Source organism: Thalassotalea sp. 1_MG-2023, from assembly GCF_030546745.1.
Taxonomy (GTDB): Bacteria; Pseudomonadota; Gammaproteobacteria; order Enterobacterales; family Alteromonadaceae; genus Thalassotalea_C.
Map to the genome: position 1 here is coordinate 1 of NZ_JAUOPD010000010.1, position 57,671 is coordinate 57,671.

The 57,671-nt window shown below is 38.7% G+C and carries 47 protein-coding genes and 1 riboswitch (1 of these 48 running past the window's edge); of the genes, 19 read left to right on the forward strand and 28 right to left on the reverse strand.

All coding sequences use genetic code 11. From position 1 onward, the window contains the following. Positions 1–434: 434 nt before the first annotated feature. From gmhB to Q4489_RS09575, 4 genes are all read right to left on the reverse strand, one after another. On the reverse strand, positions 435–971 hold the full coding sequence (gene gmhB / locus Q4489_RS09560) for a D-glycero-beta-D-manno-heptose 1,7-bisphosphate 7-phosphatase (RefSeq protein ID WP_303479543.1): 537 nt from the start codon (positions 969–971) through the stop codon (positions 435–437). Between the two features lie 81 nt (positions 972–1,052). Further along, positions 1,053–1,814, reverse strand: a complete 762-nt coding sequence (locus Q4489_RS09565) for an SDR family oxidoreductase (RefSeq protein WP_303479544.1) — start codon at positions 1,812–1,814, stop codon at positions 1,053–1,055. A gap of 8 nt (positions 1,815–1,822) precedes the next feature. Then, entirely contained in the window at positions 1,823–2,839 is a 1,017-nt protein-coding gene (locus tag Q4489_RS09570; RefSeq protein ID WP_303479546.1) for an oxidoreductase, read from the reverse strand. 117 nt (positions 2,840–2,956) lie between these two features. Further along, positions 2,957–6,337, reverse strand: a complete 3,381-nt coding sequence (locus tag Q4489_RS09575) for a methylmalonyl-CoA mutase family protein (RefSeq protein ID WP_303479548.1) — start codon at positions 6,335–6,337, stop codon at positions 2,957–2,959. Between the two features lie 37 nt (positions 6,338–6,374). Between Q4489_RS09575 and Q4489_RS09580 the strand changes: the two genes are divergently transcribed. Both Q4489_RS09580 and Q4489_RS09585 read left to right on the forward strand, forming a co-directional pair. Beyond that, the gene (locus tag Q4489_RS09580) at positions 6,375–6,515 is read left to right on the forward strand and encodes a hypothetical protein (protein ID WP_303479549.1); all 141 of its coding nucleotides are present in this window, start codon (positions 6,375–6,377) and stop codon (positions 6,513–6,515) included. A gap of 81 nt (positions 6,516–6,596) precedes the next feature. Next, positions 6,597–7,466, forward strand: coding sequence for an AraC family transcriptional regulator (locus tag Q4489_RS09585; RefSeq protein ID WP_303479551.1), 870 nt, complete (start codon positions 6,597–6,599; stop codon positions 7,464–7,466). Positions 7,467–7,482: 16 nt separating this feature from the next. Here Q4489_RS09585 and Q4489_RS09590 read toward each other — a convergent pair whose 3' ends face one another. The 7 genes from Q4489_RS09590 to Q4489_RS09620 all read right to left on the reverse strand — a co-directional run bounded on the left by Q4489_RS09590 (position 7,483) and on the right by Q4489_RS09620 (position 20,737). Further along, positions 7,483–9,402 (reverse strand): S9 family peptidase, encoded by a 1,920-nt coding sequence (locus Q4489_RS09590; RefSeq protein WP_303479555.1) that lies wholly within the window; start codon positions 9,400–9,402, stop codon positions 7,483–7,485. Positions 9,403–9,592: 190 nt separating this feature from the next. Further along, a complete protein-coding gene (locus tag Q4489_RS09595) occupies positions 9,593–10,636 on the reverse strand; it encodes a glycosyl hydrolase family 18 protein (RefSeq protein ID WP_303479558.1) in 1,044 nt (347 codons plus the stop codon). Between the two features lie 199 nt (positions 10,637–10,835). Beyond that, a complete protein-coding gene (locus tag Q4489_RS09600; RefSeq protein WP_303479560.1) occupies positions 10,836–12,341 on the reverse strand; it encodes a tryptophan halogenase family protein in 1,506 nt (501 codons plus the stop codon). A 126-nt stretch (positions 12,342–12,467) separates the two neighbouring features. Continuing rightward, positions 12,468–15,755: a TonB-dependent receptor gene (locus Q4489_RS09605; protein ID WP_303479563.1), complete on the reverse strand. Its 3,288-nt coding sequence runs from the start codon at positions 15,753–15,755 to the stop codon at positions 12,468–12,470. 324 nt (positions 15,756–16,079) lie between these two features. Beyond that, positions 16,080–18,767, reverse strand: coding sequence for a glycosyl hydrolase family 18 protein (locus Q4489_RS09610; RefSeq protein WP_303479566.1), 2,688 nt, complete (start codon positions 18,765–18,767; stop codon positions 16,080–16,082). A gap of 230 nt (positions 18,768–18,997) precedes the next feature. Next, positions 18,998–19,408 carry a hypothetical protein gene (locus tag Q4489_RS09615; protein ID WP_303479569.1) on the reverse strand — a complete coding sequence of 137 codons (411 nt, stop codon included), beginning with the start codon at positions 19,406–19,408 and terminating at the stop codon, positions 18,998–19,000. 144 nt (positions 19,409–19,552) lie between these two features. Further along, the gene (locus Q4489_RS09620; protein WP_303479571.1) at positions 19,553–20,737 is read right to left on the reverse strand and encodes an acetyl-CoA C-acyltransferase; all 1,185 of its coding nucleotides are present in this window, start codon (positions 20,735–20,737) and stop codon (positions 19,553–19,555) included. A 251-nt stretch (positions 20,738–20,988) separates the two neighbouring features. Between Q4489_RS09620 and Q4489_RS09625 the strand changes: the two genes are divergently transcribed. From Q4489_RS09625 to Q4489_RS09670, 10 genes are all read left to right on the forward strand, one after another. Beyond that, positions 20,989–21,387 (forward strand): MerR family DNA-binding transcriptional regulator, encoded by a 399-nt coding sequence (locus tag Q4489_RS09625; protein ID WP_303479574.1) that lies wholly within the window; start codon positions 20,989–20,991, stop codon positions 21,385–21,387. 54 nt (positions 21,388–21,441) lie between these two features. Next, complete coding sequence (locus tag Q4489_RS09630; protein WP_303479576.1) at positions 21,442–22,611, forward strand: isovaleryl-CoA dehydrogenase; 1,170 nt, start codon at positions 21,442–21,444, stop codon at positions 22,609–22,611. Between the two features lie 84 nt (positions 22,612–22,695). Beyond that, the gene (locus Q4489_RS09635; protein ID WP_303479578.1) at positions 22,696–24,303 is read left to right on the forward strand and encodes a carboxyl transferase domain-containing protein; all 1,608 of its coding nucleotides are present in this window, start codon (positions 22,696–22,698) and stop codon (positions 24,301–24,303) included. 8 nt (positions 24,304–24,311) lie between these two features. Beyond that, the gene (locus tag Q4489_RS09640; protein ID WP_303479580.1) at positions 24,312–25,127 is read left to right on the forward strand and encodes an enoyl-CoA hydratase/isomerase family protein; all 816 of its coding nucleotides are present in this window, start codon (positions 24,312–24,314) and stop codon (positions 25,125–25,127) included. 19 nt (positions 25,128–25,146) lie between these two features. After that, on the forward strand, positions 25,147–27,177 hold the full coding sequence (locus tag Q4489_RS09645; RefSeq protein ID WP_303479802.1) for an acetyl/propionyl/methylcrotonyl-CoA carboxylase subunit alpha: 2,031 nt from the start codon (positions 25,147–25,149) through the stop codon (positions 27,175–27,177). Continuing rightward, on the forward strand, positions 27,177–28,082 hold the full coding sequence (locus tag Q4489_RS09650) for a hydroxymethylglutaryl-CoA lyase (protein ID WP_303479581.1): 906 nt from the start codon (positions 27,177–27,179) through the stop codon (positions 28,080–28,082). The genes Q4489_RS09645 and Q4489_RS09650 overlap by 1 nt, the downstream gene beginning before the upstream one ends. A 77-nt stretch (positions 28,083–28,159) precedes the next feature. Further along, positions 28,160–28,861: a CoA transferase subunit A gene (locus Q4489_RS09655; RefSeq protein ID WP_303479582.1), complete on the forward strand. Its 702-nt coding sequence runs from the start codon at positions 28,160–28,162 to the stop codon at positions 28,859–28,861. 9 nt (positions 28,862–28,870) lie between these two features. Further along, entirely contained in the window at positions 28,871–29,530 is a 660-nt protein-coding gene (locus Q4489_RS09660; protein ID WP_303479583.1) for a CoA transferase subunit B, read from the forward strand. A 225-nt stretch (positions 29,531–29,755) separates the two neighbouring features. Next, a riboswitch (cyclic di-GMP riboswitch) is annotated at positions 29,756–29,846 on the forward strand. 65 nt (positions 29,847–29,911) lie between these two features. Then, a complete protein-coding gene (locus Q4489_RS09665) occupies positions 29,912–30,271 on the forward strand; it encodes a DUF3718 domain-containing protein (protein ID WP_303479585.1) in 360 nt (119 codons plus the stop codon). A gap of 277 nt (positions 30,272–30,548) precedes the next feature. Continuing rightward, the gene (locus Q4489_RS09670; protein WP_303479586.1) at positions 30,549–31,700 is read left to right on the forward strand and encodes a patatin-like phospholipase family protein; all 1,152 of its coding nucleotides are present in this window, start codon (positions 30,549–30,551) and stop codon (positions 31,698–31,700) included. Between the two features lie 79 nt (positions 31,701–31,779). Here the strand turns inward: Q4489_RS09670 and Q4489_RS09675 are convergent, their stop codons facing one another. Beyond that, positions 31,780–33,756 (reverse strand): monovalent cation:proton antiporter family protein, encoded by a 1,977-nt coding sequence (locus tag Q4489_RS09675; protein ID WP_303479587.1) that lies wholly within the window; start codon positions 33,754–33,756, stop codon positions 31,780–31,782. Positions 33,757–34,052: 296 nt separating this feature from the next. Here Q4489_RS09675 and Q4489_RS09680 point away from each other — a divergent pair, with 296 nt between their 5' ends. Beyond that, positions 34,053–34,943, forward strand: a complete 891-nt coding sequence (locus Q4489_RS09680; protein WP_303479588.1) for a GGDEF domain-containing protein — start codon at positions 34,053–34,055, stop codon at positions 34,941–34,943. Positions 34,944–34,967: 24 nt separating this feature from the next. Here the strand turns inward: Q4489_RS09680 and Q4489_RS09685 are convergent, their stop codons facing one another. The 16 genes from Q4489_RS09685 to Q4489_RS09760 form a co-directional block, all read right to left on the reverse strand. Further along, complete coding sequence (locus tag Q4489_RS09685; RefSeq protein ID WP_303479589.1) at positions 34,968–35,627, reverse strand: hypothetical protein; 660 nt, start codon at positions 35,625–35,627, stop codon at positions 34,968–34,970. Between the two features lie 5 nt (positions 35,628–35,632). Further along, positions 35,633–36,916, reverse strand: coding sequence for a DEAD/DEAH box helicase (locus Q4489_RS09690; RefSeq protein WP_303479590.1), 1,284 nt, complete (start codon positions 36,914–36,916; stop codon positions 35,633–35,635). A gap of 97 nt (positions 36,917–37,013) precedes the next feature. Beyond that, positions 37,014–38,411, reverse strand: coding sequence for a sodium:alanine symporter family protein (locus Q4489_RS09695; RefSeq protein WP_303479592.1), 1,398 nt, complete (start codon positions 38,409–38,411; stop codon positions 37,014–37,016). A gap of 78 nt (positions 38,412–38,489) precedes the next feature. Then, positions 38,490–38,789: a hypothetical protein gene (locus tag Q4489_RS09700; protein WP_303479594.1), complete on the reverse strand. Its 300-nt coding sequence runs from the start codon at positions 38,787–38,789 to the stop codon at positions 38,490–38,492. Positions 38,790–39,058: 269 nt separating this feature from the next. Next, positions 39,059–40,465, reverse strand: a complete 1,407-nt coding sequence (pntB, locus tag Q4489_RS09705) for a Re/Si-specific NAD(P)(+) transhydrogenase subunit beta (protein WP_303479595.1) — start codon at positions 40,463–40,465, stop codon at positions 39,059–39,061. A 10-nt stretch (positions 40,466–40,475) separates the two neighbouring features. Then, entirely contained in the window at positions 40,476–42,023 is a 1,548-nt protein-coding gene (locus Q4489_RS09710) for a Re/Si-specific NAD(P)(+) transhydrogenase subunit alpha (RefSeq protein WP_303479598.1), read from the reverse strand. Positions 42,024–42,113: 90 nt separating this feature from the next. Then, positions 42,114–43,304, reverse strand: coding sequence for an ABC transporter substrate-binding protein (locus Q4489_RS09715; protein ID WP_303479601.1), 1,191 nt, complete (start codon positions 43,302–43,304; stop codon positions 42,114–42,116). Between the two features lie 297 nt (positions 43,305–43,601). Then, entirely contained in the window at positions 43,602–44,105 is a 504-nt protein-coding gene (locus Q4489_RS09720; RefSeq protein ID WP_303479604.1) for a YcgN family cysteine cluster protein, read from the reverse strand. Positions 44,106–44,124: 19 nt separating this feature from the next. Beyond that, a complete protein-coding gene (locus Q4489_RS09725) occupies positions 44,125–45,159 on the reverse strand; it encodes a lytic transglycosylase domain-containing protein (RefSeq protein WP_303479606.1) in 1,035 nt (344 codons plus the stop codon). 12 nt (positions 45,160–45,171) lie between these two features. Continuing rightward, a complete protein-coding gene (locus Q4489_RS09730) occupies positions 45,172–45,462 on the reverse strand; it encodes a YcgL domain-containing protein (RefSeq protein WP_303479608.1) in 291 nt (96 codons plus the stop codon). Positions 45,463–45,521: 59 nt separating this feature from the next. Beyond that, on the reverse strand, positions 45,522–46,664 hold the full coding sequence (gene rnd / locus Q4489_RS09735) for a ribonuclease D (RefSeq protein ID WP_303479612.1): 1,143 nt from the start codon (positions 46,662–46,664) through the stop codon (positions 45,522–45,524). Between the two features lie 7 nt (positions 46,665–46,671). Beyond that, entirely contained in the window at positions 46,672–47,535 is an 864-nt protein-coding gene (gene rluB, locus Q4489_RS09740; protein WP_303479613.1) for a 23S rRNA pseudouridine(2605) synthase RluB, read from the reverse strand. Between the two features lie 42 nt (positions 47,536–47,577). Beyond that, positions 47,578–48,195, reverse strand: coding sequence for an SMC-Scp complex subunit ScpB (gene scpB / locus Q4489_RS09745; protein ID WP_303479615.1), 618 nt, complete (start codon positions 48,193–48,195; stop codon positions 47,578–47,580). Beyond that, entirely contained in the window at positions 48,188–48,991 is an 804-nt protein-coding gene (locus Q4489_RS09750) for a ScpA family protein (RefSeq protein WP_303479804.1), read from the reverse strand. Before Q4489_RS09750 ends, scpB begins: the two co-directional genes overlap by 8 nt. A 64-nt stretch (positions 48,992–49,055) precedes the next feature. Next, a complete protein-coding gene (locus tag Q4489_RS09755) occupies positions 49,056–49,676 on the reverse strand; it encodes an L-threonylcarbamoyladenylate synthase (protein ID WP_303479616.1) in 621 nt (206 codons plus the stop codon). A 68-nt stretch (positions 49,677–49,744) separates the two neighbouring features. Continuing rightward, positions 49,745–50,605: a PHP domain-containing protein gene (locus Q4489_RS09760; RefSeq protein ID WP_303479618.1), complete on the reverse strand. Its 861-nt coding sequence runs from the start codon at positions 50,603–50,605 to the stop codon at positions 49,745–49,747. A gap of 328 nt (positions 50,606–50,933) precedes the next feature. On the opposite strand from Q4489_RS09760, the gene aroF reads away from it, so the two are divergent. The 6 genes in view from aroF to trpB are tightly spaced (at most 8 nt apart) and all read left to right on the forward strand, a layout consistent with a single transcriptional unit that may run on beyond the window. After that, positions 50,934–51,950, forward strand: coding sequence for a 3-deoxy-7-phosphoheptulonate synthase (gene aroF, locus Q4489_RS09765; RefSeq protein ID WP_303479620.1), 1,017 nt, complete (start codon positions 50,934–50,936; stop codon positions 51,948–51,950). Further along, positions 51,947–53,566: an anthranilate synthase component 1 gene (locus tag Q4489_RS09770; RefSeq protein WP_303479622.1), complete on the forward strand. Its 1,620-nt coding sequence runs from the start codon at positions 51,947–51,949 to the stop codon at positions 53,564–53,566. Before aroF ends, Q4489_RS09770 begins: the two co-directional genes overlap by 4 nt. An 8-nt stretch (positions 53,567–53,574) precedes the next feature. Further along, positions 53,575–54,183: an aminodeoxychorismate/anthranilate synthase component II gene (locus Q4489_RS09775; RefSeq protein ID WP_303479806.1), complete on the forward strand. Its 609-nt coding sequence runs from the start codon at positions 53,575–53,577 to the stop codon at positions 54,181–54,183. Between the two features lie 2 nt (positions 54,184–54,185). Beyond that, the gene (gene trpD / locus Q4489_RS09780) at positions 54,186–55,202 is read left to right on the forward strand and encodes an anthranilate phosphoribosyltransferase (RefSeq protein WP_303479624.1); all 1,017 of its coding nucleotides are present in this window, start codon (positions 54,186–54,188) and stop codon (positions 55,200–55,202) included. Beyond that, complete coding sequence (trpCF, locus tag Q4489_RS09785; protein WP_303479626.1) at positions 55,202–56,593, forward strand: bifunctional indole-3-glycerol-phosphate synthase TrpC/phosphoribosylanthranilate isomerase TrpF; 1,392 nt, start codon at positions 55,202–55,204, stop codon at positions 56,591–56,593. Before trpD ends, trpCF begins: the two co-directional genes overlap by 1 nt. Position 56,594: 1 nt before the next feature. Beyond that, on the forward strand, positions 56,595–57,671 hold the 5' portion of the coding sequence (trpB, locus tag Q4489_RS09790; protein ID WP_303479628.1) for a tryptophan synthase subunit beta. Its footprint extends 129 nt past the window's final position; only the first 1,077 of its 1,206 coding nucleotides appear in the window; its start codon is at positions 56,595–56,597; the stop codon falls past the right edge of the window.

The following is a 57,671-nucleotide window of genomic DNA, read 5'->3' on the forward strand; positions in this document are numbered from 1 at the left end:
TTTGTAACCTAAGTTACTGGTAAAACATCATCACTGTGAGTGCCCACACAAATTGCATGATAACTAATTGTTAAAGATGCTTGCCGAAGCAAGTAGGTCGAACGGTTCATGGTAGAACGCTTTGTTCGACGCGAGATAGTAATCACATTCGTTACTAGACCGCTTTGTTAGTTGCTTGTGGCCGTTGCCTCAAGCGAGATGCGCATTCTACGCATCCCTGTTTTGATGTCAACCTTTTTCTTAAAAAACTTTCGTTTATTTTTGAATGTTTGGTTTGTTGTTTTATACCGCTTTCGTGATACTAAACTTATCAAAACAGCTTCTTGGCTTGTCCCCGAGAAGTGGATGCGCATTTTAGGGATTTATATCGCCCCGTCAACAACTATTTTCAAATTATTAAAAAAAGCTGTTCGATCGCTGAAATATCATACAAATTATACAATAAATGCACGAGCATCTGCTATTTCAGTGATACTACGGGCTGTTTCAAGTGAACTATCATTATATTGGCTGGCAACGAGAATACGATTATTAATACCTGCTGATTCTGCTGCTTGCATGTCAGAAACTTTATCACCTATAAACACACTTTGGCTTAAATCAATATTATACTTTGTTGCAGCTTGTAGGATCAGACCTGGCTCAGGCTTACGACATTGGCAGGTTTTAAGATATTCACCTTTGCCTTTCGTTGGATGATGAGGACAAAAAAATACATCTGTTATAAGACAATTATGTTGATTAAATGTAGTTTTCATCCATTCGGTAAGTGTCAGAAAATCAGCTTCAGTGTACTTTCCTCTCGCTATTCCTGATTGATTCGTTATTACAATTAACAAGTAACCTAACTTTGTCGCATGCTGGCAAAGCTCGAAGATACCTTCTGTAAATTCAAAATCTTGTTGTTGATAGACATAGCCATGGTCTACATTAATAATACCATCACGATCTAAAAATAATGCTTTATTCATAACTGACTTAGAAAACTCTGTTTTTACAAGCTTAATTGAAAAAAGCGAGTAAAACTCGCTTTTTCTCAAATTTAGCTCAGGTTACATCGATAAACCACCATCAATTTCAACCACTCTGCCGGTGAAAAATTCATTTTCAAAGATATACTTCACGGTATGCGCAATTTCATCCGCTTCACCTAAACGGCCGACAGGTTTCATTTTTTCTAGGCGTTCTCGCATTTCAGGTTTCATTGCATCTGTCATTGCAGTTCGTATAACGCCCGGAGCAATTGCGCCAACACGAATACCATGACGACCTAGTTCTCTCGCCCAACAGACTGTCATAGCCACAACACCTGCTTTTGATGCAGCATAATTGGTTTGTCCCATATTGCCATTACGAGCAATTGACGACATATTAATAATTACGCCTTTGCGATTATTTTGCACCATATGGACACCTGCTTCTCTACCACACAGAAATACACCGGATAAATTCACATCAATTACTGATTGAAATTGTTCAAGCGACATTTTCTTTACGATTTCGCCATCTTTCGCCTTTAGTAACATGCCATCTCGTAATATGCCTGCATTGTTAATTAATCCATCAAAACCGTTAAAATCATCATTAATTTGATTAAAGGTTTGCTCTACTTCCGTTTCATTTGTGACATTTGCTAAATAATACTTCGCTGTTGAGCCTACCGATTCAATTAACGTTACTGTTTCTTTTAATAAGTCTTCATTAAGGTCGATTAACGCTAATTTTGCACCACTTTCTGCTAAATTTACTGCCATCGCTCGGCCTAGACCTTGTCCGCCACCAGTTATAACAATGACTTTATCTTGTATGTTCATAAATTCCTCTAATTATCTAATGATGCGTCTATTTCAACAATAGTTCTTGCTGTTACAGTGCCTTCTATATAGGCATTGAACGCTGTTTCTATTTCTTTAAATGCAATGGTTTTAGGTGCAATAATGGCTAACTGCGAAGGTTTAAGATCAGTTGCAATGCGTTGCCATGCTTTGTCACGCACAGACAGCGGCATTTCAACAGAGTTTATACCTAACAAGCTAACACCTCGTAAAATAAACGGCATGACTGTTGTATCTAGCTTAAAACCTGCTGCTAAACCAATCGAAGCAATATTGCCCCATGGCACCACAGTTTTTGTTAACCAAGCTAATGTTTCACCACCAAGGTTGTCTACCGCCCCACCCCATATTGCTTTTTCTAATGGTCGTTTGCCCATATCTAGCTCTCGCCGATCAACAATCTCACTTGCGCCTAATTGCGTTAAATAGTCATGTTGCTCTGGCTTACCTGTTAAAGCGGCAACTCGGTAACCAATATTTGATAACATATTAATGACAATGCTGCCTACACCACCGGTTGCACCCGTAACTAAAATAGTGCCTCGTTCCGGTATTTGGCCATTATCTTCCATCCGTTGAACAGCAATAGCAGCTGTATATCCTGCCGTACCTAACGCCATGGCGTCTTTTAACGTTAATTCTTTTGGTAATGCAACAACTGAATTTGCTTTAACTCGGGCATATTCGGTATAACCGCCATCGTAGAGCTCAGAAAGCTGTGCACCACACACGAGTACTTTATCGCCTACTGAAAATCGCTGATCTGAAGAGGTAACGACAATGCCAGATAAATCAATGCCACCGACTAAAGGGTAAGTGCGCAATATTTGACCCTTACCCGTCGCAGCAAGAGCGTCTTTATAATTAATATCGGAATAAGCGACTTTAATAACCACTTCACCTTCGGTTAACTCAGCTAACGATATTTGCTCAAAACCACTACGAATAGATTTATCTTCGTTACGATGGATACGAAAAGCTGTAAATTTTTCAGGTATATTCATTATAATTTTACCCTTTATGATAATTAGATATTAAAGAACATAACGAAATGTTTTAGTAAGCACTAGGCGACTTTAGTTTTTTGCGCTCAAATTATAAATTTAAAGCCGCCAAATAACTTACATATTACGACGATATTGACCACCAACATCAAACAGCGCATTAACAATTTGCCCTAGAGAGCAAACTTTACAGGCACTCATCATATGTTCAAAAAGGTTCTCATGCTTTATTGCAGCTTCTTGTAATGTTGATAAGTCTTTGTTTGCCTTATCTGCATGAGCAGTATGCAAGTTTGCTAACATATCAATTTGATAGTTTTTCTCTTCTTCAGTAGCACGAATAACCTCAGCGGGTATTACCGTAGGTGATCCTTTTGAACTTAAGAAGGTATTTACACCAATGATTGGATATTCGCCCGTATGCTTTAAGTTTTCATAATACAAACTTTCTTCTTGAATTTTGCTACGCTGGTACATGGTTTCCATTGCACCAAGTACACCGCCACGCTCTGTAATACGATCAAATTCAGTCAATACTGCTTCTTCGACTAATTCAGTTAATTCTTCAATAATAAAGGAACCTTGAATAGGGTTTTCATTTTTTGCTAGTCCTAACTCACGATTAATAATTAGCTGAATTGCCATGGCACGGCGTACGCTATCTTCCGTTGGCGTGGTAATCGCTTCGTCATACGCATTGGTATGTAATGAGTTACAGTTATCATATATTGCATATAACGCCTGTAGCGTGGTGCGAATATCGTTAAAGTCAATTTCTTGGGCATGTAATGAACGGCCTGATGTTTGAATATGATACTTCAACATTTGCGCACGCGCATTTGCACTGTATTTCATTTTCATGGCTTTTGACCATATTCTACGTGCAACGCGCCCAATCACTGCATATTCTGGATCGATACCATTTGAGAAGAAAAAGGACAGGTTTGGTCCGAATTCATTGATATCCATCCCTCTACTTAAATAATATTCTACAAAAGTAAAGCCATTGGCTAAAGTTAATGCTAACTGCGTGATTGGGTTAGCGCCGGCTTCTGCAATATGGTATCCAGAAATAGACACCGAATAGAAGTTACGCACGCCTTTATCAATGAAGTATTCTTGTACATCCCCCATTAGTCGTAAAGCAAACTCAGTTGAAAAAATACAGGTATTTTGCGCTTGATCTTCTTTTAAAATATCAGCCTGAACGGTGCCTCGAACTTGTGTAAGCGTTTTAGCTTTGATCTCGTTATAAACTTCTACGGGTAACACTTGATCGCCAGTTACGCCTAACAACATCAAACCTAAGCCATCGTTACCCTCTGGTAATGCACCTTGGTAACTTGGCCTTTCACCTTTTTTGTCTTTGTATATGGTTTTTATTTTAGCTTCAACTTCTGCTTCTAAGCCGTTTTCTTGTATATAAAGCTCACATTGCTGATCAATGGCAGCGTTTAAGAAAAAACCAAGAAGAATTGGCGCTGGTCCATTAATGGTCATTGACACAGAAGTTGCAGGATCAGCTAAGTTAAACCCTGAATACAGCTTTTTCGCATCATCTAGACAACAAATTGACACACCTGCATTACCAATTTTACCGTAAATATCAGGGCGAATATCAGGATCATTGCCATACAATGTTACAGAGTCAAACGCTGTTGATAATCGTTTTGCTGGCATACCTTTCGATACGTAATGAAAACGTCGATTGGTTCTTTCTGGTCCACCTTCACCCGCAAACATACGTGTTGGATCTTCACCTTCACGTTTAAAAGGAAATAAACCTGCGGTATAAGGAAACTCACCGGGAACATTCTCTTGTAAACTCCATCTAAGAATATCACCCCAGCCCTGATATTTAGGTAAACAAACCTTTGGAATATCAAGTTGAGATAATGATTTAGAATGAGTTTCAATCGCGAGCTCTTTATTTCTCACTTGAAATTTAAACAGTGGTGCTTTGTATTTCTCAACTTTTTCATGCCACTGTTCGATAATAAGCTTATTTTTTGGATCAAGTTCTAGCGCGACTGTATCAAATAAGGTTTGAAGGTTTTCCGCTAACTCCTTCCCACTTTCTTCATTACTTTCATTAGCCGCATCAATGGCTTGTTGAATACCATAAAGTTTTTGTGCAACCTTTGCTTGAGCTTCTACCCACTCATCATACCCTCGGTTATTGTCTGCAATTTCAGATAAATAACGAGTGCGCTTGCCAGGAATAACACTTGCTTTTTCTGCTTGGGTACCTGCAAGCTCTAATATGTCAGCTTTTAAGGCATCTGATTTTTTTGCCAATTCACTGATCACTTTATTATAGAGCTCTGTCATGCCGCGATCATTGAATTGAGAAGCAATTGTGCCAAAAACAGGTACTTCGTCATCACCCGCTTCAAACATACCTCGATTGCGCTTATATTGCTTTTTAACATCACGTAATGCGTCAAGCGCACCGCGTTTATCAAACTTGTTTACTGCAATTATGTCGGCAAAGTCGAGCATATCTATTTTTTCTAATTGCGTAGCGGCACCATATTCGGGCGTCATTACATAGAGTGATACATCTGAATGTTCTTCGATTTCAGTATCTGATTGCCCAATACCCGAGGTCTCCAGAATGATTAAGTCAAAATCTGCTGCTTTTAAAATATCTAGCGTATCATTTACATAAACAGACAACGCTAAATTTGATTGGCGAGTGGCAAGTGAGCGCATATATACACGATCATTGTTTACTGCATTCATACGTATTCTATCACCAAGCAGCGCACCACCGGTTTTACGTTTTGAAGGATCAACGGAAACAATCGCAATTTTATTGTCTTGAGTAGCAAGTAAAAAACGTCTTATCAATTCATCCACTAAAGATGATTTACCCGCACCACCGGTACCGGTAATACCAAGAACGGGTGTTTTACTTACCGAGGCAATTTTTTTTATTTTATCTAAGGCGGCATTATTTTCTTCTGGTGCATTTTCTGTCGCTGATATTAACCGAGCAATAGCCTGTTTATCATTTTTCTTTAGATTCGCTACATCATCTTTTTTAACATTGACACCCGTTTTAAAGTCGCAGCGCATGATCATATCATCAATCATACCTTGCAAGCCTAATTCACGCCCATCATCGGGTGAATAAATTCGTGTAATACCATATTCATGAAGCATGTTGATTTCTTCAGGTAAGATCACGCCGCCGCCGCCGCCTACAATTCGAATATGTTCACAACCACGTTCTTTTAATAGGTCGTACATATATTTGAAATATTCGTTATGACCCCCTTGATAAGAGGTCATAGCAATGGCATTAGCATCTTCTTGAATGGCAGTATTAACAACTTCTTCTACACTACGATCATGGCCTAGATGAATAACCTCAACACCACTAGCCTGCAAAATTCTACGCATGATATTTATCGCGGCATCATGGCCATCAAATAAAGAAGCTGCTGTTACCACACGTACTTTATTTTTTAATTGATATCTCTTTGTTGTCATTTTGGGTCTCTTTCGTTAAGCAATGTTACTGATACTAATGCAACATCGAACTGCAGGCATTGAACTACAACTATTGATCACATTTGCTTATTTCGCTAATCAACAACTAGATTCCAATGAAAAAATCAGCTTTTTAGTGCCTGCTTGTTATTTAGGTTTTTATCTTCAAACCATTTAAACACATATGAAACAAGCGAGACATTGATTTTATTGCCCCAATGATGGACTATATTGTCATTTACAACAAAAACATTTAAAAATGAATACTGCAAACACAATAAGGTCATTTTCTGACATTCGCTTAGTCATTCCTAAGTTCTTATTAGAGAAATTAAAAGTGCACCCTTTAACGGCAGGGTTGTACCCTACTGCATTAGGGAAATACTCACAGCAAACTGCGACAAGTATTGAACAAGCGAACGTCGATCAACATCAACTGATTTATTGTCAATATGGTGAAGGTGTGCTGGTATACAAAAATAAAAAGCGCACCGTTAAACGGGGTGATTTAGTGTTAATTTCACCGAATCAGCATTTTCAATATCAACGAAAATCGGGAAGTAAAAATGCGGTTTATTGGATCCATTTTGCTGGTAAATTAGCTGATGACTTTGCAGAACGCCTACTAATGAAAATGGAAGATGGCCTAGGTTTTGTTAATGTACAAGAAAATATCTATAAAGATTACGATAACCTTATTGCGTTAGGTAGCCGAGGTTACACAGCGACAAACGTGATTCATGCCGTGCACGTTTTACAGCAAACCTTAAGTTTTCTGGCATTACAATTAAGGATAGAATCATTCAATAAAGGTACGAACTTTAGTGTTGACGCTATAGATGAGCTCATGAGAGAAAATCTACATCAAGAGCTCAATTTAGATACGCTTGCTCATTACAGCCAATTATCGAAATTTCATTTTGCTAAAAAATTTAAAGAACTCACCGACACATCACCCATACAATATTTTATCAACATGAAGATGCAACAAGCGTGTTTTCAGTTAGATAATACTTCAGATACCATCAAGCAAATTAGTGAATCGTTAGGCTATAATGACCCATATTATTTTTCCCGATTGTTTAAGAAAATTGTGGGTATGTCGCCTAAACGATATCGAGAGAACTAATCCTATATATAAAAGATCAATTCATATCTAGGTGCTCTTTTAAAAACTGAACAACTTTTTTCATATAAGCTGTTTGATTGATAGGATCATGAAAACCGTGAGTTTCTTTTTCCAGAACGAACCATTCGTAAGGCTTATTAATTTTATCGAGCGACTTTCTTAAAAGAACAACATGTTCATAAGGCGCACGTACATCCTTTTCACCATGCGCCAAAAATAAAGCAGCTTTAATTTTATCGACATGGTGGTTAGGAGAAAATAGTTTCATTTTAGCTTCATCCGTGCCTAATGTAGTTGATAAGTAGCTCTCTCCAAAGCTTAAATCTTTCACATCACCTTCATTAAACAAGAGTGGTAGATCGTAAACACCTGCATTTGCAACAGAACATCGATAAACATCTGGATATTTTACTGCACTTTGAATCGCTGAATACCCACCGAAACTCGCCCCCATAATACAAACGTTATTTCCTTCAACCTTATTATTTTTTAGTGCCCACAAATAGCTCTCATAAATATCTCTTTGGATATTTCCACCCCACTGTTCATAACCGGCTACTTTAAATTCTTCACCGTATCCTGTTGAGCCTCGAAAATTAACTTGTAATACTGAAAAGCCATTAAGTGCTAAATATTGAGTTTGTGATGAAAATCCCCAATAATCTCTCGCGTGAGGTCCACCATGAACCATAATTATTAACGGGTTTGTTTCATTACCGCCAACTGCTGAGGTAAAAAATCCATGGATTTTATAATCATCTGAGGATGTGAATATTATTGGCTCCATTACTTGAAGCTTTTGCTGATCAATTTTCGGGTAATATTTAAAAATTAACGCAAGTCGATTTGTATTACTATCAAATAAATAGAAAGCCCCTGGATCTGTGTCAGAGGAAACTCTTACAACATATTTAGAGCCATCTTCGGTATGACTAGTAATATCAAGTTTTTTCCCTGGAAAAGATTGTGTTAATAAACGGAACACTCTCGCTTCATCAAGATCTTGTTCAATTAAAATATAAGCTGGTCGACCATCATCAACTCTTATTGCATAAATTTTGCGTTTATCAATCGTTCGTGAGACGTTTGTTATATCAACATTTTTATCAGTGTAAATATGCTTAAAGCTTAGATCTTCTAAATTAAAGGTAAATAACCCTGTTTTATCTTGTTTATATCGGTCAAGCACATAGAGTTCTTTTCCTGATTTAGTCACCGTTAATGGTATAAAACTTTTGCCGAAGCCTGATTGAGATAATTTTTGCCACTTTTCACCACGACGAATAAAAACTTGCTGTTTATTATCCTCATCTGTGCCAGTAGCAATCACAACTTCTCCGGTCACATCTGTCACAAAACTAGCATATGAAATAGGCGCTTTAGCAATCTTTTTGACCAACTTACCACTATAAGTGTTCAGTTTATAAACTGTACTTAATTTGTCACGAGAAGCACTCCATGGAGTTGACGATATTAAAATATGCTCTTTGTCCTCAGGTAACATATCAACGATACTTGCCCACCCACGAATGCTTTTCTTCTTCCTGATGTTTGAACCAACTTGTTGTTCACCGCTTTGGTAGCCATAAATCATTTCACTTTGACTGCCGTCAAAATTTATCGCAAACAGTTCTCCATAAGAAGAAAGTTCTTTAACCCAAGGCTTACGATAATTGATTGTCATTACAACACGTTCATTATTAACCCAACCAAAGTTACCAACCTCTTGGTTACCAGCTAAACTTACAATATTTACGGGTTTATTCTGTTTATTATCGATAAAAATAATAACAAACTTCCCCTTCACTTCGGCTTTAACAGCCATAATCTTTCCATCTGGTGACAGTTGAACATCAGTATATGTGGGATTATCAAAGAGGTATTCACCTTGAAAAGCGAATATTTTGAAGCTAATGACGAATAAAAATAAAAACAAACAGAGTTTTGGCATTTCAAATCCTTTTGTATATTCATGTATTAATTGAACTTATTTAACTATGTTACACTAAATCACCTTAAGAAATAAAATTATAAACACATGAAAAGATGAAAAAAACCGTAAATACCGAAGTATTTACGGTGGCATATATTAGGGAAAGTCTAATTTGCCTACGTGTGAACTGTGGTCACCTATTCTCTTTTTTATTGTTATTGATCGTTTCATTAATAATATGAAGCAAACCCATGCTAGCAGGTACATCTTGCGATAATTCCCAAATCATAACACCTGCACCTTGTTTCAATGCGAGCTCTGTTTTGGCTTTGATAGTTTGGTATCCATTAAAGGTAATGTAATCACACTTGGCACAATTTGTACCAATTAAGTCGCCCTTGCTTTTATTGGGGCCAAATTCACCTAAAATATCGTCAAATGTATAATTTTTCTTATATTTTCCAAAGCCGTAACCGTAAAAAGGCAAGCCTAATATTAACTGCTCTTTGCTTAGCCCCTTGCTTCGCCATAACGCTAAATCAGCCTTCGCTTTCGCTAAGGTAGAATGTTCAACACCAACCTTTCCCCAGGTTGGGCCTACGGCGTCATAAGACATCACAGAGACTAAATCGAAATGAGGTAACGTAGACTCTGGTATCATTCCACCAAGGTATGAACCTGTAGCCGCCGTAAGTATCTTTTCATGAGCCATTAAGTTTTCTTTTAGTAATTTAACAAAGGGTAAAAAGTCCCCTTTGTTGTCAATATCAGTTAACATTCTACTTTCAATGTCTATATCTAAGCCATCGAAGCCTAAATCATGCACAAACGCCAACAAATTTTTTATCGTTTTATCGCGATTTTCCGGCGATAACAACTTACGCCAATCCCCGGCACACAGTGGGTAAGCTGCACCACCAATAGACACAAGAACTTTGACGTTTGAATCATGGGCTTTCTTAAGCAAGTGCTCAATTTCGCTTATCTTTAAAGGAAAACCATGCTGTCCAGCCATACAACTCGGTTGATTATTTTCGATAAATACCCCCTGCTTATTGGGGTGTAAAAAAGCTAGCGTTAAATGCGTTAGTTTTGATAAATTTATACGATCAAGTTGACTCTCTATACCATGGTAACTCGGTATATAGCCGATTATCTTTGGCGTTGCATGCCCACTAATAGGCAAAACTAGCATTACCCCAACCGCAACAAAGATATTTTTTAAACATTTATACATAATTCATAAACCTTGTTTACTTCATCAATTATTCTGATGTGTTTTAGTTCAAAATAAATAATTCGAATCAAATCGAGCCAACATAAAGCTCTTATTAAGATGAAAATAATTTAAGCTTGCCATTTTCTTAAACGATAAGTACGCCATCGTTAGCTAATGAAAACAGCGTTATGCGAGCAAGTTTTTATGCCCATTTAACTCATCTAATAGTTCGACAATGCTGATGAATAAAATCATTGTGTAATGGCATTGTGCTCACCGTATCTTTAATCAATTGCGCATTTCTCATCAGCATATTTGCGAGTTTTTGTGGATCAAATCCGTCGATCAATGGATAATATTTTTTAGGACGAATATGCATGCCTTCTAGAACAGCGCACCAACTATTTTTAGTGAAAAAATCACCATAAACATTTTTAAGTTCGCCTCGCTCTTTAAATATGGATAAAATCTCTTTCAAACTTTCTGGAATTGGCATTTTCTGGCACATCTGCCAAAAGTCTGTATCTGCACGCTGTGCAGTTGCGTAATGCAGAATAATAAAGTCACGTATTTCCAAATAATCTAAATCCATTTTTTGATTAAACATTTGTTCGTTTTGCTCATCAAAGTCAGTATCTGGAAAGTGCTGAGAAAAGTTAACTAACGTTTTATAGACTAAATGAATTGCTGTTGATTCTAGTGGCTCTAAGAAGCCTCCCGCTAAGCCCAGTGCAAGGCAGTTTTTATGCCATACTTTTTCTCTTTTACCTGTGGTAAATGGAATAACGTTAGGCTCAGTAAGTATTTTACCTTGTACATTGTTGGTCAATGTTTTTATTGCTTGTTCATCAGTGCAATATTTGCTTGAAAAGACATAACCATTACCCGTTCGATGTTGTAGGGGAATAGTCCATGACCAACCAGCAGCTTGCGCTTTAGCAATGGTATAAGGTACAGGTGGCTGGTCAGTTTGTGTTTGGATAGTTACAGCACGATCACAAGGTAAGTATTGTGACCATTCTTCAACAGAAATACCTAACGCCTTTTCTATAAGCAGTGCTTTAAACCCAGTACAATCAATAAAAAAATCACTGGTGATTTGTTGTTTACATTCAGTGTGCAGTTGATCAATAAAGCCTTGTTCGTTTAGCACCACATCATTAACAGTCGCTTCTATTCTCTCTACACCTCGTTGCAAACAAAGATCTCTTAAAAAACGAGTGACTTGAGATGCGTCTAGGTGCAAAGCTGACGAACTGTTAGCTATCACCCAGTCTTTCGTTTGTTTAGGCTTTAGAACAAAACGGTTATTCTTTGCCATTTCTGCATTAACGGAATAGTCCATCAAGGAAGCTTTATTCCCTTCTGATAAGGACTTAAGCCAAACCTGATAAAAATCAAAACCATTTAAAGACCTTCCTATATGGCCAAATGGATGAAAATAATGCTCATTTACTGCGTACCAGTCATCAAAGCGAATACCTAATTTGAAGGTCGCAGAGGTTGCTTTGATAAATTCTTTCAAATCTATTTGACTAGCATTTAAAAAGTCAATGATAGAAGGAACGGTAGATTCACCAACACCGATAGTTGAAATATCTGCTGATTCCACTACAGTGATCTTAATTTGACATCCTTTAAGTAGGTTAGATAATAGCGATGCAGCCATCCAGCCTGCCGTTCCACCACCTACGATACAAATTGAATTAATACCTTGCTGCATGCTAATACCGCGTTATTTAATAAGAAAGATTTGATGTTTTTAACATTAACTAATTACACCCTATTGATATAAGGATGCTAGACAGTAAACACTGCGTAGCATCCTATATCATCATCAAGGTTATGGTTAGAAACTACCTCTGAGCGATAATGCATAGCGACGATCAGTCGTAAACGTAAAGGCGTCAGTTAAAGTACCTTCTTGATTTTGCTGATACTTAGTGTTTGTATCCTCCCCAAGAACATTACTCACTTCAAAACCTACTTTAAGGTTGTCAGTTAAATTGTAATGTATGCTTAAGTCCATCAAGCCCTGTGCTTCTGAATATACAGGCACAAACTCAGTAGATTCACGCAATGCCAATAGATACTCAGAACGCCATGTATAAGCTAAACGTGCTGATATACCTTCGTATTCATACATACCGACAATGTTTACGTTTTGATCTGAGTAACCTACCAAGGGTAAGTTACTAAATTGTCGGAAAGTATTACGGCCGTCAGGTGCTTCTAAAGAGCCATTTGAGAACCGCGATTGTACCGATGGATTCTCATTTGGATCTTCTAAGCCATCTTGATTGATATAGGTATAATTTACCTGTAACCCTAAGCCTTTCCATGCACCAGGTAGCATATCGTAGAACTGCGTATATGAAACTTCATAACCTTGAATAGTCCCAGAGCCTTCATTACTTGGACCATAAGCTGATACGGTATAATCTTGCCCATTCGCTTCAACAGTTGATGCAAACGATTTATTTCGAATAATGCCGTCTAGTTTTTTGCGAAATAAACCGAGCGTCAATGAACCCGTATCAGAAAAATACCATTCAGCGGTTAAATCTAAATTCACCGATTCTTCAGGATCTAAATACGGGTTACGAGCATTCGCTGTTATTTCAATATTTTTGTAATCAACAACTGGATTGGTTTCGTCATTTTCTTCCAAATTAGGATCTTGTAGCACGCTTTCAGCATTTAAACTGACAAACATTTTGTTCACTGAATCTGTTAAACTTGGGAAGAAAATCCCTTTTGATGCACCAAATCGTACAACAAAGTCGTCACCAATACCAAAATTCAAGTTCAAACTTGGTAGCACTGTTGAGTAGTTATGATCTACCGTTGAGAAAAACGCTTCACCGGTTGATAGACTGACAAGCTCAGGGTAAAGATCTTCCCATACTTGGCGTCGAGCAGTCCCTTCTTGGCTGACAGACGCTGGTGCTGGCAGTGTAACTGCACCTGTAGACTCGAGATCATAATCAACTGAGCGTAAGCCAACATTACCGGTGAGATAAACATCATTAGAAATGTCTACTTCGAAATCTGCACGTAAATAAAACTCTGTACGTTGTGTGTTGGTTTCGCTGATATGGCGCGCAGCAAAAGGTCCATCTACTCTACCCGTCATGTCTTCGTATGGAATCGCACAATCACCGCTTTGATCCCAAGCATTATCTAATGAAAAATAAGTACCGCAACCATCACGTAACGTTTGATCAAAGTTTTCGGTAAGATCCATTCTTGGAAATAAATAGCTAGTGAATGGCCCTTGAACTGTACTACCTCGGAAATGATCTTTAAATTCAATACGTTCAAATAACTCAGGAGCTACTTGTGGTGAAGACATATACGCCTCTTCAGCAACCCATCGTTTATTCAATGGTTGCCATCCTTCGTACTCCGTATTTCGAGCAATTAAATTTTTATCTGAGTAATACGCACCAGCGTAAACTTTAGTAAATATGCCTTTTTCAATCACATATTCAAGATCAAGTTTAAATGAATCTGACTCAGCATCGTTTGCTTCTAGCTGAGGTAAACCTGAGTATAAGCTCAATACTGGATGAGTAAATTCAAGATCGCCTTCATCATTTGTCGTAGGACCTTCAACATCTGGTGGATTAGAAATACCGCTATTGAGAAACTCTACCGATGGCGTTTCACCACGAAGATCTAAGAAAAATGGCGCATATTGATCAGTATATGCACCGCCACGAACTGATGCGGTTAGCTGATAATTATCAACAGTTCGCTCAGAGTCAACGTTTTGGTAATCAAAGTGAACTGTTAAGTTATCTGTCGCTTTGAATCTTACATTGATAGATGTATCAGCTATCTCGCTCTCTGTATTGTTGTAACGAGAAGAGAAATTATGATGATATTGACCTGTTGTTAGATCACCAACACCTGATGTTAAATAACCATTTTCATCAACGGTTAATGGGTAACGATTGCTTCCTTCACCCCACTGAATAGCATCTGGCACAGAGGATATAAAGCCACGCTCACCGTTAAACACTACATATTCGCGCCAATCTAACGATGCTTTCGAGTAAATATGCTCTACCGTGATTAACGTTCTTTCATCTGGGCTTTCCCATTGCACAGATGCTGTAAGACCAGTACGTTTCCGCTCGTTTTCTGCCGTTGTCATTGTTAACGCTGCTGGCGTATAATAAGTGACACCATCTGGTTGCCCCTCTACTGGCCCACCTTCATATGGGGGAACATAATTTTCTTCATCTTCTTCGGTATAAAGACTTGATGGTTCACAAGTGCCGTCCCAAGACTGTACAGCAAGAGAACACGGCCCATCCCAAAGGCCAGCTACTATACCAGGCCCTCTTAATTCTCCCCAATTCTCATAAGAGAAAGCTGATACAGGGCCTCGACTGTGATAATTACCTAAACCAAAGCCATCACCCTTAGTTTTAAATTCAGTTCTAGAGCCCGCAATTAATAAACCCCATTTACCTGAATTTGTTTCCCAACTATCCGAAAATAACGCATTTAATGAAGGCGTAGCTTCTTCACGGTAATCGCCATAATTTGCTTTAGCACCAAAAGCAAACAATCGTTCATCAGAATCAAACGGTTTACGCGTAATAAGATTAACAGTACCAGCAATACCACCTGAAATAAGATCAGCAGTTTGGTTTTTCACAACTTCTACTGCACCAAGTAATTCTGCGGGAAAATCTTCATAGCTTAAGCCACCACTTGGATTTGCACTGAATGCACCTCGACCATTAATTTCACTACGTACGCGATCTAAACCACGAACTAACACACCTGTACCTTCATCCGCAAAGTGCTTAGGATCATCTGAAGCAGCGAAGCGTTCAATGGTAACACCAGGCACGCGTTGTAGTGCTTCTGTTACTGATTTATCAGGTAACGCACCAATATCTGTTGCAGTAATAACATCCTTAACGGTATCAGCCATACGTTTAAGATCTTGAGCTGAAGCAATACTTTTACGTATCCCCAAAACCTCAATAACTTCAACATTCTCATCTTCAGCTTTTTGCTTGTCTGCTTCTTCTTGATAAGCGATGGCAGAATGTGAGTAAGCTAACGCACTACAAACGGCTATCGATAATAAATTTCTATTGAATTTTTTAGTCATGTTCCACTCTCATTTGCTTATAGTTTTTTTCAATGGCGCTTTGGTGTTATTACAAGGATTTTGTTCGTTACACTACTTGGTTAATTTTTCAACTTATTAATAACAACAATTGACAGCGCTGTCACCCTGATTTTGACTATATCAAGCACACAGATACAAGGATATATCAACCATAGTCTCTTATCATGAGGTGTAACAAATTAAAATATAAGCCATTGATTAAATATGGATTTTTGAAATTAATTCATTGAGTTTACAATCACGAAATGAACTAAAATTTTATCAATACAATGGTGAAAAGATAGTGAGATTAGCGAAAAGCTGTTAAGAAAACCATTGAGGAAAATGCTCTTTCAGCATCGGAACATAAGTTCTACTTACCGGTATTTTTACTGAGCCAAGCTCTAGCTCAAATTTCAATTTAGCGATAGTTTTTATTTTACTTACTTTCTTTGGGTTCACTAAATACGAACGGTGCACTTGAACTAGGGCAACATCATCGAAGTATTGTTTAATTGCGCGTAAACGCATCGAAATATAACGTGGTTCTTTAAGTGATTGAATATATAGCCCAGTATATCCAGACTCAGCTTTTAGGTATTTTATTCTGTCTTTATAGCGTGTTAATTCATAAAGTTCCGCTAAAATAGAAGGCTCTTTTAATAACGATTGAATCGCTTTTTGTACCATTAACGTTTGATACACTAACACCTGTATTAATTGTTGTTCAGCCTCACTTAGCTTTTCCTGTGTGATCACTTCTACGGTTACATCATCCGAATTAATGATTATTTCATGCTGGGATGTTAAAGATTCTTTGCCAAGTTTTGTCACAAATTGTTCATGATGAAAAACTTGTACTTTCGCTTCTTGCTTCAAAATATCAATAAAATACTGACACGCTTGCTCTAACCCTTTATAGATATCTTTACTAGGAGCTGCCGACATATTAAATGAAGTAATTGCGGCAAATAACGATGAATACTCTTCAATAGGTGCAGAGCTTTCACGGCTGACCATTTCAGAATTTAATGCTTGCTGCTCAACAGTGGCTTCCATTGAATGGCCGGTAGATGAGTGTAAACAACGTTGATCAAATTTAAATGCTAAAAAACTGTTATGCTGTTCATCATTAACGATAACATCATTATTAATCAACACAGATAACAAACCTTTTCCTCTATCTAAGCTTATAGCAAGGTCTAATAATTTAGCTTGATGAAATAAGGTGTTTAATCTGGTATGACTGACTTGATTAGTATCAGCGTTAACCAGTAACTCAACATTTAGCTGTATACTTTGTTCTTCAGCAGTTATATCAAGCGATATATTATCGTTCGCGTTTGTTTGATGTATGACGTAATCACATAAATAGAAAAGAAACTGTTGAAATCGATCAGGATTTACCAGCAGCCTTGTGTTGATATTTTTATTCCACGTTAATCGCTTGTTATTTTCTAGCTCAATTAAGGTCGCAACATTTTGAATAATTTGTTGGAGTTCAACAACCTCTTTAAATACCTGATTAACAGAAGAATTTAACTTTGTTTCTGAAATAATAGAGGAAATTGGTCTTAATACCTCAGAAGATAATTTAGCAAATGACTCAACTTGGCCTGACGAAAGTAACGCTCTTTCTTGCGCATTTTTTGCGAGCGAAACAACATTAAGTAAGGGCCACTCAATACTCTGCATCCAATACTGTAAACGATTGAACTGTTGTTTTTGTTGATATAGCTCATTATTTTTTTTATTTTGCCAAAACACGAATAATACGATGCCGATGAGAATAACCGCTAGCATTTGAAACAACACAAGCAAAGCACCACTGTTTTCATGCCAAAATTGTAGTAACTTATAATATCGGCTTTTCAAAAAATGAAACTGGTCAAAAACATTAAACAATGCTGCATCGCCATGGTGTAACTGAATAATGGCAACACCTGCAAGATGATTTTCTTTAACATAGTCAGCTTTAGCTGCTATTGCTTGATAGCCTTCATAGGTAATAAAATGCCCGCCATATTTATTTGGGTTATAAACATAGTTTGTTTTTCCTATCTCATCCCAGTAGTGTCGATATTCTCCAGTCGCTAAAAAATGGGTTAAATTCTTTTGGTTGTATATTCCTGTTGCCCCACTACTTTTACTGTCCCAACTTCCCCAACTTAATGTTTGATGCGGTTGCTTAAATCCGTTATTTTTTGCCGGAACGCCTTCCCAACCAACAGCAAAAGATGCTATTGAAATCACTATTTTTTTTAGTTCGATTCCATACCCCGTCAGAGTACTAACAACAGAGTCTACAGAGCGCTCCCCTTGTGCAGCATAAAGTGCTGATTGCGGCTCAGCTAACTCCCCGATATCACCTGGTAATCGAGTGACATCAACAACAATTACATCAGCATTATCACTAAGTAAAGTTGCATCCCATGAATTTTCTAATGAATAAGGGGCTAAAACTGCTTGTAGCCAACAGTCAATGTTCATCTGCTTGCACTGACGTTTTATTTCTTCAAGTAGTAAATTTAAATGTTTACCATCTGCTTTGCGGTAACTGGTTATTGACTTACTTGAAGCGCGATAAATCGGAAACTGCCAGTCAATTTCAATACCGTCAAATTGATATTTTTTCATAAACTGTATGGCACTTTTGGCTAACTTAGCTCTGCCGCTTGGCGACGCGGCCATGGTCGAAAAATGTTCAGATCGTCCCCAACCTCCGATACTTATTATTGACTTTAATTCAGGCTGACGTTTTTTTACCTTTTCTAATTGTCCAAAACTACCAAGAAACCGATCGTTTCTATCGGCACCAGGATAAAGAAATTCAATATCTGCATAAGAGTCACCAAGAATAACTTCACCATCTTTTGTTAAGTCGGCGCTTTTATAAACAAGATGTGTCATTAAATGTGTAGGTAAATCTCGAATATGTATATTAGGACTATATATTGACCACTGTGAGTAATAACCAATAATAACTGGTGCTTTATGATCAGCGCTATTCACCGCTGAGACACTTCCAGTGTATAAAAAGAAAACCGAAAAAATTGACAAACAAAACAAGCGAAATGAATGTTTGATTATGGAAAAACAAGGTTTAAAAGTAAGAAACATTTACCTGAAACTGATGCATTTCAAAAGCATATATTATTTTAATTGTTCGTGTAGCATAACCAAAAACACAATTGATGTGAATAAATATTCCACAAAATTGATTAATCATTTTAAATAAGTAACTAAATGACTGACAACCTTTGTTTTAAGGCAATCTCATTTAATACAATGGTTAATTTTTTATCTAAAATTGCTGCTAGTATAGATTTTTTTTGTTTAGCTAGTGCTATTTCTGTATCCGTCAATTGAACATAACATTGATATTTACGATGTTCATCATGATAAGCAAAATGCACATCATCTGCTAAAGCGATAAATTCATCTGACACAGGAAATTGTTGTTCCGGAAAAAACGGTAGGCAATTAATCGCAAACGTGATGGCTAATTCATGCTCAGGATCAGCAAACCATCCTGCAGTTAACGTAATAAAGTTTAATTGCGCTTCAAGTTTATTGATCACAGAGATAATAGCAGGCAACGATTTTTTCGCTTCATCAGCGGCAGTAATCGTAATAGGTAGCGCTTCAGACATAATTGCAAGCATAGTGTTAATAAATTGACAGTAATTGTAAGTACTCTACTTTTATTCAAAAGCCATACCAACAAAAAGCCACTTAACAACTTAAGTGGCTTTATAACAGGAAAACTGATTAATTACCCATTAGTAATAGTTAGCTTATATCATTTCTAGCGCAATTGCTGTTGCTTCACCGCCACCAATACACAAAGAAGCCACACCTTTTGATAAACCTTTATTTTTTAAAGCGTGAATTAACGTTACCATGATACGTGCTCCACTTGCGCCTAAAGGATGACCAAGCGCACATGCCCCACCATTAACGTTAACCTTTTCAACATCAAGTTCTAACGACTTAATCGCCAGCATAGTGACCATGGCAAACGCTTCATTAATTTCCCACAATTCTACGTCATCAGTCGTCCACTTCGCTTTATCTAACACTTTTTCCATTGCCCCTACAGGCGCAACGGTAAATTCAGCAGGCTTTTGTGCATGCGTTGCATGTGCAACGATTTTACATAACGCAGTTAAACCACGTTTGTCAGCTTCTGATTGTCTCATCATTACAAGCGCTGCAGCACCATCAGATATTGAACTAGAATTAGCCGCTGTAATGGTACCGTCTTTTTTAAACGCAGGGCGTAATGAAGGTATTTTATCAGGACGAGCATTACCCGGCTGCTCATCAGTATCAAAAATAACTTCTCCTCTGCGAGATTTAATTGATACAGCAGCGATCTCTTGATTAAACGCTCCATTATCTATCGCAGCACTCGCACGAGATAATGAACGAATGGCATATTCATCCATTTGTTCACGCGTAAAGTTAGCTTCATCAGCTGTTTCTTGTGCAAAACAACCCATAGAAATACCATCGTAAGCATTTTCAAGGCCATCAATCATCATGTGGTCAAGCAGTTGTCCGCTTCCCATTTTAATCCCGGAACGACCAGAAGCTAGTAAATGTGGAGCATTGGTCATACTTTCCATACCACCAGCAACCGCAACATCTATAGAACCAGCAAATAATGCGTCATGTGCTTGCATAGCAGCCTTCATACCAGAGCCACACACTTTATTTATCGTTGTGCAAACCGTTGAAAGATCTAATTCAGCCTCAATTGCCGCTTGGCGTGCTGGTGCTTGTTTTAAACCTGCTGGTAATACACAGCCCATAATAACTTCATCGATTTGATCAGCACTTAAGCCTGATTCAGCAACAGCAGCTTTAATTGCCGTAGCACCAAGGTTTGGCGCAGTTACCGCTGACAATCCGCCAAGAAAGCCTCCCATAGGGGTTCGTTTAGCAGCAACAATAACAACAGGATCTTGCGTGGACATATCATTCTCCAATATTAAAACAATGTCATTTGACTAATATAAACAGACTAACTTAAATTTACGTTTACGCCAACGTAAACTTAAGCTTTCAAGAACAGAAAAGTACACACAGTGTATTAGAAAATTTCCACTATGCGTATCACACTATAGTCACATATGAAAAGAATAAGGAGGCCAAACCAAAAAGGAAGTTTACGTAAACGTAAAGTTCATGCTATGTTATCGATACTATTATTCATAATGGGTGCGAAATGAGCAAGAAAAATAATGCAACCTACTCTATTGGCGAGTTAGCCAAAGAGTTTGATGTTACTACACGAAGTATACGTTTTTACGAAGATCAAGGGTTAATACACCCTACACGTAAAGGTCAAACAAGAATTTATAACCAAAGAGACAAAGTTCGTCTAAAGTTAATTTTACGCGGTAAACGTCTAGGTTTCTCTTTAGCTGAAACAGGAAGATTATTTGAGCTATATGATGCCGATAAATCAAGTGCAACACAATTAACAACCATTATGAAGTTAATTGCCCAAAAGAAATCGGATTTGACGCAGCAATTAGAAGATATTAAAGCCGTTTTAGTTGAACTTGATGGCTTAGAAGAAAACTGTAAAGACGCGCTAAGCAACATTAATAATAATCAATAAGCGCAAAAAATAACGCACCCAATGCTAGACAAATATTACAATTGAGGAAACAACATGATTTCAACATTTTCATCACTTAATTTCAATCTTGGCGAAACCGTTGAGATGATCCGTGACCAGGTAAACGCTTTCGCCCGAGATGAAATAGCACCACGTGCGGCTCAAATTGATATAGACAACGAGTTTCCAGCTGATTTATGGCGTAAATTCGGAGATATGGGTTTATTAGGTATGACTGTTGACGAACAGTATGGAGGTTCTGAATTAGGCTATTTAGAGCATGTTGTGGCCATGCAAGAGATATCTCGTGCTTCAGCATCAGTTGGCCTGAGCTATGGAGCTATGTCTAATTTATGTTTAAACCAGTTACGAAAAAATGGTAGTCACGAACAAAAGTTAAAATATTTACCTAAATTATGTACTGGTGAACATATCGGCGCACTCGCAATGTCTGAACCAAATGCAGGCTCTGATGTAGTTAGCATGAAGCTACGTGCAGAAAAGAAAGGCGATAAGTACATATTAAATGGTAATAAAATGTGGATCACCAATGGTCCTGATGCACACGTATTTATTATTTATGCAAAAACAGATGTGGCCGCAGGTTCAAAAGGAATTACGGCATTTATTGTGGAACGTGATTTCCCAGGTTTTAGTCGTCACCAAAAACTCGATAAATTAGGCATGCGCGGTTCTAATACTTGTGAACTTGTCTTTGAAGATTGCGAAGTACCAGCTGAAAATATTCTTGGTGAAGAAGGCAAAGGTGTTCGCGTATTAATGTCAGGCTTAGACTACGAGCGTTTGGTGTTATCAGGTGGTCCTTTAGGCATTATGGATGCTTGTATGGACCTCGTTGTTCCTTATGTGCATGACCGAAAACAGTTTGGTCAATCTATTGGTGAATTCCAATTGGTTCAAGGAAAAGTAGCCGACATGTACACACAAATGAACGCTGCTAAATCGTACGTTTATATGGTCGCCCAAGCATGTGACCGCGGTGAAACCACACGAAAAGATGCTGCTGCAGTCATCCTATATTCTGCAGAGTTAGCAACAAAAATGGCTTTAGATGCTATACAGTTACTTGGCGGAAATGGCTACATAAATGAATTTCCTGCCGGACGATTATTACGTGATGCAAAACTCTACGAAATTGGCGCTGGTACATCAGAAATTCGCCGAATGTTAATTGGTCGCGAGCTTTTTAACGAAAGTAAGTAACCCTAAACGCAAGGCTAATAAACCATAAGTCTTGCGTTGTTCACGCTAAATTTTAGTTGTTAATACAAATATTAAGGTAGCAACGTGGCTAAGATCATTTCAAAAATTAATTCAAGAAGCCCTGAATTCATCGAAAATGCAGAACATATGCAGCTTCAAGTTGACGACTTAAAGCAGAAACTAAATCAAATAAAACAAGGTGGTGGTGAACGCAGTCGTGAACGACACCTTTCTAGGGGAAAGTTATTACCTAGAGACAGAGTTAATGAATTACTTGACCCAGGTGCTCCATTCCTTGAACTATCTCAGTTAGCAGCTTATAAAGTCTATGAAGATGATGTACCTGCTGCTGGCATTATTACCGGTATTGGCAGAGTGGGTGGTCAAGAATGTGTTATTGTTGCAAATGATGCAACGGTTAAAGGTGGCACTTACTACCCACTAACCGTTAAAAAGCATTTAAGAGCACAAACCATCGCACAAGAAAACAATCTACCTTGTATCTATTTAGTTGATTCAGGTGGCGCCAACCTTCCTAATCAAGATGATGTATTTCCAGATAAAGAACATTTTGGTCGTATCTTTTTTAATCAAGCGACGATGTCTGCGAAAGCCATTCCACAAATTGCAGTTGTCATGGGCTCATGTACTGCCGGTGGGGCTTATGTGCCAGCAATGGCTGATGAATCTATCATTGTAAAAGAGCAAGGCACTATTTTTCTCGCTGGCCCTCCTCTAGTAAAGGCTGCAACAGGCGAAGTTGTTTCAGCAGAAGATTTAGGTGGCGCGGATGTACATTGCCGAACCTCAGGTGTCGCCGATCATTATGCACAAAATGATAATCATGCACTGGAGTTAGCACGAACAGCCGTTGCAAACTTAAACCGTGTTAAACCCGTGCAAATGAACATTAAACCGGTCATAGAACCAGAATACCCCGTAGAGGATATTTACGGCATTATCCCAAAGGATACCAAGCAACCATTTGATATCAGAGAGATTATTGCTCGAATAGTTGACGGCAGTGAATTTGACGAATTTAAAGCATTATATGGCACAACACTAGTGTGTGGTTTTGCACGCATTTTTGGATACCCTGTTGGTATTATCGCTAATAACGGGATTCTTTTTGGAGAATCGGCACAAAAAGGCGCTCATTTCATTGAGCTATGTGCGCAACGTAAAATTCCGTTAGTATTTTTACAAAACATCACCGGTTTTATGGTTGGTCAACAATATGAATCCGGTGGTATAGCTAAACATGGTGCAAAAATGGTTACTGCCGTAGCTACGGCAAATGTTCCTAAATTCACCCTATTAATCGGCGGTAGCTTCGGCGCAGGTAACTATGGCATGTGCGGTCGTGCTTATGATCCCCGTTTTCTTTTCATGTGGCCCAATGCACGTATTTCCGTCATGGGCGGTGAGCAAGCTGCCGGGGTACTTGCACAAGTAAAACGCGATCAAAAAGATAAACGTGGCGAAACATGGTCAGCAGAAGACGAACAATCCTTTAAGCAACCTATTATTGATACGTATGAGCATCAAGGACACCCATATTATGCCTCAGCTCGTCTTTGGGATGATGGCGTAATTGACCCAGCAGACACGCGTCAAGTACTAGGTTTAGCTATTTCAGCGTCATTAAATCAACCCATTGAGGATACCAAGTTTGGTATCTTCCGTATGTAGGAGGCATTATGAGTATTGAAGAAAATTCCGTGCTTTTTGATGTGGACATATATGGCGTTGCAACCGTAACACTAAACAATCCAGATAAACATAATGCCTTTGACGATAAAATCATTGATACGCTAAAAAGACTCTTTATCGATATTGCTAAGCGTAACGACATTCGCATTATGATTTTAGCCGCGAACGGTAAAAACTTTTCAGCCGGTGCTGATTTAGCATGGATGAAGCGCATGGCAAATTATAGCTATGAAGAAAATGTTAGCGATGCAAATAATCTTGCACAAATGCTTTATGCATTAAATTTTTTACCACAAACGACCATTGCCAAAGTGCAAGGTGCGGCATTTGGTGGCGCAGTTGGTTTAGCCAGCTGTTGCGATATCGTAATTGCCAGCGATCGCGCAAGTTTCTGCCTTAGTGAAGTTAAATTAGGTTTGATCCCTGCGACTATAAGCCCTTACGTTGTCGCTGCCATTGGTCAAAAAGCAGCTAGACGATATTTTCAAACAGCGGAAAGATTTTACGCAGACAAAGCTAACCAGCTAGGTTTAGTGGATGAAGTTGTCACACTTGAAGCGCTTGATAATGCAGTTAACGAAATGGTTTCTACCCTATTAGCCAATGGCCCTGAAGCAGTACAACAGGCAAAACAACTGGCGTTAGATGTTGCATACCAAGATATTGATAACAAACTGTTAGGCATAACCAGTGAACGTATCGCCGCAATTCGCGTATCAAAGCAAGGCCAAGAAGGCTTAAATGCTTTTTTTGAAAAGCGTCAGCCTCAATGGCAAAAAGCAAATAATAATGAAGGACAATAACATGCAACATTCTTCAACAATGTTTACCAAAATACTCATTGCTAACCGCGGAGAAATAGCCTGTCGAGTTATAAAAACAGCCAGAAAGATGGGTATTTCTACCGTAGCGGTTTATTCTGATGCCGATGCTAATGCTTTACATGTGAACATGGCAGATGAAGCAGTTTACCTAGGGCCTTCTCCTTCTCGCGAAAGTTATTTACTTTCAGAAAAGGTCATTGACGCAGCAAAACGCACTGGCGCACAAGCAATACATCCAGGTTATGGTTTTCTTTCCGAAAATGCAGATTTTTGCCGCTTATGTGAACAAGAAAGTATTGTTTTTATTGGTCCTCCTGTCGGTGCAATTGAAGCCATGGGTTCAAAGTCTGCAGCTAAAACCATCATGGAAAAAGCACAAGTTCCACTGGTACCCGGTTACCACGGCGATGATCAAACCCAATCCGTTATTAAACAAGCGGCTGATGACATGGGTTACCCTGTACTGTTAAAAGCAACTGCTGGCGGCGGCGGTAAGGGTATGCGTCAAGTGTGGAGCGAAGCAGAGTTTGCTGAAGGATTAGCTGCTGCTAAACGTGAAGCTAAATCCTCTTTTGGCGACGATACAATGTTAGTGGAAAAATATTTAACGCAGCCTCGCCATGTTGAAATACAAGTCTTTTGTGATAATCACGAAAACGCTGTATACCTTTTTGAACGTGATTGTTCAGTACAACGCCGACACCAAAAAGTAATCGAAGAAGCACCTGCCTTTAACCTTTCACAAAAACTACGTGAAGAAATGGGTGAAGCTGCAATAAAATCTGCTAAAGCTATTGGCTATCGAGGTGCCGGTACTGTTGAATTCTTACTGGATGTTGACGGCTCTTTCTACTTTATGGAAATGAACACTCGGTTACAAGTTGAGCACCCTGTTACAGAGTTAATTTCAGGACAAGATCTTGTTGAATGGCAGTTACGTGTCGCAGCAGGTGAAACCTTACCCAAAACACAAGATCAACTTGAGATACGCGGCCATGCATTTGAAGCCCGCATATACGCTGAAGATGCCAACAATGACTTTTTACCTGCTACCGGTAATTTACGTTTTTTACGTACGCCACAAGAAAGCAAATATGTTCGGGTTGATACCGGCGTGCGTCAAGGTGATGAAGTAAGTGTGTATTATGACCCAATGATCGCTAAACTTATTGTATGGGATGAAAATCGCGACAAAGCGCTCCAGCGATTAACAAAAGCACTAACAGAGTACCGCATAAATGGCGTGGTAACCAATTTAGATTTTTTATATAACTTAGCAACGTGCCAAGCATTTATCGACGAAAACATCGATACAGGCTTTATTGAAAAACATCACGATGAAATTTTTCATAATACCGAACAAGCGCTCACCAATGAATTACCAATGGCTGCATTGTATTTAGTGTTATCGTTAGCTGAGCGTTCTAAATCTTTTGCCAAAGACACCACGGATCCTCATTCACCTTGGAATCACACCAATGCTTGGCGATTAAATGAAGCACACATTCATAAGCTGACTTTAGCACATAATGACATTCATTATCCTGTTGTTGTTGAGCGAAAACGAATGGGTAACCGCCGATATTACTTAATCACTGTTGAGCATCAAACATTTCAAGGACGTACATTAGACTGTCAAGGAACAATAGTTGGTGATGAAATTTCTACCAGTATAGACGGTTATCGCAGTCAAGCGACCATCAGTCGCGAAGGTGATAATATCAGCCTATATAGATCAAACGGAGTATTTAATTTTACTTATATACGACCTGACTGTGGCTTAAATAACGCTGATGATAATGCAAACGGATTAATAGCGCCTATGAACGGTACTATGGTTAGCGTATTAGTCTCTCAAGGCGATAAAGTGATAAAAGATCAACCGTTGATGATCATGGAAGCAATGAAAATGGAACATACCATTAAAGCACCTACTGATGGCACAATTGATACCGTTTATTATCAAACAGGTGATATGGTCGATGGCGGCGCTGAACTATTAGCTTTTACGCCTAAGGAGCAAGATTAATGTCATTGCCTAAATCGGTAAGAATTGTGGAAGTTGGTCCAAGAGACGGCTTACAAAATGAAAAAGCATTGATTGCCGCAGAAGATAAAATACAGTTAATTAATAAATTGAGTAACGCCGGATTAAGCTATATCGAAGCTGCAAGTTTTGTGTCGCCTAAATGGGTACCACAAATGGCAACCTCTTCCGACGTAATGGCAGGTATAGAACGAAAAACAAACGTCACTTATGCTGCATTAACACCTAATTTAAAAGGCTTTGAAGCAGCGCTTGCTGCTGGTGTTTCAGAAGTAGCTATTTTTGGTGCTGCTTCTGAAACTTTTAGCCAAAAAAATATCAATTGCTCAATAGATGAAAGCCTAACACGATTTGAACCCGTTATTCGTGCCGCAAAACAACATAATATACCTGTTCGAGGTTATGTTTCTTGCGTTGTTGGTTGTCCTTACGATGGTGATATTTCACCAGATACAGTGGCAGAGGTTGCTGAAAAGTTATACAAAATGGGCTGCTATGAAATTTCACTTGGTGACACTATTGGCGTAGGTACTGTTGCTAGCGTAAACAAAATGTTACAGGCGGTGAGCGCCCGAATCCCCGTTAAGCACCTTGCTGTTCACTTTCATGATACCTACGGTCAAGCGTTAACGAATATTTACGCCGCGTTACAACACGGCATAAGTGTTGTTGACTCAGCCATTGCTGGCTTAGGCGGTTGCCCTTATGCTAAGGGCGCTTCAGGTAATGTAGCAACTGAAGACGTTGTTTATATGCTTAATGGCTTAGCGATAGAAACAGGGATTAACTTCGATACCTTACTGGAAGCAGGCTGGTATATCAGTAACAAAATCGGCAAAGCACCGGTTTCAAAAGTTTCAAATGCATTTTTAGCTAAAGGCGAATAGCTTTACTTTTATAATCATTCAAATTTTAATGGTCAACGTTAACATGCGTTGATCTTACATTTAGCAAGGAGTTAATCATGGCGGGTTTTGACAAAGTAGTGTCGAGCTATGAAGAGGCATTAGCCGGATTAGAAGATAACATGACCGTTATCGCTGGCGGTTTTGGTTTATGTGGTATACCTGAAAATCTTATTGCAGAAATCAAACGTAAAGGCACAAAAGGGTTAACCGTTGTTTCAAATAACTGCGGTGTTGATGATTTTGGTTTAGGGGTATTACTGCCTAATCGACAAATAAAAAAAATACTCGCTTCATATGTTGGCGAAAATGCTGAATTTGAGCGACAAATGATGAGTGGTGAACTTGAAGTTATCCTAACCCCTCAAGGTACACTCGCTGAGAAAATGCGCGCAGGTGGTGCAGGTATTCCTGCATTTTATACCGCCACAGGTTATGGTACACCCGTTGCCGAAGGCAAAGAAGAACGTGAATTTGATGGTCGCCACTATATATTAGAAAAAGCTATTACCGGTGATTTTGCCATCGTAAAAGCATGGAAAGCAGACCGATACGGTAATCTTGTGTTTAGAAAAACCGCTCGAAATTTCAACCCTATGGCAGCCACTGCCGGCAAAATAACCGTCGTTGAAGTAGAAGAAATCGTTGAACCGGGCGAGTTAGCACCTGATGAAATTCATACCCCCGGCATTTACGTTAATCGTCTCATTAAAGGGACGTTTGAGAAACGCATCGAACAACGCACCATTAGAAGCGCATAAGGAGTTAACATGGCTTTATCTAGAGAACAAATTGCGCAACGCGTAGCACAAGAACTGCAAGATGGTTTTTACGTAAATCTTGGCATTGGCATTCCTACATTAGTCGCCAATTATGTACCTGATGGCATGGAAGTAATGTTGCAATCAGAAAACGGTTTACTTGGCATGGGCCAATTTCCTACTGAAGACGAAATAGACGCGGATTTAATCAATGCTGGTAAGCAAACAGTAACCACCGCCAAAGGAGCATCCATTTTTGATTCTGCAGAATCATTTGCCATGATCCGTGGTGGGCATGTTGACCTCACTGTATTAGGCGCTTTTGAAGTTGACGTTCAAGGCAATATTGCTTCATATATGATCCCTGGAAAGTTGATAAAAGGCATGGGGGGGGCAATGGATTTAGTGGCAGGTGCTGAAAATATTATTGTTACCATGACCCATGCGTCTAAGCACGGGGAATCTAAGTTACTCTCGCAATGTACCCTACCATTAACAGGTAAAGGCTGTATCAACAAAGTACTAACTGATTTAGCGTTTATCGAAATCAAAGATAATAGGTTTCACCTTGTTGAACGTGCACCCGGTGTATCTGTAGAAGAGATTAAAGCGTTAACAGCTGGCGAACTTGTTATACCTGAAAATGTACCTGAGATGACATTTATATAACTTTTACTAATAAATTTATTGATAAACATAATAAAAAAAGAGCTTTTAATGCTCTTTTTTTATTAAAATTAGAAAGCCACATGTAATGTTTCCATCTATTCTACAAGATAAACTTACATCTAAAACATTGTAAAATATACATTTATAGTAAACACCTTACATTCAACATACCTGCCAACTTCACAAGACTTGATTTTATCTTACAAATTAGTGATACTGAAATTGACAAAGAAAAGGCAAAACATGCGAAAACATGTTACGCAAAACCACCGGTCTAAGGATAATTTAATTTATCTATGACAGCGGAGTTACCGAGTTCAATTAGGTACGTCCTGTGGTTTTTTCTTTTAATAAACTCAACTTGAATTAAAGGTTATTAAAATGAAAAAATTATTACTAGTTTCAACTATTACAGCGTTAACAATGACGTCTATCGTTTCTGCTCCTAAAGCAGAAGCATCGAATATAGCTCAAAGCTTATGTGAGTATGTAGCTGCAGATGATAAGAAACGTATGCGCTCATTTTTAAGAACGAATAAAATCAAAATCCGCAGAGTTTTTGATGGTATTCAATGTAATGGTCAAAACTTACTGGTATTTGCTTCTGCAAGAGGTGCGGTTGAGACAGGTTCTATGATAGTAAGTAAGCTACCAAAGAAAGTTGTTTCAGACAACCTTGCAAATCTCCAGAGTGGATCGCAACCATTGATAGATGCCGCTAACGAACGCGTTAGCAGCTAAAATTATTTTTTAGTAGGCGTTATTTGTTAAATCAATAGCTTTACTAGTTTATAATTCTTCTGTCGACTTAAAAAAGCCAGCTTATGCTGGCTTTTTTTTCATTTCAACAAAGATGGCCTTTACTTTATAAGCCCTTTATTCATTTAAATGTTAACGTTGGTAGCAATCTATTCCGCAAACTGATTTATTAAACTCGTCTAACATTATTTAACTTGGTAATCTTTAAAATACACGATAAACTCTCGTTAATTGATAACATAGATACCGTGATTAATTTGTGACGTACCGATCGCGCCAGCATGAAAAAAACGCATTAGTATTAACCGGAGGTGGTGCAAGAGCTGCCTATCAAGTTGGTGTGCTGTCTGCAATTTCAAAATTTGCCCCACGGCATCACCCAATTCCCTTTTCAATTATCTGCGGTACCTCTGCCGGTGCGATAAACTCAACAGGCTTAGCCTGTTATGCATCTTGTTTTCAACTCGGCGTTAAAAAACTTGAATGGGTATGGAAAAATTTAACAACAAGCAGAATTTATCACAGCGACCCTGCTCGCGTATTTAGCCATATATACCGTGGCATATTAGCGAGTTTTCAAGCAGATTACGCTAACAAATCGGCACACAGCTTACTAAACAATGCGCCATTAAGAGCCTTACTAACAGATGTTGTAGACTTTCAGCGTATAGACAATAATCTATTAAAAGGACATTTACGCGCACTTTCAGTCACGGCGTCTAGTTATAGCAGTGGTGATTCCATTAGTTTCTTTCAATCAAGCGAGGCGATTTCTCCTTGGTTCCGAGCTAAACGAAAAGGCTTACCCTGCCAGATTAATAGTGACCATTTACTGGCTTCAGCAGCAATTCCGTTAGTGTTTCCGTCGATCAAACTTGGAAAAGAACATTTTGGTGACGGCTCGATTCATCAACTATCTCCATTGAGCCCTGCTATACATTTAGGCGGTGAAAAGCTATTTATTATCGGTGTTGAACAACCATCAGAACCATTACACCCAAAGGAAAACAATCCACACCCTCCTACCAGCGCAACTATCGCAGGGCATTTACTTGATGGTATTTTTTCAGACACATTGCAAAGTGATTTAGAACGTCTCAAACGTGTAAATAAAACACTTTCGTTAATTCCGGAAAAAGAAAAAATAGCACAAGAAGGGTTAAAATCGATAGAGACATTAGTAATAAACCCGAGCCACGACTTCAATGCAATAGCTGTAGAGCATTATCATCAAATGCCAATATCAATTCGACTACTACTTAGGACGATGGGCATTAGCAATGATTCTGAATCAAGTATTATTAGCTACCTGTTATTTGATCGCACCTATTGCCATCAATTAATTAAACTCGGCTTTCAAGATGCATTAGAGAATGAAACTTGTATTCGTGAGTTTTTATCACTTAAATAAATGTAGTAAACCTTTCAAGCAAAATTTCGTGCAATTAACAATGCAGATAGCCAGGAATTAAATACAAGAAACCTATTACCTATCCCCCTTCATGCATAAACCTTTCAACCCGCTCAACACGTCTTGGTTTACCACGAATAATCAAGGTGTCATCCGCTAACAAAATGGTATTTTCATCAGGCTGTTCGGTTTCAAAACCAGCTCTTCTCAATGCAACAACGGTTACACGCCGGGTGGATAAGTTCAAAGATTGTAACGTTCGCCCTACTGCATATGAATGAGCGGTTAAATTTACCGCATTGGCAAATTCTATACGATCGATAGCATCAGGGCTCATATCTGTATGCTCGCCCTGAAAAAAGCCATGTAAATGGCTGTAATGACTTTTACGTTCCTTTTGAACGCGTTTAACGATATGCGAAAACGGCACACCTGAAAGTGACAACACTTGTGAAACCAACATCAAGCTGCCTTCAAGGCTTTCAGGCACCACTTGATCTGCCCCAGCAGCTTGTAATTTACCAAGCTGATCATCATTACGGGTTCTGACTAAAATAGGTACATTAGGTGATAAGCTTCGCACTTTACGTATCACTTCTATCGACTGTTTATCTTCACCAAACGCGATGACGACAAGTTTAGCCGTCGACAACTTAGCGGCTTCTAGCAATTCTGTTTGTCGAGACGAGCCAAATAACACATTTTCACCGGCTTCACGTGCTTTTCGTGTACGTAATGGATCCATATCAATTGCAACAAAATCGATACTTTCTTGTTTTAAAAACCGACTAACCGTTTGACCGATACGACCAAAACCACAAATAATCACATGCTCTTTAAGTTCCGTATTAACTTCTAATTCTTTAAAGGCTTGTAAGTCTTCGTGTTCAGTTTTCTGTTCATTGGCGAGCCACTTCCCCCAATTTCTAGCATTATCAACCATGAAGGGGGTTACCGCCATACTCAAAATGCCCGCGCCAATCAATAAAGAGGCAACATCAAGGGGCAATACATTTACTTGTGTAGCAAGAGCAATTAACACAAAGCCAAATTCCCCCATTTGCGCTAGCATGATCCCTGCTGCCCAAGCATCTTTTCCTTGCTCACCAGCTTTTACCGCTAAAATTCGTATCACGATCACTTTTAGTAGCATCAAACCAACAACCAAGCTAACAATGGTCAAAGGTGAAGACACCAGAACATTAATATCTAATTTCATTCCAACTGTCACAAAAAACAGACCAAGTAGTATATCTCGGTAAGGCCGTATATCCGCTTCTAATTGGTGCTTATACTGACTTTCACCTAACATCATGCCCGCTAGAAAAGCCCCCAGTGCCATTGAAAGGCCAAACCATTGTGTTAAAGCGGAGGCGACAAGTGTGACTAATAAAGTCGTTAACACAAACAATTCATCCGTTCTCACTTGTGCAACAAGGTTAAATAAACGAGGGAGTATCCATTTCCCTGCGGCCAGTAAAATACCAACAACAAATACCCCTTTTATTAGCGCAGCAAACAAAGCGATTATCATTGAACCTTCGGTACTTGGAGCTAATAATGGAATAATAATAAGGAGTGGTACAACGGCGACATCTTGAAATAATAAAACAGCTACAGCTATTTGCCCTGACTTTCGCTTCATTGCGCCAGATTCGCTTAACTGTCTGATCACAATCGCGGTAGATGATAAAGCAATGACACCACCTATCACTAAAGCACTGCCAAAAGATTGACCAAAAAAGAGTGAAATAATGGTAAAACAAATTAATGACAGCACGACTTGCAAGCAACCAACCGCTAGCACTAAATGTCGCATTGCCATTAGCTTAGGTAAGGAAAACTCTAACCCTAAAGTGAACAACAGAAAAACGATACCTAGTTCGGCAAAATGTTCATAATCTACATGCTCATGCGCAAAAGCTAAGCCATGCTCACCAACAAGCATACCAGCAACTAAATAAGCGAGAATTGCCGGTAAGTGTAATTTTCTAAACAACCAAACAATAAGTACTGCACTGGTTAAAATAGCCAGAATTTCAATATGGGAAGCCACAAAAAACCTAATAAAAATAGAAACTAACTTTAATCATAGTATATCGCTCACTGTTTGAGCTCAAACGCTTTTATTCATGATCAAAATAATTTCATGTCATTCTAATTATTTTAACAGCTTCTTTGTTTCTGCTTAGCGGCAACAATTGCCGTCAAGATGCCGACAAAAGCTGAATTCTTTAACAAATTGCCACCAAAAAAGTATCCAAGGGATAAACTATCATATAATAATCATAAGCTTATATATCCGGCACTTTATTTGCTTAAAGAGTTTAATTACTTTATAGAGGTGCTTTTATGCAAACGCTTAATTTGGTCAATAACGATCACATTGAATTTAACGCGTTTACGTTATTTGATACACAAGATCGTCAAAATAACTCTCGAAAATTAGCCTTAGCAGAACAACTTCAAACAAGCTTAGAAATTGATACTATTCTCAATATTTTTGCCATGGAAGCAACAAAATTTGTCGACTTTACTGGGCTTTATTTTAAGAGTGACGTTACCAGTGGTGAAATGCGTGGAAGTAAACTTGCGCGAAAAGAGCGACATTTTGAGCTTAAAATCAATAAACGTTATATCGGTACATTAACTTACGCCTTAAATAAGCCGATGCCATTAGCCTCTTATAATATGTTAAAGAACCTGCACACGTTACTCGTACACCCGCTAAATAATGCAATGCTTTACCAACAAGCACTTAGCTTAGCAATGCAAGACGGTTTGACTGGTTTAGGCAATAGACGTCATTTTGATCAACAAATTAAACGCGCAATGCATCATGCCAATAGACAAGGCACTAAAGTCGGCTTAATTGTTTGTGATTTAAATAAATTTAAAGCCGTGAACGATAACCATGGACATCATGTTGGTGATCAAGTGTTAACCCATTTTGCTCAAGCATTAATTGAAAGTGTAAGAGACTCTGAAAGTTTATTTAGATTCGGCGGTGATGAATTTGCAATAATTGTCGAAAATGCCGATGAACAAGCACTAACGATAATTGAAAGTAGATTACAACATTCAGTTAATACTGATAGCTTACTTGCAAGATATAAAGTCGGTAGCTCAATAGGCTGTGCATTAATGACAAGAGCAGACAATGAGTACTCGTTATTCGAACGTGCTGATAGTTGCCTTTATCAACAAAAACTAGCACAGCCGTGTCGCTTAAGTATTATATAATCGAATTGAAGGTGTTCTAAGCCATTAATTTGTATAATCTACACTGAGCATTCGTAATGCGGATGCTCTTTCTTGTGGTGTTGCCCCAACCTGCACACGACAGAATCTAATTGCCAAAGCAAAGTTGTCTTTTCCAACAACAGACAGCACTTGCTTTAAATAATGTTTATTTAATGAAAAATTTTCTGCATATTGATTAATCGCTTGCTCAATTGAAGGATATTCAACACCGTCAAAGCAGAAAGGCTGCGTTATAAACGCAGATGAAGAGTCAAGCGTATTTCCGTTGATTTCTATTGGCCAGCCTGAAAAATTTACTCTATCACGTGCTATTTCATACATCATCCAGGCACTTTTTTGAAAAGAAGCAAAATTACCCTGTTCAAAACCACTTTCTTCTAGCGATTTTTTTGTCCAATTAATGCCAATAGCGAGATGTTTTTTATAATGGTTTATTAGCGCTTTTTTTACTACAAACCTGACCTGCCATATATTATCTTCATGCGCAGCATTTGCCCAACGCAAACATTCGGCACAAGTATAAATGCTCATCGGAGGATGAACACAATCAGGTATATAATTACTGTGTTGTGGAAAAGAAAATGTTTTATTTGTTGGTTCTCCACAGAACCAACAAATAAAACGATAAGCAAATGGGGTTTCAGTAATTAAGTGATTTACCATAACGCTTATTTACGTTTCTTTTTAACCTTAGTGTTGGCTTTACTGGTTACGCTTTGTTTTTTCTTAATCAACTGATTTTTATCACGCGTTGATTGGTAGCGGTTTTTACTCGCTGGCTTTGTTTTATTGGTTGATGGTTGTTTACTTTCTTTGATCGGATCAAACTCGTAGCCAGCGAGTACAACATGTTCAAACTTTCGGTTAATTAACGTTTCTATATTTCCAAGGAACTTCTCATCTTTAGGGCTCACTAAAGAAACAGCAGTGCCCGTTTTACCTGCACGCCCTGTGCGACCAATGCGATGCACGTAATCTTCTGCTAAAAACGGTAAATGGAAATTGACAACATAAGGAAGATCAGGAATATCTAAGCCTCGAGCGGCCACATCCGTTGCAACTAATACCCTCACTTCACCTGAAGTAAATTGCGCTAGCGCTTTATTACGTGCACCTTGCGATTTTTCACCATGGCACAAGCTGGCTTTAATGCCATCTAGTTTTAATTCTTTCGCCAGTTGATTCGCGCTTTCTCTGGTACCAGCAAAAACTAACACTTGTTGCCAATTATTCACACCAATTAATTCAGACAATAATTCTCGCTTTCGTGCCTCACTGACGCGGTAAACAAACTGTTTTACTTTACCTGATGTGGTATTTTGTTTCGCAACTTCTATCATTTTCGGGTGAGTTAGCATTTGCTTTGCTAATGTTTTCACCTTTTCAGAAAATGTCGCTGAAAATAGCATGGTTTGTGGTGACACCTTAATACCTTCACGAATACGTTCAATATCCGTTAAAAATCCCATATCTAACATGCGATCGGCTTCATCAAGTACTAAATGTTTCACTTGAGATAATGACACATTACGTAACGCTAAGTGCTCTAATAAGCGACCTGGGGTTGCTACTAAAATATCAAGCCCTGCTTTTAACATGTTTGCTTGACTTGCCATTTTCCCACCACCAAAAATAACACCAGATTTAAGTGACAAAAACTGACTGTACTGTTCGATATTGGTCGCTACTTGCATAGCAAGCTCTCGGGTAGGCGTTAGTATAACTGCACGTAAAGACGCTTGTTCATTCGTTTGGTATTGGGCTAATAAATCAAGAATGGGTAAGGTAAATGCTGCAGTTTTGCCGGTACCTGTTTGTGCACTTGCTAAAACATCATGCCCCGCTCGAATAGCTGGTATAGCGTTTTGTTGTATCGGCGTTAGCGTTTTATAACCACACACTTTAACCGCTTTCAATAAGTCTGCTGATAAGCCAATTGCATCTACACTCACGATATTCACCTTAAACCTAAAAAATCGCGCGAAGTATAACAAGTTTCAATGTTGTTGTAGTACTTTTATCACGCGATTTGTCATTTAAGCGGGAGCGTTACCAAACTTTTGGTGTTAATTTAAATTTTTCTTTCTCTGCTTCATTAGGTTGATAACTTGGCAACACATTATTTTTCATTTGTTGGTGATAATCTTTCGTCACATGAATAATAACTTTAGAAAGTAAAAACAGTGCTATCACATTGATTATCGTCATTACACCGGTTGATAAATCTGCCAGTGCAATCACTTGAGGTAAACTAGCAACTGAGCCAAAAATTAACATGAATAAAAAGCCAATACGTAAAAACCAGTGACCTAATAGTGTATCTAATCTTAAATATTTTAAATTTGTTTCTGCATAAGCAAAGCTGGCAATGATCGACGTAAAACCAAAAAATAAAATCGCGATGGTTATAAAGTCACTTCCCCATGCTCCCACTTGAGAAGCTAATGCTTGCTGAGTAAGTTGTATGCCTTGAATTCCTTGCTCGGTATTGTCAAATAATAAAATTAAGCAAGCCGTACAAGTACAAATAATAATGGTATCAAAAAATACCGCTAACATCTGAATATATCCCTGTGAAGCTGGGTGTGCTGGGTATGTTGTTGCGGCGGCAGCCACATTCGGAGCGCTACCCATACCTGCTTCATTTGAATACAACCCTCTTTTAACCCCTTGCACTATCGCAGCACCAACAAGACCACCGCCCGCTTGTTCTAGGCCAAGCGCAGACTTAACAATAAGTGCAAATATGCCAGGTAAATGCTCAGCATTCATCCCCATGACGACTAAACAAATAAGTAAATACGCTACGCCCATAAAAGGTACGATGATTTCAGAAAAACGAGCAATATTTTTTAAGCCCCCCATCACAACCCAAGCGGTGAGTATGGCTATAAAGATCCCTGTATAGATTGGTTCCACCCCAAAAGAGCCAGAAAAGGCATCAGTGATAGAGTTCGCTTGAACTGAACTAAAAACAAAGCCATAACCAAAAAATAAACACAATGAAAAGGTGATTGCTAAGAACTTACTGTTTAGCCCTTTACGCATATAATAAGCTGGCCCACCGCGAAAATTACCATTTGCATCTTTCTCTTTATATAACTGACCAAGTAAACTTTCTGCAAACGCTGTTGCCATACCAACAAAGGCAATGACCCACATCCAAAAAACAGCACCAGCGCCACCTAAAGATATGGCCACAGCCACGCCCATTAAGTTTCCCGTTCCTACTCGAGCGGCTAAAGATGTACATAAGGCTTGAAAAGATGAAATACCATGTTGACTTTTTTGTCGGCTAAAACGTAATAAAGTAAACATATGAAAGAAGTGACGAAGCTGAATAAATTTCAGCCGAATTGAGAACCAAACACCACACCCTGTTAAAAGGTAAATTAGAATACTGCCCCATAAATAGCCATTAATTTGGCCCACTGCATCAAAAATCACACGATCACTCTATTTTTTTATTTTCATTAGGATATCAAAGAATGTGTTGGTTTATTAGTTTCAATCCAAAAAATTAATTCAGTTGATAGTATTTTTTATGAATACGCCTGCCATAAAACCAGTAGCATAACCAATAAATTGTCCTGACAGCAGCAACAACATTTTTATTTTATAGCTAAGCTCTTCCGTAAAAAGGTTCAGTGCAAACATTCTGGGGGCTAAAAGCACTTGATAGCCGAACAAATATAGATCGGCAAAGTAAAAATGTAACAGATGAAATACAAGTGCAATAGCAATGCCAAAGATACCAATAATGGTTGTGAGTTGGTAATGAGATAAACGGGTCAATTCAGTAATATTAACTGTCCTCTTTATCACTTTTCATTGGCATATCGTTACACAACGTACATGACTTTCCTTGGCGCACGTAATACAAACGCGTGCTAATAAACACCAAGGTAGAAAGTAAAGACCATTCTAAAGCGAAGATGATTCCATCGATAACTTTGTGGCCTTTAATACATTCAGAAATGAATAATAATAAAAATACTGCGACGTATACTAAGCAAGCTCGTTTCAGCCAAAATTTAACACCCACGTTCTATGCTCCCTCTGGTTTAGTGACACCTATCACGAGAAATATATTTTTATTTTACCGCCGAAATAATGTTATTCACTGACTCTTTTGCATCCCCAAATAACATTTTCGTATTATCTTTAAAAAACAGTGGATTTTGTACTCCCGCATAACCGGTATTCATTGAACGTTTAAAAACAATAACATTTTTAGCGTGCCATACCTCTAACACGGGCATGCCAGCAATTGGGCTATTAGGATCTTCTGCTGCAGCAGGGTTTACTGTGTCGTTAGCACCAATGACCAATACTACATCGGTATGCTGAAAATCTTGATTAATTTCATCCATACCTAACACAATATCATATGGTACTTTTGCTTCAGCAAGTAATACATTCATATGACCAGGTAGGCGTCCAGCAACCGGATGAATAGCAAATCTAACCTCGACACCTTTAGCTTGTAGTTGTCGAGTAAGCTCATAAACAGGATATTGCGCTTGTGCGACCGCCATGCCATAGCCAGGGGTAATAATCACTGTTTTTGCATCGGATAATAAACTTGCTACTTCCGCTGCCTCTGTTTCACAATAACTACCATAATCTTTATCCTGATCAACCACCACTTCTGTACCAAAGCCCCCCGCAATTACACTGATAAATGAGCGATTCATCGCTTTGCACATAATGTAGGATAAAATCGCCCCGGAAGAGCCAACCAATGCACCCGTTATAATCAGTAAATCGTTACTTAGCATAAAACCAGCTGCCGCTGCCGCCCAACCAGAGTACGAATTTAACATAGACACAACCACTGGCATATCTGCACCACCAATAGACGCGACTAAATGCCAACCAAACAGTAAGGCTATTGCCGTCATTACATATAAAGTAAAATCACCTCCTCCCTGTTTGACGAAAGTGATCATTAAAAAGGTACAAATAATACCCGCGGCTAAATTCATTTTATGTCGATGAGGCAACATTAACGCGGATGAATTAATAAGACCTCTTAGTTTACCAAAAGCAACGATAGAGCCAGTAAAAGTAACGGCACCGATAAAGACCCCAAGAAATATTTCAGTTAAATGAATATTGACACTGATAATTTGTGTGTCAGTTAACACTTGCAGTAAATGGTGATCCATTGCGAAGTAGCTATTAAAGCCCACTAATACCGCGGCTAAACCTACAAAACTATGTAAGATAGCGACAAGTTCAGGCATTTGTGTCATTTCAACCTGTTTAGCTAATTTTAAACCAATGACACTACCTATTATCATGGCTACAATAATGATCAGCACATTATCAACGCGTGGATCTGCTAATGTCGCAAGCAGAGCAATCGCCATACCTGCCATACCAAAATAATTACCTGATTGCGCCGTTTCTTGTTTGCTCAATCCTGATAGACTCAAAATAAATAATAATGCCGCAATTAAATAAGCAGCTCCAATTAACCCGTAAGATAATTCCATGAGCTGTTCCTTATTTTCTAAACATTTTTAACATGCGTTTAGTGACAAAAAAGCCACCGACAATATTAATGGTGGCGATAAGAATTGCGATCCCTGCGAGTACTTGAACGATTATATTTTCAGAACCGACCTGCAATAATGCGCCAACAATAATGATGCCCGATATCGCATTCGTTACACTCATTAAAGGAGTATGCAATGCATGTGTTACATTCCAAACAACGTAATAACCGATAATGCAAGCCAGCACAAAAACAGTAAAGTGCGCGAGAAAGTCACTTGGAGCAACGCTTGCAATCCAAGCAAATAGTAATGATCCGCCAATGGCAAAACCCAGTTTATTTACAGGTGAAGCTGCAACGTCAGTATTTTCTTGTGATTTTTCATCGTGACCTGGGCTTGTTCTAACAGGTTTAACTGGCGTAGCACTAATTTTTATTTCCGGCGGTGGAAACATAATTTCATCACCTTGAACAACAAGCATGTTCCGAATTACTTGATCTTCAATATCTAGTGATATCTCACCATTGTTTTCTTTGCACAATAATTTGAGTAAGTTAACCACGTTATTCGCATAAAGCTGAGAAGATTGATTAGGTAACCGTGACACTAAGTCAGTATAACCAATAATAGTAACTCCATGCTTGTTAATCACTTTTCCTGCTGTCGTAAGTTCACAGTTACCGCCACCTGCTGCAGCTAAATCAACAATAACGGAACCTGGTTTCATTGATTTAATCATTGACTCAGTGATGAGCGTTGGAGATTTTTTACCGGGGATCATTGCGGTAGTAATAATAATATCGACATCTTTCGCTTGTTCAGCAAACAACGCCATTTCAGCATCAATAAATGCTTTGCTCATTTCTTTAGCATAACCATCGGTCGATGCCAACGAATCTTCTTCTTGGTAATCGAGTACTAAAAACTCGGCGCCCATACTTTCAATTTGCTCTTGAACTTCTGGGCGGGTATCAAAGGCACGAACGATAGCACCTAAACTGCCGGCGGTACCGATCGCTGCAAGTCCAGCGACACCAGCACCAATAATTAATATTTTCGCTGGTGGTAAATTACCCGCTGCGGTTATTTGCCCCGTTAAAAAACGACCAAACGCATTAGTTGCTTCAATTACTGCTCTATATCCGGCAATGTTTGCCATTGAACTTAACGCATCAAGCGATTGAGACCGAGTCATTCTTGGCACCATATCCATCGCTAATGTGGTAATTGACTTCTCTTTTAAGCGCTTTAGTAGATCAGGTGATTGTGCAGGAGAAATAAAACTGATAAGTGTTGCGCCATCATTAATTTGTTCAATTTCGTCAAAGGTAGGTGCGTTTACTTTTAACAACAAATCGCCTTGCCAACACTTCTTTTTTGGCACGATTTCAGCGCCAGCATCAATATAAGCTTGTTCTTCAAAGCTGGCCTTTGTACCTGCTCCTTTTTGAACGTAAACAGTGAATCCTAATTTAATTAATGCGGAAACACTTGTTGGAGAGGCTGCCACACGACTTTCACCTCGTAATGACTCTTTAACAACACCAATGATCATAAATAGGCCTTAGTTAATTATTGTTCTTTTGTTAAATAATTAACCGTTTATTGATTACAATTCAAGCTATTTAAATAATTTAGTCTGTAATTATTGTTGTTCTTTTTGTTGAAGGCGAAACGCTTCTAATGATTCTGTCACTTTTTTAATGTTTTGATGTTTAAGAAAGTCCGCCATAGTACGCTTACTAAACTCTGCCATTTCAAAAGACATTTCACGATCTAAAAATTGAAAAATTTGATCTGCACTATGTATGTCATCCACTAGTGCAGAGTGATTATTTTCGGTGGAAAGTATCGGGGAAATTGTTTGCATGGCATCATTCAACATCTTTTGAGTATTATATTGACTGAAAAAAGCCATCAAGGTTTTACTTGCAGGTTTAAGTTTCCCCTTTTGCGTTAGTGCTATTGCTGACATAGGTGCCAAAATACTATTATCTTTATATTTCCCTACTTGAGGGAAAGAAAATGACGCAATATCGTCTTGTACATATTTAGGTAATCCACTTAATGAAATACTGCCGCTCAGGTTTACACCAACAATTTCACGATAAACCAAAGGCATGATTTCTTCACCGTTATATAGGTGGTGATTATCATTAAATAAATCTTGATCTAATAACTGCTTCCAATGTGTAAATACTGACACAACTTCAGGAGATGTGAAAGCTAGGTTGCCTGAAACAAGCGCTTTATAGTGTTTCGCCCCATTGATGCGTAACATTAAATAGTCAAACCATGCGACTACCTGCCAAGGTGGTTCAGAACCAAGCCCGATTGGCTTTATGTTGTGCGATTTTAATGTACTAGCCATACTCATGAAGTCTTGCCAATTCGTTGGCGATGTTAAGCCAAACTTTTCAAAGACACTTTTTTTATAAAACACTTCCCAAACATACATGCTAAAGGGTACTGCATACACTTTATCTTGAATACTGACTTGTTCTATAGTGGCATCACTAAAAACTGCATGCAGATTATTGTTATACCAAAATTCATCAATTGATGTGACATACTGCTCTTTCACTAATTGTTTTAATCGGTTGCCCGAATACCAATTTAATACATCAACATTATTGGCAACTTTTTTATAGTTAGTTAATAACTCAGGATAGTTTTCTCCATGAAGCATACGTAAACGCACTTTTATTTGGGGGTTAAGGCGTTCAAATAATGAAATCTGCTGTCGTAATACAACTTCTTGCTGATCAGAATGGGTTAAAGCTGCGAAGTTAATAATATTGTTTTCAGCTTGGGAAGAGCCTGCTATTGCAAGCATAATAAGACAAACTAAAGATCTTACATACTGAATATCAAACAAATAGAACATGTTTCACGGCAAGATGTAAACAAAAAGTTAACTTCATCTTAATAAAGATGAATTATAATGCAACCTATTATTTTTAAAAGGTAATTTTTATCTGCTTGTTTCGCTATAATATCGTTACCGATAAAAGCTGCTGAGCACTATTTATCGTGTTTCATAGAAGGTAGTTAAAAATTTAATCGCGTTTATTTTTTCGATGTGATTTTTTCAGCTCTACCTTATAGAAAGCATAACAATATCATGTGTTTTCTAGTCAAGATCTGCTAGCGGCCAAGTGACGATATAGTCATCAAAAAACTCTACATCCACCTCATTGTCTTTAATAACTTTTCCACGCACCGACATACCCGCTTTATGCATGGCTGCCTTTTTCCCTTTATGAAGTAATGGATGCCATGATGGTATACCGCGCCCTTCTTTAAGCCTACGATAAGTACAACTAGGCGGCATAAAGAATACGTCATCAAGATTATCTTGAGTTAACTGTACACAATCTGGCACTAACGTTGTTCTTTTCGCGTATTGCGTGCATTGGCATGTTTTATCGTTTAGCAAATGACAAGCAATATTGGCATAAACCATTTGCTCGCCATCTGCGATATAATCAGTAGGCTGTAACTCAGTTGTTTCTGTGGTGTTTTCATCATCGATAAATTTATGCAAACAACATTTCGCACAACCATCACACAACGATTCCCACTCTTGACGTGTCATTTCACTCAGTGATTTGGTTTGCCAAAAAGGTAATGTCAAAATAGTAAACCTCTAGAAACTATTGAATAGGTGGAAATTTGATACGATCAGATAAATGCCCTACCGAACTTACGAAATAATACGATAAATTCCAATGCATTAAACTTTTATAATTGTTATAAGCTAAATAAACACGGCCGTTTTTATCATCAGGGAACACCAACGCCGCTGTTATATCTACGTTAGGTAAATCGGTACCATCAGTGCGTCTAACACCTAAAGCTTGCCATTTTGCCATAGGCTTTTCTTGTTTCGCCCAAGCTTTTAACCAATTTGAGCGACCGCCAGTGTTTTTAGGGATAGCCAAGCTATAATCAAACCCTTCAGGTAATAATACCTGCCTTCCCCATGTGTAATTCCCGTTCCAGCCTTCTTGAACAAGATAGTTTGCCATAGAAGCAAACACATCTGCTTTATTACCCCAAATATCTTTTTTACCATCGCCGTCACCGTCAACAGCATAGGCTAAAAACGAACTAGGCATAAATTGGTTTTGCCCCATAGCGCCAGCCCAAGAACCTTTCATGTTTTCAGCTTCAATATGCCCTTGTTGCAATATTGTCATGGCCGCCCATAGCTCTTTTTTAAAGAAAGCTTCTCTGCGGCCTTCAAATGCAAGCGTACTTAGTGCCGAAATAACATTATAATTCCCCATTATTTTACCGAAGTTAGTCTCTAACCCCCACAGTGCAACAATAAATCTTGGCTGAACACCATATTGTTCATTTATTTTTCTTAATATGGTTTCATTTTCTTTATATAATGCTCGGGCTTTATTGACTTTCCAGTCTGGCACACGTTTCGGTAAGTAAGTATCTAATGTTTCAACTTTCTCTGGTTGGCTTCTATCAGCTTTGACTGCCCGTTTATGAAAAGTAACGTTGGCAAAACTTTTTTCAACAAGTTGTGCAGAAAAGCCCTTTTGTTGCGCTTCTGCCTTTAATAACTCAACATATTTTGCAAAGTTACTTTCGGTTAATTCTTTTGCCGTTGTTACAGCACTAAAAATAGTGAATGCAATGGTTAAAAAGTAATAATAGCTTTTATTTTTCATGGGTAATAACACTTATGAATCTTCGTTTAACGTATCTAATTTACTTGCTTTGTGCTCTGCAAGTAAGTCTTCTTTCGGCGGTGGTAACTGTAAATAATAGCCTTGTTCAGTTAAACTATCTCTCACTTTGTTAATGTCAGCAAAGCCTAATTTAATTTTTGTTTTTAGATTAACAACCGTGACTAACTCTGGCTTACCAAACACCTGCAAAAGTGTTTCAGGTACCTGTGAAAAATCATCACGCTGTTTAATAAATAAATATGTCTGTTCTTTTTTCGCGCTTTTATATACAGCCGTTAACATAATAAACCCTAAATTGTGTATTTGATGGTAACTACCGACAGTCCGTATTACTCTATTAACTATAACGGTAATGAACTAAATTGATTTTTCGCATGTTGCAGTAAATCTTCACCGAATAGCTCACCGCGCCATGACTGTAGAATATCTATATCAGCCGTTGATGAAGACAACCCGTAGTACCAAGATAACAATTGATTTATTTGTTTTTTTGACGCCAAATTCTCTACGGGAAGTTGATGTTCTACGGCAACAGACGAAACAAAGTTTTTCACTTTTTTGTATAACTGTTTATAACCGGCACATTGATCTAAACGTTTTATTTTTTCAGGATAATCTTCATCGCTCACCCTGCTAGCTTCTTGTAACACCCTTAGCATTTGTTTACCTTTATGGCGAATGTCTAAGGTATCTACGCCATCAATAGTTAGCATAGCACTCATGCTTTTTGGTGCGTATTGAGACAAGCCCATTAGTGTATTATCTTTTGCCACAAAGCTTAGCGGTAAATCTCGTTTCAATGCTTGTTGATAACGCCAACGTGCTAAATATTTAAGGTTATTAAGCTGTTTACTCGTCAACCGCCAACTCGTTTTAACATTTTTGTACAAACTATTTTCATCGATTGTTTGTTGCTTTTTAACGATAAGCTGCGCTGATTCAATTTTTGCCGCATTTAACCACGTGGTTTTTTCAATGTCAGCGATTAATAAAGGGTATAACGTTATTAAATGTGTAACATCAGCACTTGCATAGACTAATTGACTGTCAGTTAACGGCCGCTTTATCCAATCAGTTCGAGAGTCTGATTTATCAAGTTCAATATTAAGATAATGCTTCACCATAGCGGCATATCCAACGGATAATCCATGGCCAAGAAAACTCATGACAATTTGGCTATCAATAACATTCTGTGGCGAACAATTCCCTTGATTAACAAATATTTCAACATCTTCAGAACAAGCATGAAGCACTTTTGTAACCTTTGGGTTTTCTAGAAGTTGCCAAACTGGCGATAAATCTTCGACCGATAAAGGGTCAATTAGCGCAACGACTTCACCATCACATAATTGCAGTAAGCCTAATTTAGGAAAATACGTTCGTGTACGAACAAATTCAGTATCAATTGCCACCACATCTTTTGTCGAAAAGCGAAGGCATAGCTCATTTAATGCTTGTTGTTCAGTTATAAAAAGTTCTACCACAATAAACCTAACTTCTTCGTCGTCTTGTTTTTTGTAAACTACGATGTTGATGTTTTTTTACACTTCGACGAATACGTCGTGCTTTTGCGTTATCAATTGCTTTTTCATCAACTTTTACTTTCGACTTTCGCTCAATAGGTAACTCAACCAGTTGACGATAATAGTTAACGTCTTTTAATGACAACTCAGTCCAACCACCTGATGGCAATTGACGTTGTAATTCAAGATCGCCATACCTTACACGAATAAGTCTGCTCACTTGTACGTCTTGGCTTTCCCATAATCGTCTAACTTCTCGGTTGCGCCCTTCTGAAATCACTACATGAAACCAATGATTTCGACCTTCGCCACCACGATAATATATTTCTTGGAATTTTGCAGGACCATCTTCAAGTTTCACGCCGTTTTTCAACCGCTGCAACATCGCATCATCTACTTCACCAAACACGCGAACCGCGTATTCACGTTCAACTTTCCGTGATGGATGCATTAATCGATTGGCTAAGTCGCCGTCTGTGGTAAATAACAACATACCTGAGGTATTAATATCTAAACGACCAACGGCTATCCAACGTGAAGACTCTAAGGGTGGTAATCGATCAAACACAGTAGGTCTGCCTTCGGGGTCTTTGCGCGTACACATTTCACCTTCCGGTTTGTTATACATTAAGACACGGCAAATCTCTTCTTCTGATTGCTGAATGCTAACGTTATGACCATCAAGGCGAATTTGTTCATTGCCTTCAACACGGTCACCCAGTTTTGCAACTTTACCGTCAACACTTACTCGGCCTGCACTGATCATTGTTTCCAATTCTCGGCGAGACCCCTTACCTGCTCTAGCAAGTACTTTTTGTAGTTTTTCTGACATCGTTTTATTTCCCGGCAGTAACAGCACAATATTGATGTATTGTTAAGTCTCTGTCTCTTTTGTCAGTGTATCATGAGAATGCATTATATCTTGTATCCCCGCTCGGTTGATAGCAGAATCTGCGATCGGTAGTAAATCAGGTAACTGTTCTAGCGAACTTAATGAAAAATAATCTAAAAATTGTTTCGTTGTTGCATAAAGTGAAGGCTTACCTGGTACCTCTTTTTGGCCAACAACAGTTATCCATTCTCTTTCAGTTAACGTTCTAATAATTTGGCTACTTACCGCTACGCCACGAACTTGTTCAATTTCTGCACGTGTAATAGGTTGTCGGTAAGCGATTAAGGCGATAGTTTCTAATAATGCCCTAGAATATTTGTTCGGTTTGCTTTGAGCAACTTGGGCTATTTTTTCACTGAGTTCAAGTGGGACTTGGAAGCGATAACCGGAAGCAACTTCTATTAAATGTACGCCTCTTTGCGCATAATCATGCTGTAACTCATTCAAAATATCCTTAACAACTTTATTCGTTATATGTAAATCAGCGAGCGTATGGTTTTGAAGCCATTTAAGCGATAATGGTTTATCTGCCGTGAATAAAGCTGCTTCAATTAAGCATTTAAGTTGCGAATGTGACATGAGGTAAGTTGCATCATTCATCTTTTACCTCCTGTAACCTTATGTAAATAACGCCAAATTGCTGTGATTGCTGACATTCAATTCGTTGCATTTTTAATAACTCTAAAATGGCAAGAAAAGTCACCAACACCCCTTGTCGTCCTTCATCAAACTGAAAAAGCTGTTCAAAGGGTGTAAAACCAGAGGTATTGTTTTTCTCGAGCGCCGATAAAATCATTGTCATTCGTTCTCGGGTAGATAACACTTCTTTAGTAATTTGATGATGTTCAAATGCTTGGCTTCGTGCTAATACTCCCTGTAGCGCTTGTACTAGTTCTTCCCAAGCAATTTGTGGCAATGCAGTTTCAATATCAATATCTGACGAGAGGCTTGCTTTTGCACAGAAGTAATCGCGATCAAGGCGAGGAAGCTGATCAATAGATTCCGCTGCGTGTTTAATCACTTCGTATTCTTTTAACCGCTTAATTAACTCGGCACGGGGGTCGTGTTCTTCGTCTTCAATAGGTTGTTTAGGCAATAACAATTTTGATTTTATTTCAGCAAGAATAGAAGCCATCACAAGGTATTCAGCTGCTAGCTCCATATTAAGTTCTTCCATCAGTGCAACATAACGCATGTATTGCGTAGTAATGGGCGCAATAGGTAAGTCAAGAATATCTAATTTTTGTTTTTTGATCAGATACAGCAGTAAATCAAGTGGTCCTTCAAAAGACTCTAAAATAACTTCTAATGCATTTGGCGGAATAAATAAGTCTTGCGGTTTTTCAATGATCGCTTCACCACGAATAAGCGCAAACGGCAAGACTTGTTGCTGCATTTCACCTGCTGAATGTGTTGAATCAACCAAGTTACCACCTTACCTGCTGAGGGCTAAACATAGATTATTCAAAAGGCGTAGGGTCACCTTCACCGACACGAATAATTTGCCCATCTCCTTCGGAAAAATCAACCACTGTTGTTGGATGCTCACCTAAATGTCCACCATGAATTATCAAATCTACTTGATGCTCTAACTTATCCCTGATTTCCTCTGGGTCAAATTCAGCCATTGAATTACCCGGCATAATTAAACTAGTGGACATAATGGGCTCTTCTAACGCGCTCAATAATTCTTGTACGATTGCGCTGTTCGGTACCCTTATACCGATTGTCCGTTTTTTCGGATTCATTAATCGTTTAGGTACTTCTTTGCTCGCCTTAAAAATGAAGGTATATGGGCCTGGGGTATTATTTTTCAAAAGTCTAAATGCCGTATTATCAACTCTTGCGTATTCAGACAATTCAGATAAATCTTTACAGACTAAGGTAAAATTATGCTCTTTATTGATATCGCGAATACGACATATTTTATCAAGGGCTTTTTTATCGCCAATATGACATCCCAAGGCATAGCCAGAGTCCGTGGGATATACAATTACGCCACCTTGGTGAATAATTTCAGCCGCTTGCTTCATTAAACGCCCTTGTGGGTTATCAGGGTGTACATAAAAAAATTGACTCATATCGTGTTCCTTATAATTTGCGCTACTACAAAAGCCACCAACACCGATAAAACGTTATTCATACATACTTACCAAGCTTGCCAAATCGGCGTTGCTTGTTCCGGAAGCACTAAATTTTTACCAAGATCAGCCCATTTAGTTGGATAATGAAAGTCTGACCCTAACGATGCAAGTAAATCATACTCCAAACAAAAGCTTAGCATTAATTTACGTTGTTCGTTATTCATTTGAGGTAAAACTATCTCTAAGCCATCACCACCACAAGATTTAAATGTAACGACTAATCGCCTAAGCCATTTTGTAGTCATGTCATAACGAATAGGATGGGCTATAACTGCGGTGCCGCCAGCTAGGTGAATGGCCTCAACTGCGGTTTCAATAGAACACCACTGAGGCTTCACATATGCTCGCTTACCTTTCCCTAAATATTTATCAAATGCAGCTTGCATGTGGTTAACATGACCTTGATTTAATAAGACCTTTGCAAAATGCGCACGGGTTATTGTTCCCTCGCCGGCAAGCGTTTTAGCCTGCTGATAAATATTATCAAATCCGCACTTTTCCAGTTTCTCGCCAATGCATGTTGCACGTAACTCTCTTGCTTGCTGCTGTGACTGAATCAATGACGCTAAAGCTGGGTGATCTGCTTTAATATTTAAGCCGACAATATGAATTTCGAAATTATGCCAACGGGTTGAAATTTCAATACCATCAATAATTGTTAATGGATAATTTTTTTCTTGAATATAACCTTTAGCAATATCAAGCGCAGCTACGGTATCGTGATCAGTGATGGCTAACACATCAATTTGAAAGTTAACCGCTCTGTCTATCAGCTCTGCAGGCGAAAGGCCGCCATCAGAACATGTTGTATGACTGTGTAAGTCAACACGTTTCGTGGAAAAGCTTGCTAAATTTTCGGTTGACATCAGGGTCATAATAAGGTTTTCTATAGGGGATTTAGGCAGACGCATTGTAAATGGGAATTGGCTATTAGCCAATAAAAAAAAATGAAAACAACATATCCTTTAACAACAAATCTTTGGTGGTGGCATAACTCTACATAAGTGGGTTGTGAACGTTTGCTGTATTTGCTAGAAATTCAAGATAACCCGCATAGTGCTACTACGCGGGTTTTTTATTTTAACTTTTTAAAGAGAAAAAACATGTTAACAACAAAAGTGAAAAGCTGGTTTATCTGGTGGCTTCAGCCAATTTACGCCGGATGACACATAAACAGATAAATTAGGAATTACCATGATTATTGTATTAAAACCCCAAGCATCAGAAAAAGATGCAAATGAGATATTAGCAAAAATAGCAAGCCTTGGACTCAAACCATTATATATGCCTGGTATTGAGCGAACCGTTTTAGGGGCATTAGGTGATGAGCGTGTATTAGCACAACTTCATTTAGATGCTTATCCAATGGTTGACGAAATAAAGCCCGTATTAAGTCCATATAAACTCGTTAGCCGAGAGTTACAATCTCACGACTCTATCGTATCCATCGGTGGCATTAAAGTAGGTGGTGGTGCATTCACCGTCATTGCTGGCCCTTGTTCGGTAGAAAGTGAAGAGCAACTTTTTAGTGTTAGTGAGATGATAGCAAAACAAGGCATCACTTTATTAAGAGGTGGCGCATTTAAACCTCGCACCAGCCCGTATTCTTTCCAAGGCTTAGGGTTAGAAGGACTAGAACTTTTAAAGGCTGCTCGAGATAAATATCAATTAAATATTGTCTCTGAGATCATCGACCCAAATGATGCCGAATTAATGCACGATTATATTGATTGTTATCAAATTGGCGCTCGAAATATGCAAAATTTTCGTTTACTGGAAGCTGTAGGTAAACACTCCGATAAAGCAGTATTATTAAAACGTGGCATGAGCGCAACTATCGAAGAGCTTTTACTCGCTGCTGAATACATTATTAATGCTGGCAACCCCAATGTTATTTTATGCGAACGTGGCATTCGCACTTTCGAAACAGCAACACGAAATACCTTAGATTTAAATGCAGTCGCCTATTTAAAAGAAAAATCTCATTTACCGGTATTGGTTGACCCTTCTCATGGAACAGGTGTTAAATCATTGATCAATCCACTTTCTCGAGCGGCTGTAGCAGTGGGTGCCGACGGTATTATTGTTGAAACGCATTTAAAGCCGACTGAAGCTTTATCTGACGGACACCAAGCACTTAACGCTGACGATTTTGCCACCTTAATGGCCGATATCAAACCATTCATTAAAGCTGCAGGTAAATCGATATGAATGCCCTATTCACTCAACACAATGATGATACCTTCGGCTTCGTAACAACTTTGTCAGGTAAAGCCAAGTATCAACCTGATCCACTGACGCTTTTTAAGAAACTATGTGGTGCCAAAAAGAACAACTTATTATTAGAATCCGCAGAAATAGACAAAAAACACCAATTAAAAAGCTTATTATTAGTCGATGCTGCGGTAAAAATTGTTTGCAATAACAATACCGTGACTTTTACTCCATTGACCCTTAATGGCGCAGCAGCTATTGCCTTTGCTAAAGAAAACTTGGCTCAGCAAGCAACATTAACAGAAGAAAACGGTGTTATTAAAGCAACATTTCCAGAGGCTGATCAACAACTTGATGAAAAATCTCGTTTATTGGCCGATAACGCCTTTCAAGCATTAAGACAATTCAAGCGCTTCGATAATAAAAACCACCACCCTTTTGCCGTTTTTTTAGCAGGGGCATTTGCCTTTGATATGATCACAATGTCAGAGACGTTACCCGTCGTTGAAGGTGGTGAAAACACCTGCCCTGATTTTGTCTTTTATCTTGCAGAAACTCTCGTGGTTATCGATCATGAAAGACGTTCTAGTGAAGTTATTGGTAATGTTTTCTCTGGCCCAGATCAGCAAAAATGTCACTTTGAAATTGCTCGTCGTTTATCTGATATCAAAGCACTTGTTGAATCAGATATCGCAGCGCCTCAAACACAGGTAAAATCTGCACAGCCATTAACTGTTTTAACCGATGTTAGTGACGAAGAATTTTGTCATACAGTAAGCACGTTAAAAGAACATATTTGTGCTGGTGATATATTTCAAGTGGTACCTTCTCGTACTTTTAGTTTACCTTGTTCAGACACTTTCAATGCTTACCTATGTTTACGAGAAAGCAACCCAAGCCCTTACATGTTTTACTTACAAGACGATGACTTTTGCATGTTTGGCGCCTCACCAGAGTCTGCGATTAAGTATCAACAACACAACAGACAAGTTGAAATTTATCCTATTGCCGGTACAAGGCCTCGTGGTTTTAATGCCGACGGTAGCTTTTCACCCGATCTTGATTGCCGCATTGAATTAGCCTTAAGACAAGATCAAAAAGAATTAGCAGAACACATTATGCTAGTAGATTTAGCTAGAAATGATGTTGCACGTGTATGTAAACCCGGTACTAGACACGTGGCAGATTTGTTAAAAACTGATAGATACTCCCATGTGATGCACTTAGTATCTCGTGTGTGCGGCACGCTTTTGGATGAGTTAGATGCCTTACATGCCTATCAAGCTTGTATGAATATGGGCACATTATCTGGCGCTCCGAAAGTTAGCGCAACCTCGTTAATTAGGCAAAACGAAGGTAAACGACGAGGCAGTTATGGCGGCGCTGTTGGCTACCTTACCGGTGAAGGTGATATGGATACTTGTATCGTGATTCGCAGTGCATTTGTAAAAGACAATATCGCCTATATTCAAGCGGGTGCGGGTGTTGTATATGACTCAAACCCACAAGCTGAAGCTGATGAAACGCGACAAAAAGCACAAGCGGTAATCAATGCCATTCAAAAAGCAGCAACGTTAATAAACGTGTCGTCATCACAGGAGAGTGGATCATGAGTCAAAAAATAAAGGTCTTTATGCTCGATAACGTTGACTCATTTACTTATAACTTAGTGGATGAATTTCACGTGCTAGGCTTAAGCCCTGTAATATATCGCAACACGTTACCGGCAGACTTTATTCTTGCACAAATGGAAGCTTGCTCAGACCAAGTCTTATTAGTACTTTCGCCTGGGCCAGGGTCTCCAGAAAACGCTGGCTGTTTAATGGAATTAATCGCAAAAACAGCTGGGAAATACCCCATACTGGGTATTTGTTTGGGTCATCAAGCGTTAATAGAACACTATGGTGGTAAAGTTGGTAGAGCACCAGAAATTGTTCATGGTAAGTCCGCCAACGTTAAACATTCTGCTACTGGTGCATTTAAAGATATTGAGCAACCCTTACCTGTTGCCCGATATCATTCATTAGTGGGGTTAAACATTCCAAGCACATTAACGGTAACAGCTGCCGTCGAAGCTGCATCAGGCGAGCAACTACCGATGGCAATAACTCACCAAACTGACCGCGTGATGGGTTTCCAGTTTCATCCAGAATCTATTTTAACCACTTATGGCAGCACGTTACTTGAGCAAAGTATTCGTTGTCTAACTGAACAAACTTTAAAGGAATAATCATGAACGTTTTACCATTACTTGTTGAGGGTAACTCTCTTACTCAAGCACAAGCCGAAACGTTTTTTGGCGATGTAATGCAAGGTAACATAGCGCCTGAATTACTCGCCTCTGTTTTAACGGCATTAAAAATGAAAGGTGAAACACCTGAAGAAATTGCTGGAGCTGCGGTAGCTGTTCGACAATTTGCCACCTCATTTCAAGCACAAAAACTGCCAGTAAGCGACTGTGTGGGTACAGGTGGTGATGGCGCAAATACCATTAATATTTCTACGACTGCAGCTATTTTAGCAGCTGCATGTGGTATTCCAATGGCGAAACACGGTAACCGTAGTGTTTCAAGTATGTCTGGCTCTGCAGATTTGTTAGAAGCGTTTGGTGTAAACCTATCAATGACACCAGAAACCGCAAGCCAATGTTTACAACAAGCTAATTTATGTTTTCTATACGCACCAGCGTATCACCCAGGGTTTAAATATGCTGGCCCTGTGCGCAAAGCGATGGGCATTAGAACGTTATTTAACATTCTTGGACCATTAGTAAACCCTGCTTCACCCTCAGTGATGTTAATGGGCGTATATACACCTGAATTAATCCAAACTCTGGCAAAAAGTCTGCAATTAACAGGGGTAGAAAAAGGCTGGGTTGTTCACGGTAGTGGTTTAGATGAAATTGCCCTACATGGTGAAACTCAAGTATGTGAAATTAATAATGGTCAACTAAGCAATAAAACCATCACACCGGAAGATTTTGGCCTATCTCGCTACTCCTTAGATGACATCAAAGGTGGGACGCCTCAGGAAAATGCAGAGATAATTAAACAAATTTTATCTGGTAACGGTGAAGATGCACACAACAGTGCTGTGATCATCAACTGTGCTGCTTTACTGTATTTGCATGGCAAAGCAAACGATTTAAAATCAGCAGCTTCTATTGCACGACAAGTGCTCAGTTCAGGTGAAGCTTTTGCCAAGTTAGAACAGTTAGTCGCTATATCAAATCAAACAGGTGCACAATAATGGCAAATGTATTAGAAAAAATTGTTGCTGATAAACGCATAGAAATAGACGCACTAAAAAAACAGAAACCATTGGATACCTTTGTTGAAACATTAACGCCTTCAACAAAAAATATGTATGATGCGCTTGATAGAGCAAAAGGTCATCATGGTGCAGGGTTTATTTTAGAGTGTAAAAAAGCCTCACCTTCAAAAGGACTTATCCGTGAAGATTTTGACGTACTGTCAATTTGTCAAACATATGATAAATATGCTGCAGCTATCTCAGTGTTAACCGACGAAAAATATTTTCAGGGTAACTATGAATATTTGAACATTGTCACCCAGCATGTAAGTTGCCCAGTACTTAATAAAGACTTTTTTATCGACCCATACCAAGTATACCTTGCACGCTACTATGGCGCTGATGCCATTTTATTAATGCTCAGCGTATTAGATGATAATGAATATCTGCAATTGGCAACGATTGCCAAACAATTAAGTCTCAATATTTTAACCGAAGTATCTACAGATGATGAATTAACTCGTGCGATTGCATTAGATGCCAAGCTTATTGGAATAAATAATCGTAATTTACGTGATCTTTCTACTGATATATCACGTACTTTTGAATTCGCACCCAAAATACCGGATGATCGAATTATAATTTCAGAGTCAGGCATTTATACAAATGCACAAGTTAGAGAGCTAGCACCAGCCGTTGATGGATTTTTAGTCGGGAGTTCGGTCATGGCGCAGCAAGATATTGATCTTGCTTGTCGTAAACTTATTTATGGCGAGAACAAAGTCTGTGGTTTAACTTCAGTTAAAAATGCAAAGCTGGCAGTTGAATCAGGCGCACTTTATGGCGGGCTTATTTTTGCTGAAAAATCTGCACGTTATGTCACGCAACAACAAGCAGAGGATATTGTTACGCATGTACCTTCTCTCAATTACGTAGGCGTTTTTGTTGATTGCGATTTAGCAACCGTGGTTGAAAGTGCAAAAGTCCTTAACCTTTATGCTGTTCAACTTCACGGAGATGAGTCAGCACTTTACATTACTGAATTGCGCCAAGAACTACCAGAAAACTGTCAAATTTGGCAAGCAGCTAAAATAGAATCTACGTTAGTCACTAAAAAGAACAATGAAGTAGACCATGTAATACTCGATGGCTCAGAGCCAGGTAGCGGAAAGGCATTTAATTGGCAGTTGATCACTGATAGCGACTTATTATTTAACCATTGCTTTCTTGCTGGTGGTCTTGGGTCTGAGACGATTAAACAAGCACTTGCTTTACAAACAGAACAGGCTTTATTTGGCTTAGATATTAACTCTGGCGTTGAGTCAGCCCCCGGCGTTAAGTGCCGTGAAAAACTAGCGCGAACGTTTGAACAAATACGGAATTATTAACATGACATCACATTCAGATAAAAAACCATCACTTCCAGCCTATTTCGGCGAATTTGGCGGCATGTTCGTTGGTGAATTACTTGTGCCTGCTTTAGAACAACTAGAGCAAGCCTATATTGAATCGCAACAAGATGAAGCGTTTATTAAAGAATTTAATGACTTATTAGAACATTATGCCGGTCGACCAACCCCGTTAACTCTAACACGAAATATATCCCCTAACCCCTTAGCAAAAATTTACTTAAAGCGCGAAGACTTACTACATGGCGGCGCTCATAAAACTAACCAAGTATTGGGACAAGCTTTACTTGCAAAGCGTATGGGTAAGAAAGAGATTATTGCGGAAACAGGTGCTGGCCAACATGGTGTTGCAACAGCAATTGCCTGTTCGTTATTAGGATTAAAGTGTCGGGTTTATATGGGCGCAGTAGATTGTGAACGACAACAGCCTAACGTCTTTCGAATGAAACTAATGGGCGCAGAAGTTATTCCCGTTACGGCTGGCGGCGGCACGTTAAAGGATGCCGTAAATGAAGCGCTACGTGACTGGTCTGCCAATTATGACGACGCTCACTACTTGTTAGGTACTGCAGCAGGCCCTCATCCTTTTCCTACCATTGTGCGGGATTTTCAAAAAATGATCGGCGAAGAAGCCAAACAGCAATTGTTAACACAAGAAGGTCGCTTACCTGATTATGTTATTGCATGCGTTGGCGGTGGTTCAAATGCCATCGGCATGTTTAACGACTTTCTTGAGGATGACAGCGTGAAAATTGTGGGTGTTGAAGCCGGTGGTAAAGGTGTTGATACACACGAACATGGCGCAACGCTTTCTGCTGGTACTAAAGGTATGCTTCATGGAAATTACACCTATATTATGCAAAATAAGTATGGCCAGATAGAAGAATCTTATTCTGTGTCAGCTGGTTTAGATTACCCTGCTGTTGGCCCACAACATGCATTTCTAAAGGAAACAGGTCGAGCACAATATGTACCGATCAACGATGATGAAGCTTTAGAAGCATTTCAAACACTGGCTCGCTCAGAGGGAATTATTCCTGCATTAGAGTCATCACAT

Excerpts from the sequence above, each read along its gene's own strand:
- gmhB (WP_303479543.1), bottom strand. The coding sequence starts at position 971 with ATGAATAAAGCATTATTTTTAGATCGTGATGGTATTATTAATGTAGAC.
- Q4489_RS09565 (WP_303479544.1), bottom strand. The coding sequence starts at position 1,814 with ATGAACATACAAGATAAAGTCATTGTTATAACTGGTGGCGGACAAGGT.
- Q4489_RS09570 (WP_303479546.1), bottom strand. The coding sequence starts at position 2,839 with ATGAATATACCTGAAAAATTTACAGCTTTTCGTATCCATCGTAACGAA.
- Q4489_RS09575 (WP_303479548.1), bottom strand. The coding sequence starts at position 6,337 with ATGACAACAAAGAGATATCAATTAAAAAATAAAGTACGTGTGGTAACA.
- Q4489_RS09580 (WP_303479549.1), top strand. The coding sequence starts at position 6,375 with ATGCAACATCGAACTGCAGGCATTGAACTACAACTATTGATCACATTT.
- Q4489_RS09585 (WP_303479551.1), top strand. The coding sequence starts at position 6,597 with ATGAATACTGCAAACACAATAAGGTCATTTTCTGACATTCGCTTAGTC.
- Q4489_RS09595 (WP_303479558.1), bottom strand. The coding sequence starts at position 10,636 with ATGTATAAATGTTTAAAAAATATCTTTGTTGCGGTTGGGGTAATGCTA.
- Q4489_RS09600 (WP_303479560.1), bottom strand. The coding sequence starts at position 12,341 with ATGCAGCAAGGTATTAATTCAATTTGTATCGTAGGTGGTGGAACGGCA.
- Q4489_RS09605 (WP_303479563.1), bottom strand. The coding sequence starts at position 15,755 with ATGACTAAAAAATTCAATAGAAATTTATTATCGATAGCCGTTTGTAGT.
- Q4489_RS09615 (WP_303479569.1), bottom strand. The coding sequence starts at position 19,408 with ATGTCTGAAGCGCTACCTATTACGATTACTGCCGCTGATGAAGCGAAA.
- Q4489_RS09620 (WP_303479571.1), bottom strand. The coding sequence starts at position 20,737 with ATGTCCACGCAAGATCCTGTTGTTATTGTTGCTGCTAAACGAACCCCT.
- Q4489_RS09625 (WP_303479574.1), top strand. The coding sequence starts at position 20,989 with ATGAGCAAGAAAAATAATGCAACCTACTCTATTGGCGAGTTAGCCAAA.
- Q4489_RS09630 (WP_303479576.1), top strand. The coding sequence starts at position 21,442 with ATGATTTCAACATTTTCATCACTTAATTTCAATCTTGGCGAAACCGTT.
- Q4489_RS09640 (WP_303479580.1), top strand. The coding sequence starts at position 24,312 with ATGAGTATTGAAGAAAATTCCGTGCTTTTTGATGTGGACATATATGGC.
- Q4489_RS09645 (WP_303479802.1), top strand. The coding sequence starts at position 25,147 with ATGTTTACCAAAATACTCATTGCTAACCGCGGAGAAATAGCCTGTCGA.
- Q4489_RS09650 (WP_303479581.1), top strand. The coding sequence starts at position 27,177 with ATGTCATTGCCTAAATCGGTAAGAATTGTGGAAGTTGGTCCAAGAGAC.
- Q4489_RS09655 (WP_303479582.1), top strand. The coding sequence starts at position 28,160 with ATGGCGGGTTTTGACAAAGTAGTGTCGAGCTATGAAGAGGCATTAGCC.
- Q4489_RS09660 (WP_303479583.1), top strand. The coding sequence starts at position 28,871 with ATGGCTTTATCTAGAGAACAAATTGCGCAACGCGTAGCACAAGAACTG.
- Q4489_RS09665 (WP_303479585.1), top strand. The coding sequence starts at position 29,912 with ATGAAAAAATTATTACTAGTTTCAACTATTACAGCGTTAACAATGACG.
- Q4489_RS09680 (WP_303479588.1), top strand. The coding sequence starts at position 34,053 with ATGCAAACGCTTAATTTGGTCAATAACGATCACATTGAATTTAACGCG.
- Q4489_RS09685 (WP_303479589.1), bottom strand. The coding sequence starts at position 35,627 with ATGGTAAATCACTTAATTACTGAAACCCCATTTGCTTATCGTTTTATT.
- pntB (WP_303479595.1), bottom strand. The coding sequence starts at position 40,465 with ATGGAATTATCTTACGGGTTAATTGGAGCTGCTTATTTAATTGCGGCA.
- Q4489_RS09710 (WP_303479598.1), bottom strand. The coding sequence starts at position 42,023 with ATGATCATTGGTGTTGTTAAAGAGTCATTACGAGGTGAAAGTCGTGTG.
- Q4489_RS09715 (WP_303479601.1), bottom strand. The coding sequence starts at position 43,304 with ATGCTTGCAATAGCAGGCTCTTCCCAAGCTGAAAACAATATTATTAAC.
- Q4489_RS09725 (WP_303479606.1), bottom strand. The coding sequence starts at position 45,159 with ATGAAAAATAAAAGCTATTATTACTTTTTAACCATTGCATTCACTATT.
- Q4489_RS09730 (WP_303479608.1), bottom strand. The coding sequence starts at position 45,462 with ATGTTAACGGCTGTATATAAAAGCGCGAAAAAAGAACAGACATATTTA.
- rluB (WP_303479613.1), bottom strand. The coding sequence starts at position 47,535 with ATGTCAGAAAAACTACAAAAAGTACTTGCTAGAGCAGGTAAGGGGTCT.
- scpB (WP_303479615.1), bottom strand. The coding sequence starts at position 48,195 with ATGAATGATGCAACTTACCTCATGTCACATTCGCAACTTAAATGCTTA.
- Q4489_RS09750 (WP_303479804.1), bottom strand. The coding sequence starts at position 48,991 with ATGCAGCAACAAGTCTTGCCGTTTGCGCTTATTCGTGGTGAAGCGATC.
- Q4489_RS09755 (WP_303479616.1), bottom strand. The coding sequence starts at position 49,676 with ATGAGTCAATTTTTTTATGTACACCCTGATAACCCACAAGGGCGTTTA.
- Q4489_RS09760 (WP_303479618.1), bottom strand. The coding sequence starts at position 50,605 with ATGTCAACCGAAAATTTAGCAAGCTTTTCCACGAAACGTGTTGACTTA.
- aroF (WP_303479620.1), top strand. The coding sequence starts at position 50,934 with ATGATTATTGTATTAAAACCCCAAGCATCAGAAAAAGATGCAAATGAG.
- Q4489_RS09770 (WP_303479622.1), top strand. The coding sequence starts at position 51,947 with ATGAATGCCCTATTCACTCAACACAATGATGATACCTTCGGCTTCGTA.
- trpD (WP_303479624.1), top strand. The coding sequence starts at position 54,186 with ATGAACGTTTTACCATTACTTGTTGAGGGTAACTCTCTTACTCAAGCA.
- trpCF (WP_303479626.1), top strand. The coding sequence starts at position 55,202 with ATGGCAAATGTATTAGAAAAAATTGTTGCTGATAAACGCATAGAAATA.